At 52.8% G+C, this 57,671-nt stretch carries 48 protein-coding genes (2 of these 48 only partly in view); 30 read left to right on the top strand and 18 right to left on the bottom strand.

Translation table 11 applies throughout. The annotated features are described in order from the left end of the window. The 3 genes from MOY_RS03130 to MOY_RS03120 form a co-directional block, all read left to right on the top strand. A protein-coding gene (locus tag MOY_RS03130; protein WP_009096398.1) for a hypothetical protein crosses the window boundary here: on the top strand, positions 1 to 273 show its end. 285 nt of this gene lie to the left of the window's left edge; 273 of the gene's 558 nt are visible here — the last part of the coding sequence; its start codon lies off the left edge, out of view; its stop codon occupies positions 271 to 273. Between the two features lie 318 nt (positions 274 to 591). Next, the gene (locus MOY_RS03125; protein WP_009096396.1) at positions 592 to 1,992 is read left to right on the top strand and encodes a hypothetical protein; all 1,401 of its coding nucleotides are present in this window, start codon (positions 592 to 594) and stop codon (positions 1,990 to 1,992) included. Between the two features lie 180 nt (positions 1,993 to 2,172). After that, positions 2,173 to 2,703, top strand: coding sequence for a cytochrome b (locus tag MOY_RS03120; protein WP_009096394.1), 531 nt, complete (start codon positions 2,173 to 2,175; stop codon positions 2,701 to 2,703). 87 nt (positions 2,704 to 2,790) lie between these two features. Here MOY_RS03120 and MOY_RS03115 read toward each other — a convergent pair whose 3' ends face one another. From MOY_RS03115 to MOY_RS03105, 3 genes are all read right to left on the bottom strand, one after another. After that, positions 2,791 to 3,969: a vWA domain-containing protein gene (locus MOY_RS03115; protein WP_009096392.1), complete on the bottom strand. Its 1,179-nt coding sequence runs from the start codon at positions 3,967 to 3,969 to the stop codon at positions 2,791 to 2,793. 3 nt (positions 3,970 to 3,972) lie between these two features. Next, complete coding sequence (locus MOY_RS03110; protein WP_009096391.1) at positions 3,973 to 4,827, bottom strand: AAA family ATPase; 855 nt, start codon at positions 4,825 to 4,827, stop codon at positions 3,973 to 3,975. Between the two features lie 100 nt (positions 4,828 to 4,927). Then, positions 4,928 to 6,934 (bottom strand): sigma-54-dependent Fis family transcriptional regulator, encoded by a 2,007-nt coding sequence (locus MOY_RS03105; RefSeq protein WP_009096389.1) that lies wholly within the window; start codon positions 6,932 to 6,934, stop codon positions 4,928 to 4,930. Between the two features lie 396 nt (positions 6,935 to 7,330). Between MOY_RS03105 and MOY_RS03100 the strand changes: the two genes are divergently transcribed. From MOY_RS03100 to MOY_RS03090, 3 genes are all read left to right on the top strand, one after another. Beyond that, on the top strand, positions 7,331 to 9,145 hold the full coding sequence (locus tag MOY_RS03100; RefSeq protein ID WP_009096386.1) for an NAD(P)/FAD-dependent oxidoreductase: 1,815 nt from the start codon (positions 7,331 to 7,333) through the stop codon (positions 9,143 to 9,145). Between the two features lie 15 nt (positions 9,146 to 9,160). Further along, a complete protein-coding gene (locus MOY_RS03095; RefSeq protein ID WP_269467276.1) occupies positions 9,161 to 10,225 on the top strand; it encodes a 2,3-butanediol dehydrogenase in 1,065 nt (354 codons plus the stop codon). A 523-nt stretch (positions 10,226 to 10,748) separates the two neighbouring features. Further along, complete coding sequence (locus MOY_RS03090; RefSeq protein WP_009096382.1) at positions 10,749 to 11,363, top strand: OmpW/AlkL family protein; 615 nt, start codon at positions 10,749 to 10,751, stop codon at positions 11,361 to 11,363. Positions 11,364 to 11,450: 87 nt separating this feature from the next. Here MOY_RS03090 and pepQ read toward each other — a convergent pair whose 3' ends face one another. The 8 genes from pepQ to MOY_RS03050 form a co-directional block, all read right to left on the bottom strand. Then, on the bottom strand, positions 11,451 to 12,755 hold the full coding sequence (gene pepQ / locus MOY_RS03085; protein WP_009096380.1) for a Xaa-Pro dipeptidase: 1,305 nt from the start codon (positions 12,753 to 12,755) through the stop codon (positions 11,451 to 11,453). 14 nt (positions 12,756 to 12,769) lie between these two features. Next, entirely contained in the window at positions 12,770 to 13,681 is a 912-nt protein-coding gene (locus MOY_RS03080) for a LysR family transcriptional regulator (RefSeq protein ID WP_009096378.1), read from the bottom strand. A 49-nt stretch (positions 13,682 to 13,730) separates the two neighbouring features. Beyond that, a complete protein-coding gene (locus MOY_RS03075) occupies positions 13,731 to 14,792 on the bottom strand; it encodes an ABC transporter ATP-binding protein (protein ID WP_009096376.1) in 1,062 nt (353 codons plus the stop codon). Next, complete coding sequence (locus tag MOY_RS03070; protein ID WP_009096373.1) at positions 14,789 to 15,805, bottom strand: ABC transporter ATP-binding protein; 1,017 nt, start codon at positions 15,803 to 15,805, stop codon at positions 14,789 to 14,791. The genes MOY_RS03075 and MOY_RS03070 overlap by 4 nt, the downstream gene beginning before the upstream one ends. A gap of 7 nt (positions 15,806 to 15,812) precedes the next feature. Then, the gene (locus MOY_RS03065) at positions 15,813 to 16,757 is read right to left on the bottom strand and encodes an ABC transporter permease (protein WP_009096371.1); all 945 of its coding nucleotides are present in this window, start codon (positions 16,755 to 16,757) and stop codon (positions 15,813 to 15,815) included. Further along, the gene (locus tag MOY_RS03060; RefSeq protein ID WP_009096368.1) at positions 16,754 to 17,803 is read right to left on the bottom strand and encodes an ABC transporter permease; all 1,050 of its coding nucleotides are present in this window, start codon (positions 17,801 to 17,803) and stop codon (positions 16,754 to 16,756) included. The genes MOY_RS03065 and MOY_RS03060 overlap by 4 nt, the downstream gene beginning before the upstream one ends. A gap of 135 nt (positions 17,804 to 17,938) precedes the next feature. Beyond that, positions 17,939 to 19,510: an ABC transporter substrate-binding protein gene (locus MOY_RS03055; protein ID WP_009096366.1), complete on the bottom strand. Its 1,572-nt coding sequence runs from the start codon at positions 19,508 to 19,510 to the stop codon at positions 17,939 to 17,941. Positions 19,511 to 19,786: 276 nt separating this feature from the next. Further along, a complete protein-coding gene (locus tag MOY_RS03050; RefSeq protein WP_009096365.1) occupies positions 19,787 to 20,173 on the bottom strand; it encodes a glutaredoxin family protein in 387 nt (128 codons plus the stop codon). Positions 20,174 to 20,396: 223 nt separating this feature from the next. Between MOY_RS03050 and mpl the strand changes: the two genes are divergently transcribed. The 3 genes from mpl to MOY_RS03035 are packed head-to-tail and all read left to right on the top strand — an operon-like array spanning position 20,397 to position 23,082. Continuing rightward, a complete protein-coding gene (gene mpl, locus MOY_RS03045) occupies positions 20,397 to 21,773 on the top strand; it encodes a UDP-N-acetylmuramate:L-alanyl-gamma-D-glutamyl-meso-diaminopimelate ligase (RefSeq protein ID WP_009096362.1) in 1,377 nt (458 codons plus the stop codon). Positions 21,774 to 21,778: 5 nt separating this feature from the next. Beyond that, positions 21,779 to 22,456, top strand: a complete 678-nt coding sequence (locus tag MOY_RS03040) for a flavin prenyltransferase UbiX (RefSeq protein ID WP_009096360.1) — start codon at positions 21,779 to 21,781, stop codon at positions 22,454 to 22,456. Between the two features lie 5 nt (positions 22,457 to 22,461). Continuing rightward, positions 22,462 to 23,082, top strand: a complete 621-nt coding sequence (locus MOY_RS03035) for a LysE family translocator (RefSeq protein WP_009096358.1) — start codon at positions 22,462 to 22,464, stop codon at positions 23,080 to 23,082. A gap of 33 nt (positions 23,083 to 23,115) precedes the next feature. Here MOY_RS03035 and MOY_RS03030 read toward each other — a convergent pair whose 3' ends face one another. Genes MOY_RS03030 through MOY_RS03020 form a run of 3 tightly spaced genes read right to left on the bottom strand, consistent with a single transcriptional unit; the run spans position 23,116 to position 26,319 of the window. After that, positions 23,116 to 24,513 carry a bifunctional DedA family/phosphatase PAP2 family protein gene (locus MOY_RS03030; protein WP_009096356.1) on the bottom strand — a complete coding sequence of 466 codons (1,398 nt, stop codon included), beginning with the start codon at positions 24,511 to 24,513 and terminating at the stop codon, positions 23,116 to 23,118. A 22-nt stretch (positions 24,514 to 24,535) separates the two neighbouring features. Next, positions 24,536 to 25,468 (bottom strand): diguanylate cyclase domain-containing protein, encoded by a 933-nt coding sequence (locus MOY_RS03025; RefSeq protein WP_009096354.1) that lies wholly within the window; start codon positions 25,466 to 25,468, stop codon positions 24,536 to 24,538. Beyond that, the gene (locus tag MOY_RS03020; RefSeq protein WP_009096352.1) at positions 25,465 to 26,319 is read right to left on the bottom strand and encodes a hypothetical protein; all 855 of its coding nucleotides are present in this window, start codon (positions 26,317 to 26,319) and stop codon (positions 25,465 to 25,467) included. The genes MOY_RS03025 and MOY_RS03020 overlap by 4 nt, the downstream gene beginning before the upstream one ends. A gap of 234 nt (positions 26,320 to 26,553) precedes the next feature. Here MOY_RS03020 and MOY_RS03015 point away from each other — a divergent pair, with 234 nt between their 5' ends. The 11 genes from MOY_RS03015 to lipB all read left to right on the top strand — a co-directional run bounded on the left by MOY_RS03015 (position 26,554) and on the right by lipB (position 37,068). Then, positions 26,554 to 27,861, top strand: a complete 1,308-nt coding sequence (locus MOY_RS03015; protein ID WP_009096350.1) for a glutamate-5-semialdehyde dehydrogenase — start codon at positions 26,554 to 26,556, stop codon at positions 27,859 to 27,861. Continuing rightward, positions 27,858 to 28,517, top strand: a complete 660-nt coding sequence (gene nadD, locus MOY_RS03010; protein WP_009096348.1) for a nicotinate-nucleotide adenylyltransferase — start codon at positions 27,858 to 27,860, stop codon at positions 28,515 to 28,517. Before MOY_RS03015 ends, nadD begins: the two co-directional genes overlap by 4 nt. Before the next feature lie 143 nt (positions 28,518 to 28,660). Continuing rightward, positions 28,661 to 29,047, top strand: coding sequence for a ribosome silencing factor (gene rsfS / locus MOY_RS03005; RefSeq protein ID WP_009096346.1), 387 nt, complete (start codon positions 28,661 to 28,663; stop codon positions 29,045 to 29,047). Next, positions 29,044 to 29,511, top strand: coding sequence for a 23S rRNA (pseudouridine(1915)-N(3))-methyltransferase RlmH (gene rlmH / locus MOY_RS03000; RefSeq protein ID WP_035539869.1), 468 nt, complete (start codon positions 29,044 to 29,046; stop codon positions 29,509 to 29,511). The genes rsfS and rlmH overlap by 4 nt, the downstream gene beginning before the upstream one ends. Before the next feature lie 71 nt (positions 29,512 to 29,582). Then, positions 29,583 to 31,490, top strand: coding sequence for a penicillin-binding protein 2 (gene mrdA / locus MOY_RS02995; protein ID WP_009096343.1), 1,908 nt, complete (start codon positions 29,583 to 29,585; stop codon positions 31,488 to 31,490). Further along, positions 31,490 to 32,653, top strand: coding sequence for a rod shape-determining protein RodA (rodA, locus tag MOY_RS02990; RefSeq protein WP_009096341.1), 1,164 nt, complete (start codon positions 31,490 to 31,492; stop codon positions 32,651 to 32,653). Before mrdA ends, rodA begins: the two co-directional genes overlap by 1 nt. 39 nt (positions 32,654 to 32,692) lie before the next feature. Continuing rightward, the gene (mltB, locus tag MOY_RS02985) at positions 32,693 to 33,715 is read left to right on the top strand and encodes a lytic murein transglycosylase B (protein WP_009096339.1); all 1,023 of its coding nucleotides are present in this window, start codon (positions 32,693 to 32,695) and stop codon (positions 33,713 to 33,715) included. After that, complete coding sequence (locus MOY_RS02980; RefSeq protein ID WP_009096337.1) at positions 33,712 to 34,725, top strand: septal ring lytic transglycosylase RlpA family protein; 1,014 nt, start codon at positions 33,712 to 33,714, stop codon at positions 34,723 to 34,725. Before mltB ends, MOY_RS02980 begins: the two co-directional genes overlap by 4 nt. Before the next feature lie 70 nt (positions 34,726 to 34,795). After that, positions 34,796 to 35,995: a D-alanyl-D-alanine carboxypeptidase family protein gene (locus MOY_RS02975; protein ID WP_035539866.1), complete on the top strand. Its 1,200-nt coding sequence runs from the start codon at positions 34,796 to 34,798 to the stop codon at positions 35,993 to 35,995. A 111-nt stretch (positions 35,996 to 36,106) separates the two neighbouring features. Beyond that, entirely contained in the window at positions 36,107 to 36,418 is a 312-nt protein-coding gene (locus tag MOY_RS02970) for an HP0495 family protein (protein ID WP_009096333.1), read from the top strand. A 2-nt stretch (positions 36,419 to 36,420) separates the two neighbouring features. Next, entirely contained in the window at positions 36,421 to 37,068 is a 648-nt protein-coding gene (lipB, locus tag MOY_RS02965; RefSeq protein ID WP_009096332.1) for a lipoyl(octanoyl) transferase LipB, read from the top strand. A gap of 126 nt (positions 37,069 to 37,194) precedes the next feature. On the opposite strand, the gene lipA is transcribed toward lipB, so the two are convergent. Further along, entirely contained in the window at positions 37,195 to 38,247 is a 1,053-nt protein-coding gene (gene lipA, locus MOY_RS02960; RefSeq protein ID WP_009096330.1) for a lipoyl synthase, read from the bottom strand. 150 nt (positions 38,248 to 38,397) lie between these two features. Then, positions 38,398 to 39,384: a LysR family transcriptional regulator gene (locus MOY_RS02955; protein WP_009096328.1), complete on the bottom strand. Its 987-nt coding sequence runs from the start codon at positions 39,382 to 39,384 to the stop codon at positions 38,398 to 38,400. Positions 39,385 to 39,720: 336 nt separating this feature from the next. Between MOY_RS02955 and MOY_RS02950 the strand changes: the two genes are divergently transcribed. The 6 genes from MOY_RS02950 (at position 39,721) to MOY_RS02925 (ending at position 47,572) form a co-directional block, all read left to right on the top strand. Then, positions 39,721 to 42,288: a DUF3141 domain-containing protein gene (locus MOY_RS02950; protein WP_009096326.1), complete on the top strand. Its 2,568-nt coding sequence runs from the start codon at positions 39,721 to 39,723 to the stop codon at positions 42,286 to 42,288. A gap of 308 nt (positions 42,289 to 42,596) precedes the next feature. Continuing rightward, positions 42,597 to 45,224, top strand: a complete 2,628-nt coding sequence (gene topA / locus MOY_RS02945; RefSeq protein WP_009096324.1) for a type I DNA topoisomerase — start codon at positions 42,597 to 42,599, stop codon at positions 45,222 to 45,224. Continuing rightward, on the top strand, positions 45,221 to 45,682 hold the full coding sequence (locus MOY_RS02940; RefSeq protein ID WP_009096322.1) for a DUF6586 family protein: 462 nt from the start codon (positions 45,221 to 45,223) through the stop codon (positions 45,680 to 45,682). Before topA ends, MOY_RS02940 begins: the two co-directional genes overlap by 4 nt. 151 nt (positions 45,683 to 45,833) lie before the next feature. Further along, positions 45,834 to 46,298 carry a hypothetical protein gene (locus MOY_RS02935; protein WP_009096320.1) on the top strand — a complete coding sequence of 155 codons (465 nt, stop codon included), beginning with the start codon at positions 45,834 to 45,836 and terminating at the stop codon, positions 46,296 to 46,298. Between the two features lie 156 nt (positions 46,299 to 46,454). After that, the gene (locus MOY_RS02930) at positions 46,455 to 47,084 is read left to right on the top strand and encodes a L,D-transpeptidase family protein (protein WP_009096318.1); all 630 of its coding nucleotides are present in this window, start codon (positions 46,455 to 46,457) and stop codon (positions 47,082 to 47,084) included. 224 nt (positions 47,085 to 47,308) lie between these two features. Further along, complete coding sequence (locus tag MOY_RS02925) at positions 47,309 to 47,572, top strand: Lpp/OprI family alanine-zipper lipoprotein (protein WP_009096317.1); 264 nt, start codon at positions 47,309 to 47,311, stop codon at positions 47,570 to 47,572. A 101-nt stretch (positions 47,573 to 47,673) separates the two neighbouring features. On the opposite strand, the gene MOY_RS02920 is transcribed toward MOY_RS02925, so the two are convergent. Further along, positions 47,674 to 48,807 (bottom strand): L,D-transpeptidase family protein, encoded by a 1,134-nt coding sequence (locus MOY_RS02920; protein ID WP_009096315.1) that lies wholly within the window; start codon positions 48,805 to 48,807, stop codon positions 47,674 to 47,676. Positions 48,808 to 48,957: 150 nt separating this feature from the next. After that, a complete protein-coding gene (gene mfd, locus MOY_RS02915) occupies positions 48,958 to 52,407 on the bottom strand; it encodes a transcription-repair coupling factor (RefSeq protein WP_193391953.1) in 3,450 nt (1,149 codons plus the stop codon). Between the two features lie 269 nt (positions 52,408 to 52,676). On the opposite strand from mfd, the gene MOY_RS02910 reads away from it, so the two are divergent. The 4 genes from MOY_RS02910 to MOY_RS02895 all read left to right on the top strand — a co-directional run. Further along, complete coding sequence (locus tag MOY_RS02910; protein WP_035539862.1) at positions 52,677 to 54,140, top strand: glyceraldehyde-3-phosphate dehydrogenase; 1,464 nt, start codon at positions 52,677 to 52,679, stop codon at positions 54,138 to 54,140. A gap of 338 nt (positions 54,141 to 54,478) precedes the next feature. After that, a complete protein-coding gene (locus tag MOY_RS02905) occupies positions 54,479 to 55,828 on the top strand; it encodes a Na(+)-translocating NADH-quinone reductase subunit A (RefSeq protein WP_009096309.1) in 1,350 nt (449 codons plus the stop codon). Positions 55,829 to 55,831: 3 nt separating this feature from the next. After that, the gene (locus MOY_RS02900; protein ID WP_009096308.1) at positions 55,832 to 57,055 is read left to right on the top strand and encodes an NADH:ubiquinone reductase (Na(+)-transporting) subunit B; all 1,224 of its coding nucleotides are present in this window, start codon (positions 55,832 to 55,834) and stop codon (positions 57,053 to 57,055) included. Beyond that, a protein-coding gene (locus MOY_RS02895) for a Na(+)-translocating NADH-quinone reductase subunit C (RefSeq protein WP_009096306.1) crosses the window boundary here: on the top strand, positions 57,055 to 57,671 show its 5' portion. 202 nt of this gene lie beyond the right edge of the window; only the first 617 of its 819 coding nucleotides appear in the window; it begins with the start codon at positions 57,055 to 57,057; its stop codon lies beyond the right edge, outside the window. The genes MOY_RS02900 and MOY_RS02895 overlap by 1 nt, the downstream gene beginning before the upstream one ends.

Below are 57,671 nucleotides of genomic sequence, written 5' to 3'. Positions count from 1 at the left end.
CTCAGCTTAAAAGCACCGCTGCGTGTTGAGGTGGCTAGCGACAAAGAAGAAGCATTTTACCAGCAGTGCGGTATTAAACGCTGGTTTGATAGTGAAGGTAAGCGGATCGGTTTAGGCGCGCGTCATCCTGCTAAAAGCAGTGATGAGCTGGTGCCCACCCTCCATCTGGACGAAGCGCTAATTTTGCGCCGTTTTAAGCATGACCCCAACGCATTTTCTGACGCTAAAGAGGCTTTTCTGTCGGGCTTAAATAACTTTCCCAGCACGTTTTGAATTTAATGCCGCCGCGTTAAGAGGGCGGCCTTGCCTATAAGACTAAAAGATGACGTTTACGTTGACGTCATTTTGCGGTGGGCTATTGTCTGCATGTAAGCGTTATCTTAACAAGTTTTAGCCGATTTTAGTGGTTTTTGCTGCCTTGTTAGCGGTTTGCGCTTTTGCAGTTACTGCAATATTAGGTGCGTTTTAGCTGGGCCATGCACGAAAGGTCGAATGTTATCTTGATTAATAGCTGAGTAAAAAGCACTCAACTAACAACAACAATACTCAAGGATATTAATAATGAATAACCAGACACCGTGAGGAAACGCTGTGCTGCTCAAACGTAAATACGGGGAAGAACATCCCTACTGGCCCGTTGGCCCCTTCAAAGTTCGTTTGCCCTTTATCCATTTCCGCTGGGAAATACCCGAGACCATTCAGGCGCTGGTCATGTTTGTTATCGGGCTGGGGATGATTCCGCTTTTGGAGCAGTATCTAGGGCTGCCCTATGAAGTGGCACTAGCGTATGTCGTGGTGTGTGGTATCGGTTTTATTCTTCCCCCGTTGCTCGGGGTGCCTTTTGTGGCGGGGTGGATTACGCCCGCTATTCCCGTGGTACTGCTGTTTATTGGTCAGTTTGAGCCAGGGCCGGAAGCTATCCGCGCGATGGTGGCACTGCAGCTAATGGTCACGGCGATTTTCCTATTTATGGCGGTGACGCGTTTAGGTACGAAGCTGGTTAACAGCGTGCCGGACTCCATCAAGGCGGGCATTTTGTTGGGCGCTGGTATCGCCGCGATAAGTGGCGAAATTAGCGTTGGCGGGAGGCTTTATGAAACGCCTATTTCACTGGGTATTGGTGGTTTAATTACCCTGTATGTCCTGTTTTCACTTTCGTTTCGCGACCTGACTGAAAAATTCCGTTGGGCGCGTAATATCGCCGCCTATGGCATGGTGCCCGGTATGTTAATTACCATGGCGATTGGCTGGGGGGTAGCGGAGTACCCGATGCCTACGGTGGAGTGGGGCATTGCCGTGCCGGACTTTGGCGGCATCTGGGCCTACCTGCCGTTTACCATTGGTGCGCCGGGTATTGATCTACTGGTCACCGCTATACCTACCGCTATCATCGCTTACATAATTGCCTTTGGTGACATCATTGTGGGTCAGAGCTTGATCAAGCGTGTGGATCATTTGCGGCCGGATGAGAAAATCGAAGTGAATGTTGATCGTGTTCACCTGATCACGGGCTTGCGAAACCTAATGCACTCTATGTTTGCTCCTTACCCAGGCCTTGCCGGGCCGCTCTTTACCGGGGCAATGGCCACTATTGCTGAGCGCTACCGGTATGGCCGCGGCGCCATGGATACTATTTATTCGGGGGCGTCGGTATTCTGGATAGTGGGCTTTTTGGCGCTATTCTTACTGCCGCTGGTAACGCTCTTCCGCCCGGTACTGCCCATTGCGCTCTCGATTACTTTGCTGATTACCGGTTATTTGTGTATTGCGGTTGCGGTAGAGCAGATTAAAAACGCAACGGCCATGGGGGTCGCTGGCATTATGGGTGTGGTGCTGGCTACACACGGCGCTGCGTGGGGGCTGGGAATTGGGGTGATTCTCTACTTTATGATTGAACACCGTGCGCGAAGCCATGCGGAAGATGAGGCTGATGAGCCTATCCACGTGGAAGAAGATGCGGTGGTCGAGGTGGAGGAAAAACCGATTAGTTAGGTAAGACGCTGCACTAATACAAGCTGTTAAAAAAACCGGCAGTCTTTATAGACCTGCCGGTTTTTTTTGCAACAACACGTTCGAGTTTAAGCAACAAAAATACTGAGTGTTGTCATGATGTTGCGTGTTTAGCCCAGTAAAATATAGGTGTGTTAACTGTTACTTAAGAGGTAAAGGCGTATGGCGTTAGCGATAAGGGATACCCACTCCCGCTATGGTTTGGTGAGTAGGGCGCTGCATTGGGCGATGGCACTGCTTTTTTTATGGCAGTTTAGCGGTGCCACGGCGCGAGTGCTTTTGGAAGATACTGCGCTGGAATCTTTCTTATGGGGTACGCACCGTACTGTGGGCGTAATGCTTATGGCGCTTATTTTGTTACGCATTGTGTGGGCGCTCATCAATGCATCGCGCCGTCCGCCTTCAGTGAGCGTGATGGCAAAACTAGGTCATTTGGCGCTGTACGGCTTAATGGTTGCTGTGCCCACGATTGCCTTAATACGCCAATATGGCTCGGGCCGGGCATTGGATGTTTTTGGCGTCAATCTAATGCCGGGTTTTGAGGGTGAGCGTATTGATTGGATGGTAGACCTAGGCGGCTTGCTACACGGCGAGCTAGGCTGGGCGATGTTAGCGCTGATCGTCGGCCATATCGTAATGGCGGTTATGCACCGCAGGCTAACTAATCATGATGTGCTAAAGCGTATGGCGTAATTGGTAAGCGTTACTGACCTGGCTATTCTAACCCAGCGTATTGAAAGCGCGCCTCGCATTACCAGCGGAGCGCGCTTTTTTAGCCCTCTACTTAGCCAACTGACGCATGGCGGTTTCTAAACCTTCCATCGTCATCGGATACATGCGGTCTTCGATGATTTCGCGGATTAGCTGAGTCGAGTAGGTGTACTCCCAGGCCCGGGGCGGCATAGGGTTTAGCCACGCCAAACGGGGAAAGGTGTCGCAAAGGCGTTTAAGCCACACGCCACCCGCCTCTTCGTTAAAGTGCTCCACACTGCCGCCTGAGTGAGTGACCTCATAGGGCGACATAGCGGCGTCGCCGACAATCACTACCTGGTAATCTGCGCCGTAGGTGTGCAGCACATCCATGGTGGGAATGCGCTCGTTGCCCCGGCGCAGGTTGTTTCTCCACACGCCTTCATACAGGCAATTATGGAAGTAGTAGTGCTCCAGATGCTTGAACTCTGAACGCGCGGCTGAAAACAGCTCTTCGCAGACGCGTATATGGTCATCCATGGAGCCGCCAACGTCCAAAAACAGCAGCACTTTAACCGCGTTGTGGCGCTCTGGACGCATTTGAACATTTAACAAGCCGCCATCGCGAGCGGTTTCACGAATGGTGCTGTCCACGTCAAACTCTTCAAGCGCCCCTTGGCGGGCAAACTTGCGTAGCCGTCGCAGGGCCATTTTGATATTGCGAGTGCCGAGTTCAAGTGAATCATCGTAATCGCGAAAGCGCCGTTCGTCCCATACCTTGGTGGCGCGGCGGTGGCGCGAGCCATCCTGACCAATACGAATGCCTTCCGGATTGTAGCCGTAGGCACCAAAAGGGCTGGTGCCACCGGTGCCAATCCACTTGTTGCCGCCGGCGTGGCGCTCTTTCTGCTCTTCGAGCCGTTTTTTGAAGGTTTCGATCAGTTCTTCAAGTCCGCCTAGGGATTCAATTTTGGCTTTCTCTTCGTCGCTGAGCTGTTTCTCAAACTCCCGGCGTAGCCACTCATCGGGGATCAGCGCCTCAATGGCGGCGTCCATATCCTCAATGCCTTTAAACCAGGCGGCAAAGGCGCGGTCGAAGCGGTCGAAGTAGCGCTCATCTTTGACCATTACGGTGCGGGCGACTTGATAAAACGCTTCCATATCGGCAAACACGACGCCACGTTCAACCACCGCATGGAGGTCAAGTAGTTCGCGGAGTGAGACGGGCACACCAGCGCGTTTTAGTGTGTCGAACAGGCTGATAAACATCGTTTAACGGCCTGAGCCTTTCTGGCGACGCAGCATAAAGGCCAAGCGCTCCAGTAATTGTGTATCCTGCTCGTTTTTGACCAGCGCACCGGCCATCGGAGGCAGGGCTTTGGCTGGGTCGCGGTTATAGAGCGCTTCTTGGGCAAGCTCATCACTCATCAGTAGCTTTAACCAATCCACCAGCTCCGAGGTGGAAGGTTTTTTCTTGAGCCCTGGGGCGTTGCGTAGATCAAAAAAGACTTCCAAGGCTTCGCCGACCAGCCTGGGGGCGATATCCGGGAAGTGGACATCCACAATTGCTTGCATGGTCGCGCGATCAGGGAATTCGATGTAATGGAAAAAGCAGCGGCGTAGGAAGGCGTCGGGCAGCTCTTTTTCGTTATTCGAGGTGATCACGATAATTGGGCGTTGTTCGGCACGAATGGTCTCGCCGGTTTCATAAACATGAAACTCCATACGATCCAGCTCTTGTAGCAGGTCGTTGGGAAACTCGATATCCGCTTTGTCAATTTCATCAATCAGTAGGACGACACGCTCGCCTGCGGTAAACGCTTCCCATAGCTTGCCTGGCTTAATGTAGTTACCTACGTTTTCCACGCCTTCAACGCCCAGTTGGGAATCGCGCAGGCGGCTAACCGCATCGTACTCATAAAGCCCCTGGGCCGCTTTGGTACTGGACTTGATGTGCCAAGTAATCAGCTTAGTGCCAAGGGATTCAGCGAGCTCCTCGGCCAGCAGTGTTTTACCGGTACCGGGTTCGCCTTTAATGAGCAGCGGACGCTGCAGCACAACAGCGGCATTGACCGCCTGTTTGAGTGCATCAGTTGCGATGTAAGAAGAAGTAGAATCAAACGCCATGGGGGAGTGCCTCGGCTTGTCGAAACGAGTTTTAAAAATAGATTCAAACAAGTGTACGTGAGGGTAAACCTCAAGGCCAACTAGTGGATAAAGAGACTTGCTAACCGCCCTGCCAGTTGGGTGGCACAATTCCCTGGCGCTGCATTTGCCGGTAGACCGTAGGCCGTGAAACGCCTAGCTCACGTGCGACCGCGCTAATATTCCAGTGGTGTTGCTTGAGCAGTTGGGTAAGTGAGCCTGTCTGAGATTCACTGGCATCGGCTACAAGCTGCGGCGCTTCGTGGCGAGTAATTCGCTGGCTAAGGCACTGTTCTGGCAGATCGTGAACGGTGATTTCGTCACTTTCTGAGGTTGCCAGGGCAAAAGCGAGAGCGTTTTTAAGTTGACGGATATTGCCGGGCCATGAATACGCGAGCAGCGCACTGATAGCATCTGCGCGCAGGCGCGGCGATATTTGCGCGGCGCGTTCGGCGGCGACATCTTCAAACACGCGGCGAATAACATACAGTTTATCGGCGCGTTCACGTAATGCGGGTAAGCGCAGCTGCGCGCCGTTAAGCCGGTAATAGAGGTCTTCGCGGAATTCCCCTTGCTGAATCATTTCTTCGATATGGCGATGGGTTGCTGTAATAACGCGAATGTCGATTTTTACTGGCGTGTTAGCGCCTAGCGGCATGACTTCCCGTTCGGCCAGCACGCGTAACAGCCTAGTTTGTAGCGCTAATGGCATATCACCGATTTCGTCTAGAAACAGCGTGCCTCCATGGGCCTGAGGAATAAGCCCACGCATCCCTTTTGAACGGCCACCGGTAAAGGCGCCAGGTTCGTAGCCAAACAGTTCGCTTTCAATCAGTGACTCAGGAATGGCCGCACAATTAACCGCAATAAACGGTTGTTTGGCGCGATTGCCGCTTTCGTGCAGTGCGCGTGCCACCACCTCTTTACCGGTGCCGGTTTCGCCGCAAATCAGCACGTTCACGTTAGCTTCATTACGCAAGCGGTCGGCTAGTTTTTGCACTTTGCGCATCGCAGGGTCGTCGGCACCTAGCCGGGCTAAGGGTTCCGGCAGTTCAGTAGTAAGCGGTGTTGCCCGTTGCGCCATGCGGGGACGGCGGGGTTCCAGCAGGCTTATAAAGTGGATGGTGTTGCTGGCGCGAGCGCGAAAAGCACGCAATTGATCATCAGTACCGCTGTTAATACTGAGTATATCGGCGATCTCACACTCGAATAGTTCACCTAGCATTGGAATGTGATTTGCAGACCAAGGGGGCCAGCGGTGCTGGTGTTCGGCGATTAGCTCGCGGCCAACGCCGTTGGCAGCGATGACCTGTCCATTTTCCTCTATGGCAATTAAACCACGCCCATTGACGTGGACAAATTCCCGCGAGATATCTAGACGCACCATCAGGCAGTCGCGGTAGCGCTGCAGAAAATAAGCATCCTCAATCATGCGCGCATAAAGCGTTACCAGCGATAGGCTGAAATTCTGGCTTTCGTGCTGGGTAGGCGACTGCAGCGCGGAGATATCTAACACGGCCATAACGTTACCCTGAGGGTCAGCAATAGGCGCGGCGGTGCAGGTTAGAGAAATATGGGAAGCATCGAAGTGTTCTTGGCGGTGGCAGATAATCGCCTGGCGATCATGCAAGCAGGTGCCAACAGCGCAGGTGCCAGCAAAGCGTTCATCCCAGTCAGCGCCCAAGTAGAGGCCTGCTTTGCGTAATTGCTGGTCCTGGTTGGGGTCGCCGCGAAACTCAACGGTAATGCCGCGGTGGTCGGTGACCAGTAGCACGTAGCCAAGCTGGGCTATTTGTCCATAGAGTTGATCGACCCCAGCGCGGGCGACATGCAGTAGCTCGTCAACAGACTCGCGGTGCTCAATCAAGGTTTGCTGAGGCACCACCCGTGCTGGGCGTGGGTGAGTGGGGTCTAGCTGATAGTCATTTAGGCAGCGCAGCCAGGAACGACGAATGGTGGCCTGCGCAGGCAAGCAGGGGGCATCTAACCCTTCACCAAGCTGAAAAATATGCTCTATATGTCGACGCTGTTCAGACTGAAGCTGTGAAGTTGTCTGAAACTGTTTAATGGCGTGCGTTTGATGCAGCATGGCGTTACTCATTGGGCGCTGTTGTTATTGTTCTTTTAGCCTATGCGCTTTGCCCCCAGAGTCAACGTGGGCTGCTTACGCCGTTAGTCGTGCGTTACACCTGTAACGTTTAGCTGTAAACAGCGTGACAAGTGTACATGGCTCTCTATTGGTTACTCAGTAGGTGATAAGGCTAGGCGAGGGCGCTGTAAACCCTTCCCTGGGCGCTACTTTTGCCATCCATGGCAAAAGACCCTCGCTACGCCTTATCACTGCCTTGTATCTCATTAAGGCTGTATTTTTTGTTTATTTTTCAGCTTGTTGATGTGCTTTTCAGGCTGTTTGGCACGGTAGCTGCTTAGGGTTGGGTGCATCACAGTTAACTCAACAATAACAAATGCACATGGAGTACCCGCTATGTCAAAGATAACGGCACAAGTCCAGCAAACCCCCACGGAGACTGTTCAAGCGTGGCTGCAGGATTTCGATACTGCCCTTCAAACCCAGGATATTGAGCGAGTACTGTCGCTGTTTGGAGACGAGTGCTACTGGCGCGACTTTCTTACCTTCACCTGGAATTTAAAAACCTGCGAAGGCAAAGATGAAATTCAGGCCATGCTCAATGACACGCTCAATAACGCACAGCCTATGGGTTGGCAGTTAGACGGCGAAGCCACTGAAAACGGTGACACCTATGATGCATGGTTTACCTTCAAAACAGCGGTTGCCAGTGGCAAAGGCTATTTGCGTCTTAAAGAAGGCAAGTGCTGGACGTTGTTAACCACCATGCAAGCACTGAACGACTACCCTGAGCAGTGCAATCAGCATCGTCCAAAAGGGGCCGAACACGGTGCCAATAAGCAGCGTGAAACGTGGTTGGAGTCACGGGAGCGTGAAGAGGCGGAGCTGGGCTACACTCGGCAGCCTTACTGCGTGATTATTGGCGGTGGCCAGGGTGGTATTGGTTTAGGCGCACGGCTCAGGCAACTGGGTGTGCCGACGATCATCATTGAGCGCAACGAGCGCGCGGGAGATTCCTGGCGTAACCGCTATAAGTCGCTCTGCTTGCACGATCCAGTCTGGTATGACCACCTTCCCTATATTCCCTTCCCAGATAACTGGCCTGTGTTTGCCCCTAAAGACAAAGTGGGCGACTGGTTGGAAATGTACACAAAAGTGATGGAGCTCAATTATTGGAGTTCCACTGAGTGTCAGAATGCTAGCTATGACGAGGCCGCAGGGGAGTGGGTGGTTAAGGTTAAGCGCAACGGCGAGGAGATCACGTTACGACCCAAACAGTTAGTGATGGCTACCGGTATGTCTGGGATGCCCAATGTGCCGACATTTCCAGGGGCGGAAAGCTTTGAAGGTGAGCAGCAGCACTCTAGCCAGCACCCAGGGCCGGATGCCTATAAAGGCAAGAAATGTGTCATCGTGGGCTCAAACAACTCGGCCCACGATATTGCCGCAGCGCTGTGGGAGCACGACGCCGATGTCACCATGCTGCAGCGTTCATCGACCCATATTGTGAAGTCGGATTCGCTGATGGAAGAGGTGCTAGGGCCGCTTTATTCGGAAGAGGCGGTGGCAAGTGGGTTAACCCATGAAAAAGCCGATCTGGTGTTTGCCTCCATCCCTTACAAGGTGCTGCCAGATTTTCAGCGCCCCGCCTTTGAGGCGATTAAAAAGCGTGATGCCGAGTTTTATCAGAAGCTTGAGAGCGCAGGCTTTATGCTTGATTTCGGTGACGATGAATCGGGGCTGTTTTTGAAGTATTTGCGCCGTGGTTCAGGCTATTACATTGATGTAGGGGCTTGCGATTTGGTCGCCAGTGGCGACATCAAACTGCGCAGCGGCGTGGGCATCGAACGCATTAACCCGCACTCCATCACGCTGACAGATGGCAGCGAGCTTGAGGCTGACCTGATTATCTATGCCACCGGTTATGGCTCGATGAATGGCTGGGCGGCACGGCTTATTTCTCAAGAAGTGGCCGATAAAGTCGGCAAGTGTTGGGGGCTAGGTTCCGACACCACCAAAGACCCGGGCCCATGGGAAGGTGAGCTGCGCAATATGTGGAAGCCCACTCAGCAAGAGGCACTGTGGTTCCATGGCGGCAACCTACACCAGTCGCGGCACTACTCACGTTATTTGGCGCTGCAGTTAAAAGCACGTATGGAAGGGCTAGATACCCCTGTCTATGGCCTGCAGCCAGTTCATCACAGAGCATAAGAGAAGGAGTAGCAAATGAGTCATTCAAGCATGCAGGCAGCGGTTTGGTACGCAGCGAAAGACCTTCGTGTTGAGCAAATGCCAATACCAACGATTAACGACCCTCATGAGGTAAAAGTTAAGGTGGCGGCGTGTGGTATTTGTGGTAGCGATTTGCATGAGTACGCTGCTGGGCCGATTTTTATTCCCGTCGATAAACCACACCCCATTAGCGGTGAACAAGCACCGATTATCATGGGGCATGAATTCGCCGGTGAAGTGGTTGAGGTAGGTGACAAAGTAACACGGGTGAAAGTGGGGGATCGCGTTGCCATAGAACCGATTCTTTCGCCCAATAAGGATGGCGCTTATCAAATGGAGCGCTATAACCTCACGCCGCTATTGGGTTTCCATGGCCTTTCCGGCGGCGGCGGTGGCTTCTCGGAGTTCACCGTGATGGGGGAGCACATGGTGCATAAGCTGCCGGATGACCTCAGCTACGAGCAAGGGGCATTGGTAGAACCAGCGGCGGTTGCTTTGCATGCTGTTCGTCAAAGTGGTTTGAAAGCGGGCGATAGCGCGGCCGTATTTGGCGCAGGCCCAATTGGGTTAATGACCATTGAAGCGCTGAAAGCTGCGGGTGCCGCTCAAATTTACGCCATTGAAGTCGCGCCTTCACGTAAAGCCAAAGCTGAAGCACTTGGTGCAATTGTGGTTGACCCGCAGCAAGAAGATGCCGTGGAGAAACTGCAAACGTTAAGCAATGGCGGCGTTGACGTGGCGTTCGAGGTGACCGGGATTCCGGCAGTGCTGAACCAGTCGTTGCATAGCACCCATGAAGGCGGCGAAGTCATTGTGGTGAGTATTTGGGAGGGAGAGGCAAGCTTCCAGCCGAATGACCTCGTCATTAAAGAGCGCACCATGAAAGGGATTATTGCCTACCGTCATGTCTACCCGGCTGTGATGGCGCTAATGCAGCGTGGCTACTTCCGTGCTGAAGACATGGTGACTCAGCGTATTCCGCTTGCAGATATTGTGGAAGAGGGATTTGAAGCGCTGTTAAATGACAAGGCGCAGGTGAAAATCATTGTCACGCCTTAACCCAATAGCGGCGTTAAGCACGCCACTTGACGCATTGTGAGGCAGAGGTACAAAAAAATGTGTCGTGCTGGTGCATTTTGTTTGTTGCAGTGCGTCGTAATACTTTCGAAAACCAGTAATTTTTAATTAAGCAATTGTTTTAATTGTATTTTTAGAAAATTGGCACGCATATCGCTACGTATTGTGTAAGAAGCAAAAGAATAGAGTTGATAGATGAACTAGGCCTCTCTCCCTTCTTTGCTACATCGCCCCAGCCTTTGCTGGTAAGCGACACACCGAGTGAGCTGGCGTGCTCCACCTGGGTCCCCTTCGGGGGACTCTTTTTTTTGTCTATTGCTTTGAGCTATCGCTCTATCGCTCAACAGTTTGTTTGAAAACAAAAACCTATATTAAAATTACACTAAAAATTTTGAAACGCTGTTCGACTGGTATATCTTGTATAACAAGCTAGTATAAACAGTAGCTATTCATAAACTAGCCTAAAAAATCCACCCCCTGAGTTGAATGCAAGAGGATTGCCCTGATGAGCAAAATTAAACTGATGACAGCTGCCGTTATTTCCGCTGGCACACTAATGGCAAGTCAAGCAGCGCTTGCTTATGGAGCAGGAGATACATTTGTACGTATTGGTGTGGCCCAAACCGATACGGGCTCTGGTAATGGAGATGTTCTCGGTGCAGATATAAATGTCCAAAGTGCCCGTGGCTTCACTTTTGGTGCAGGCTACCTGTTTGCAGACAAGGTTGGCGTAGAGTTGAATAGCTCTGAGAAATTCGAGCACGACCTCAACATTACCCCTGGCGGTGACATTGGCAGTGTCGACCGTATGCCCGTTAACTTGTTGGTTAACTACTACCCAATGGGTGGACTGGACTCTAAAGTACAGCCTTATGTGGGGGCTGGCTTAAACTACACGCGTTTTTCTGGAGAAAGCACCACGCCAGATGTTAGTGTCGACAGTAGCTATGGTGTCATTGGTCAAGCAGGTGTAGATCTAGCTGTGACGCAGAACATTATGCTGAACGGCTATGTAAGCTACGCTGATGTTAGTGCGGATATTAATGCTGGTGGCAATACGGTTGGTAAAGTAGACATTGATCCGGTCACTGTCGGTGGCGGCGTTACCTATCGCTTCTAATCAATGCCGCAAACGCTGCTTCAGCATGTCTGAAGGTAGCAAGTTTGCACAAAACGCCCGGCTTTGTCGGGCGTTTTTTTGGGTAAATTACTGCGAGGGCGTTAGGTTTTCGTAGCCGCTTTCGGTAATCAGTACGTTGTCTTCAATTCGAATGCCGCCACAAGGCGCCAACGCATCTACTAATTCCCAATTAATCGGTAGCGATGTTTTACGCAGCGGTGCTAGCAGCATCGGGATAAAGTAGAGTCCGGGCTCAATGGTCACTACCATACCTGTGCGCAGCGTTCGGGTGAGACGCAATGCCGGATGGTCTTCAGGTGCGGGAGCAGGTGTTCCGTCGGGGTGGCGCAGTCCTGCTACGTCGTGTACCTGAAGCCCCAGCGAATGCCCCAGCCCGTGGGGGCAAAATGCACGCGTGACGCCTTCATCAACCGCTTCTTCTACGCTGCCTTTGAAGAGATCGTGGGCGATTAACATCTCGCCTAGACGCTGGTGCATTTGCTCATGTAGAGCCACAAATTCAACGCCAGGTGCAATATGCTCAATAAGCACATCTTTAAGGCCGTGCATGGCGGTAATTAAGTCGCCAAAAATACTGGGTGCATCAGGGCCGGCGTGGGTTCTTGTGATATCGGCACAGTAACCGCGAAAGCGTCGGCCGGCGTCTACCAACAAGCTGTGCCGCTGCTTAGGGCTATGCAGGTCATAGTGTTGATAGTGCAGCACACCCGCATGGCTATTCAGACCAATAATATTTTGATACGGCACGTCAGATTCACGCTGACGACTGGCACCTAGATAAGCCAGCTGGATGTCCAGCTCCCCTGAGGCACCAACGAACGAAGCCTGAGCGGCTTGGTGCCCAGCGATAGCCAAACGGTTTGCTTCACGCAGGCAAGCGATCTCATAAGCCGTTTTAAACAGTCGTAGCTCATCAAGTGCTTGGATCAGCGCGGTGGGCTCATGCTCTGCTTGAATGGCTTGTTGTGTGCTTGCTTCTAGGCAGTGGATGTCGCCAATCACCGCTGCGCGCCCCGTGAGGGGAGGCGTTATTTTGTCGCTGCACAGATGCACATCAAGTTCAGCTACCCAAGGCTCTTCAGGAAGACGCGTGGGTAAATGCCAGAAATCAGCCGGCGCATATAAATAAAGCTGCGGACGTTTGCCTGGTTGAATGACAAGCCAGCTATGCTGCACATTGGCAAGCCCTATCCAGTGCATGAAGTGACCATAAGCTTGAAACGTAGGTGTTTGGTCGTCTGCGAAATGGACATTGGCATGGCCGCTGTAAATAGCCAGGCTATCTATCTCTTGAGCTATCAAAATATCGCTATATGCGCGCTGTAAATGCGCTAAGTGATCTCGCTGTAAATTAAATAGGGTGGTTGACATACCTAGGTGTCCTTTCAATGTCGTGGTGGAGTGAGTTCACTCCATAGCCCATCCAGTTCAACATGATGCTGGCTTTGATGTCGGTATAAACGGAGTTCCATGGGCACATCCCAGCGGCTATCGCCTGCCCGTACCAAGGTGCCTTTAGCAAGCTCAGCGCTTACGTTGCGTTCAGGTAGCCAGCTCATGCCATAGCCAAGCAGCACTAACTCTTTAATACCTGCGGCATAGAGGTTTTCACTCTGTGCCGTCAGGTAGGTGCTTTGGGGCATGCGGGCAAGGTGTGCTTTTACCGCCGAACCCAGCAATCCGCGTTTTGGATAGGCAAGCCAGGGAGCTGGCTGTTGCCGAGTACCCGGCAAAAGGGCGCAGGGTGAGCCTTGGCTATTTAGCCCAGTAACTGGGATCAGACGCTCATGACCTATCACGCGGTAGGTGCATGCGCTGGTATCGATATCTAAATCACAGCGTCCTATGGGCCAATAACACATGGCTAGATCGCATTCCGCCCTAGCAAGCGCTTGAAAATAGTCGCTGGCTACCCAGCCGGTGGCGCGCAGGTAAGGTTGTACGCGCTCCTGCCAGCCCATTTTGGCTAGCCATTCGGGTAAGAACTGCGGCAGTAAGCTTTGGGGGGCGGCCACCATAATACGTCGCTGCTGCCCAGCGCTTATCTCTCGCACACGGTCGCGTGTGAGGCGTACACGGTCGGTAACTTGCTCGCATAGTGTCAAAAATTCTTCTCCCGCGGGCGTGAGCGAGAGCGGCAGCGTTTGTCGATTTATCAGCGTGACGCCCATCTCCTCTTCCAGTAGCTTAATTCGCCGGGAGAAGGTGGGCTGAGTCACGTGTTGCTCGTCGGCGGCGCGGGAGAAGTGTCGCGTTCTGGCCAGGGCAATAAAGTCTTCTAGCCAGCGAATTTCCATGCCATACCTCGTAGTGCTCTCAGGCGCGATGCTTTGTTGAAGATGACCTTCATAGGCGACCTTCTTCTACAGCGTGGCATGCGACGCGTGTGCCGTCGTCCTGCGTTCGCAGCGTAGGAATTTCCTGCTTGCAGCGGGCGTTGGCGTAGGGGCAGCGCCCGTGGAAGACACAGCCGCTGGGTAAGTTGACCGGCGTAGGCACTTCGCCGGTTAGGCGGATATGCTGTGGTCTGTCATCTTTCAGCCGTGGGATCGCCGAGAGCAGCGCCTGCGTGTAGGGGTGGCGTGGCTTCTCAAACAGCGTGGCCGTTGTAGCAATCTCGCATACTGTCCCTAAATACATCACAGCTACCCGGGTGCCGAAATGCTCTACTACGGCTAAGTCATGGGTAATAAATAGGTAAGTTAGATTACGATCACGCTGTGCATCCATTAGTAGGTTGAGCACTTGAGCCTGAATGGAAACGTCTAGCGCTGAAATGGGCTCATCTGCGACGATAAACTCCGGGTCAACCGCTAAGGCGCGTGCAATCGCGATGCGCTGACGCTGGCCACCGGAAAACTCATGCCCAAAGCGCTTGCCCCAGTCAGGGTCAATGCCCACAGAGCGCATTACCTCTCCAACTTTGTCGAGAATTTGCTGCCGATTCCAGTTCGGGTGATGCAAGCGCAGCGGTTCTTCCAGGGTTTGCTGGATGGTCATGCGTGGGTTGAGCGATGCATAAGGATTCTGAAAAATCATCTGCATGCGCTTGCGATAGGGCAGCAGCTGACGCGAACTCAGGTTGTCGATACGCTGGCCATCGTAGCTAATCTCGCCTTCGCTAGGCGTAATCAGCCCCATCACCGTGCGGGCCACCGTTGATTTGCCACAGCCGGACTCGCCCACTACACAGAGTGCTTCACCGCGTTTGATGTCTAAATTAACGCCGTTAATGGCATGCACATGCTCTTGATGGCGAACCAGCTTGCCGCCTTTAAATCGCAGCTGATCTAGGAAATCGCCTGATAGCGAAAAGCGCTTCTTTAGCCCACGAATTTGCAACAGCGACTCGCTGCTCTCTTCGTTTTGTGTCGGGTGGGTGATAAGCGTTTCTGCCTGCGCACTCATGAGGTTTCCTCCTTCAGGCGACGGTCTTCTAGCATCTCAGCCACCATGTGGCAGGCCACTTGGCAGTTGCCTGAGGTGACGAAGCCAGGGACTTGCTGGGTACATGCCGGGCGGGGCTGGCCATCGGCACGATTGATAAAGTCACAGCGGGGATGGAAGGCGCAGCCATTAGGTAAATTGGACAACGAGGGCATACTGCCGCGGATTTGGTTGAGCCTTTCTCCTGGGGTCGCCATTTGCGGCAGGGCGTTAATGAGCCCCTGGGTGTAGGGGTGTTGTGGGTCGTTGATAATTTCCCTGGTGGGGCCTTGCTCAATCACTCTGCCAGCATACATAACCAGCATGTGCTGGGTAACTTGGCTAACAACGCCCAGGTCGTGGGTGATCAATATAAGCCCGACATTGTGCTGCTCGCATAGCTCTAGCAGCAGCGCCATTATTTCCGCTTGAATAGTCACATCCAAAGCGGTGGTGGGCTCATCGGCAATGATGATGTCGGGGTCAAGCAGCAGTGCGATGGCGATAATGATCCGCTGACGCATACCCCCGGAAAGCTCGTGGGGGTACTGATCCAGACGCGTTTCCGGCGATGGGATCTGCACTTGGCGCAGCTTGTCTAGTGCGATACTGCGCGCCTCTTTTGATGAAATACGCCGGTGCGCCTTTAGGCACTCCACCATTTGCTCACCGATAGAGAGCACCGGGTTTAGCGTCATCATCGGATCTTGGAAAATCATCGAGATGCGGTTGCCGCGCACCTTACGCAGGCCGCGCTCAGACATCGTATTAAGTGTTTGGCCTTCAAATTTAATGCTTCCCCCAGCAATAAATCCGGGCTTGGCGATCAAATTCAGTAGTGAGAAAGCGGCCACCGATTTACCGGCGCCGGACTCTCCGACAATGCCTAAACGTTCACCGCGCTCAAGGGTGAAATTAACATCGCGTAGGGCGCGCACTTCGCCCTGGCGTAGGGCAAAGCGAACATCGAGTTGAGAAACTTCAAGTAGTGCCATGGTGCCCTCAGCCTTTATAAAGTCGTGGGTTCATGACATCGCGAAGCCAGTCACCCAATAGATTGATAGACAGCACCAGCACTACTAGCACCGCACCAGGAATCAACGTAATCCACCAAGAGCCTGATTGAATGTAGTCAAAGCCTGACTTTATCAGTGACCCCAGTGATGGGTGGGTTTCTGGCATCCCTAGCCCCAAGAACGACAGCGCCGCCTCGGAAATAATCGCATTGGCAATCTGTACCGTAGAGATAACAAAAATAGGTGAGAGCGTGTTGGGCAGTACATGACGGAACATAATGCGTTTGCTGCGCAGGCCCATCACGCGGGCGGCGTCCACGTACTCTTTGTTTTTTTCGGCCAGTACCGAGGCTCGCACTGTGCGTGCGTACTGTGGCCACTCGGCCAAGCCGATTATCAGTATCAGCATAAGTACCGCATACTGGCTGTAGAAGGCGCTGCCCATGGTGGCTTTCACCACCGCCCCCACCACAATGGCCACCATCAAGGTGGAGAACGAGAGCTGTATATCCGCCAGACGCATTAAGAAGGCATCAACACGCCCACCCAAATAACCGGCCATTAAGCCAAAGGTAACCCCCAGCAGTGCCTGGAGAAAGACAGCACCAAAACCAATCAATAATGATACCCGAGTGCCGTAAAGCACAATCGACCATAAATCGCGGCCCTGGGCATCGGTGCCTAGTACGTAGCGGTCGTCGGCGCCGTCAATCCAGAAAGGCGGCAGTTCAGAGTCGAGAATATCAATTTGGCGCAGGTCATAAGGGTCAGTGGGGGCCAATAGCGGTGAAGCAAAGGCGGCAATGACCATGCAAAGGAATACGGCCAAACACAGCTGGGCGGTGCGGTCGCGTTTAAAGCTGTACCACACAAAGGAGTCGCGTAAGCGCTCCCAGCGGCTTGGCGCAGAAGTAGGGGTGGATGTTGTCATGCGGGCTTACCAGTCAGTTTTACGGTGGGGTTCACGAAGCCGTAGATCAGATCCACGATGGTGTTGGTCACCACGAAAATGACGCCGACAATCATCAAATAGCTCACCACGAGAGGAATGTCAGCGCGGTTAATGGCATCCAGGAACATCAGCCCCATGCCTGGCCATTGAAAAACGGTCTCGGTCAAAATGGTATACGCCACCATGGTGCCAATTTGTACGCCACCTACCGTAATGACGGGCAGCATGGTGTTTTTAAGGGCGTGAACAAAGTATACCCGGCGCATCGAGATGCCTTTAGCACGTGCATATTTGACGTATTCAGATTGCAGCACTTCCATCATTTCAGCGCGAATTAAGCGAATAAAGAGCGGCAGCATAATAGAGGCCAGCGAAACAGCCGGTAGAACGAGATGTTTTAGGCCATCCCAGGTGACGAGATTAGTATCCCAGTGACCCACGACATGTACTAATTCGTGGCCACGCCCGAAAGAGGGCATATTTCCTTGTGTTGAAAGCGCGCTATTTAGCCACGCTCCCCAGGCGGCGTCTTGGGGGAAGAGGTTAATGGTTATCCCAATCGCGAATATTTGGATCAAGACAATGGCCGTCAAAAAAACCGGTATCGAAATGCCGATAATAGAGATGCCCATAAAAAACCGTGAAAAGGGCGATCGAGGTTTTATCGCGCTGTAGACCCCAATAGGGACTGAAAACAGCACGATGATCAGCGTGGCGGCAAACACTAGTTCTAGCGTTGCGGGCAGATGCCTGGCGATTACTTCGAGAGCTGGCTCGCGGTAAAAATAGGAGTTCCCGAAGTCTCCTTGAACAGCATTTTTCGCAAAGCGAACGTACTGAACCAGAAAGGGGTCGTTTAAGCCCAAGCGTTCGCGCAGTGCCTCGCGCTCGCTTTCGGGAACTGACTGCCCGACCATCTGCTGTATGGGGTCACCCAGGTTATCCTGAATGGCGAAGGCCAGCACACTGATGATAAACATCACCAATACAGCGTGCATCAGCCGCTTGATTAGAAAAGCAATCATGGCGTACGCCACCTATGCAATAGGTTTAATGAAAAGAAAAGTAGGGTTGCTAGCCGTTCACACATAAAACGCTTCGCCCCCCAGTGTCCTGGAGAGCGAAGCATCCTTGCCGATTAACGTAGTAAAACGTCAGGTTTAGCGGTCGATGACCAAATCACCCAGGTAGGGGAAGTCGGTGGCGTTAACGACCGGCTCAATGTTGATACCATCGGCGGCGGCATACGCAAGGTTCTGCCAGTGAAGCATGACGTAGCCAACATCTTCATAAAGCATGGCTTCAGCTTCACGTAGCATTTCGTTACGTTTTTCAAGATTGGTTTCGCTGTCCGCTTGTGTAACTAGCGCATCAATCTCTTCGTTGCAGTAGCTGCCGTAGTTGTACTGGCCCGCACCCGTCTCTTCATCAATACAGAAGGAGAGATACTGGAAGAAGTTAGCGCTGTCTTCGGTATCAGAGTGCCAGCCAATCATGGCCATGTCTGATTGACGGGTGTCGTATTCCGGCCAATATTGGGCTAATGGCATTGTGCGTAAGCTGACATCAATGTTGATACGCGCCAACATGTTAGCAACCGCCTGGGCGATTTGCGCATCGTTAACGTAGCGGTTGTTCGGCGCAATCATTTCCACGCTAAAGCCGTCTTCATAGCCTGCTTCCGCCATTAGTTCCTGGGCCCGCTCCAGATCGTAACGCGGAACCAGGTCAGGATTGTGGCCCGAATAGCCTTCAGGAGAGAACTGGCCTGCGGGCGTTGCGAAACCGCGCATTAAGCGGTCGGCAATGCCCTCTTGGTTGATGGCAAGGTCAACCGCTTGGCGGACGCGAGCGTCCTGGAAGGCTTCAACCCGCTCTTCATTCAGCTGGAAGCCGATGATGCGCGTGCCGGGAATTTCATAAAGGTTTGCACCTTGGGCATCGCGAACACGGTCTAAATCGTTAGGCGGTACGGCATCAATAAAATCAACGCCGCCAGAGAGAAGCGCCGCAACGCGGGAGGCGTTTTCAGCAATGGGCGTCAGTACGATGCGTGAAACATTGCCTTCAGTTTCGGTATCCCAGTAATCTTCGAAACGCTCAAAATCAACCCGTACACCCTGGCGGCGGTCGGTGACGATGAACGGGCCGGTACCGGAGACGTTGCGCGATGCAAAGGAGTTGCCCGCTTTAACGATTTCTGATTTGTCGTTTCCGTCGTCGGTTTCGCCGGTGTAAAACTCGCTATCCATGGGGAAAATGTAGGTAGCAAGGTTGAGCAGCAGCGGGTAGGGCTCAGTAGTGGTGATTTCTACGGTGTAGTCATCAATCGCTTCAACGCTGGCTATCGGCTCAAAAATAGCGCGATAGTCTGGGCTCTCTTTTAAACGCTCAATGGTCCATACCACGTCTTTGGCAGTGAATTCGTTGCCGGAGTGGAAGGTAACGCCTTCACGCAGCGTCATGCGCATATGGGTGTCGTCTACTTGCTCCCACTCAGTGGCCAGCCGCGCTTCAAATTGAAAGTCTTTGGTCCAGCGAACCAGCGGGTCAAAGGCTAAGTGTGAAAAGCGTAATACGCCGCCCGAAAGCTGCTCATGGAGGTCGAGAGTTTCAGGGTCAGCAGAGTAGCCAATACGCAGTGTTTCAGCGCTTGCCGCCATCGGTAGCATTGCAGTGCCCGCAACAGCGGCGCCAATAATGGAGGCTAGTAGCGTTTTTTTGAGCGTCATAATCGTTCCCATGAATGATTGTTTATTGTTCGTTCTACACGTTGGTCACGGTGCTGTTGTTCATAGGTGACCCGTAAAACAGACACGGCCAGCTCGTAAGCTATCTAGCTAACATAGAGAGAGCCTGTTGCGTCATACAATCGAAATAATGACACGTATCATTCATCTGCCGAATGAGATGGCTAAAAGCGGCAGGGCGGCGCGAGGTGTTTAGACGAAAGTTGATGCTGTTGACAGTAAACTAGCAGGCCAAATGGCCTGCCTTAAGCAAGTTTTTTAGCCAAAGCGTTTATGTAGCAAGCGATTAATGGCATCCGACTCGTAAAGCCATTCGTGCCGCCCATCTTCATGGGTGATTTTCAGGCAGGGGACTTTAACTTTGCCGCCGCCTTCTTGTAGCGCCTTTTTATGCTCGGGATCTAACTGAGCGTCCCGTGTTTCAATTTTTAGCCCCAGTCGGGCAATTTCTTTGCGTACTTTGATACAAAAAGGGCAGGTGCGAAATTGATACAGCGCTAGGCTTTTGCACGCTTGATCTACCTCGGCCTGCTCTTCAGGGGTGCGCTCTACCGATTTTGGTGTAGAAAGCTTTTCTGAGATCAGCATGACCGGTGCGAGTACAAGACGTAGGCCGCGGAAAAAATAACGAATCAGAATGCGCATGGATAGTTCCTCTGACCAACACCGTGGCTAGGCGATGTGGTTAAGTGGTTTGTTAAATGGATGCGCGCATCCTGCAACAATACGCCGAATTTGTCACTTTCTAGCCCCGTGACGTGAAGCCGCAATGATGATGGGATGAGCAGCGTGGCTTAGCGTGCTAATCTCAGCGGCTATTTTCTATATGTCATGTCGGCTTTTACAGCAAAGGGAAAGGAGCTACCCCATGCATCTCCATATTATCGGTATTTGTGGCACCTTTATGGGTAGCTTGGCGTTGTTGGCTCGGGAGTTGGGGCATCAGGTCAGTGGCTCCGACGCCAATGTTTACCCCCCCATGAGTATCCAGCTTGAACAAGCAGGCATTACGTTAATGGAAGGCTACCGTGCGGAAAATTTGTCAGCGGCAATCGACATGGTGGTGGTGGGTAATGCGCTCTCTCGGGGTAACCCCGAGGTTGAGGAGCTGCTCAATAGCGGGCTGCGCTACACCTCGGGCGCCCAGTGGCTTGCCGACCATGTGTTGCCTAATCGGCAGGTGATTGCGGTAGCCGGTACCCACGGTAAAACAACCACAGCAAGCCTATTGGCATGGCTGTTAGAGAGTGCAGGGCAGGCCCCCGGTTTTTTAATTGGCGGTGTGCCGCGTAACTTTGGTGTGTCTGCCCGACTGGGCAGCCCCAAAGCGCCGTTTGTGGTTGAGGCAGATGAATACGACACCGCTTTTTTTGATAAACGCTCTAAGTTTGTACATTACCGCCCCACCATTGCGGTGCTGAATAACCTTGAGTTTGATCATGCGGATATTTTTCCTGATCTAGCGGCTATTGAGCGCCAGTTTCACCACCTAGTGCGCACGGTACCCAGCAAAGGCCAACTGCTGATCGCCGACCAGCAGCCTGCCTTGGAGCGGGTGCTAGAGATGGGTGCCTGGACGCCAGTAGAGCGCTTTGGTTGCTTAGCCACCAGCGAGTGGCAGCTAAGCCTGGAGCGCTCGGATGGCAGCCGTTTTCAGGTGCTGTATCGCGGTGTTAATGGGGAGGAAGACGGCGTTGTAGAGTGGTCATTAACCGGAGAACACAATGCCCGCAATGCCTTGGCAGCGCTGGCGGCGGCGCATCGCTGTGGGGTTGATTTGCCCCGTGCATGTGCTGCTCTGTCGCGTTTTCAGACCCCCCGGCGCCGACAAGAGGTGCTAGGTGAAGTAGGGGGAGTGCAGGTGATTGATGATTTTGCCCATCACCCAACCGCTATCGCCGCTACGTTACAAGGGCTGCGTGCGGCCACTACCAAGGGGCGTTTGTTAGCGGTGATTGAGCCTCGCTCCAATACCATGCGTTTAGGTGCACTGCGTGAGCAATTAAATGACAGCGTCGCTGAAGCGGACGCGGTGTTTTGGTTTCAGCCCGAAGGCCTTGATTGGTCAATGGAAACGTTAGTGGCAGAGCAGGGCGAGTGCGCTCAGCTATTTAGCACTATTGAGTCGCTGGTCGAGGCCGTTGTCACCCAAGCGTCACCGCAAGACCGTATTGTCGTCATGTCGAATGGTGGCTTTGAAGGTGTCCATGAACGCCTATTAACCGCATTAGCCGTTAAGGAGTAAGTTGCGTGGCGAAGATTCGTTCAGATAGCCCAGGTTCTACTTTTAAACCACCGGTTACCGTGGCCCTAACCGGTGCATCGGGGGCGCAATATGGTTTACGGTTGATCGATGTGCTGGTAGAGGCCGAGCATGAAGTATGGGTGATGATATCCAAAGCCGCACACATGGTGATAGCCACTGAAACAGAGGTATCGCTGCCAGCGCAACCTGCGCGTTTAGTCGAGGCGTTAAGCCAGCGTAGTGGAGCTAAACCGGGGCAAATTCGTTGTTTCGGGCGTGAGGACTGGATGGCGCCTGTGGCGTCCGGTTCGGGTGCACCTTCGGCAATGGTGGTGTGTCCTTGCTCTACAGGGACTCTCTCTGCGGTGGCCACCGGAGCAAGCAACAACTTAATTGAGCGCGCGGCAGATGTCGCCATCAAGGAGCGTCGAACCTTGGTGATGGTACCCCGGGAAAGCCCTTTTTCTCCCATTCACTTAGAACATATGCTGGCGCTTAGTCGACTAGGCGTAGTGATCCTCCCTGCCGCGCCAGGGTTTTATCACCAGCCGCAAACCATCGAAGACCTTATTGATTTCATTGTCGCCCGAATCCTCAATCAGTTGGGCATTAGTCACCGCCTGATGCCGCGTTGGGGAGAAGCGCACCAGCCATCCAGCGATATACAACATAAGGATTTGTGACGGTGATGTCCTGGGCCATGTTGTCGGTGTTTTTGCCAACTTTCTTGTTTGTTTCGCTTACGCCAGGCATGTGTATGACCCTTGCCATGGTGCTGGGTATGACCCAGGGCGTTAAGCGTACGCTTTGGATGATGGCGGGGGAGCTAATTGGGGTTGGTTTTGTAGCTGCAGCAGCCGGCGCTGGCGTTGCCGCCTTAATGCTTCGTCAGCCTGAGCTGTTTACTGCTTTCAAATGGGCAGGTGGTGCTTATCTTGCCTACCTGGGAGTTATGATGTGGCGCTCCCGGGGGCGCATGGCGATCCCCAGTGAACTGGATGCTGGTCCTGCTGCTGGGCGGTTGCAACTGGCCATGCAAGGGCTCGTCACTGCCGTTGCAAACCCTAAAGGCTGGGCGTTTTTTATGGTGTTGCTACCGCCGTTTTTAGATAGCAGTCGCCCACTAGCACCGCAGCTTAGCATTTTGATTGTAGTTATTCTTACCATTGAGTTTGCCAGCATGCTGGTTTACGCCACCGGCGGTAAAACGCTACGTCAGGTGTTGGGTAAAAGCGGCAATGTGCGGTTGCTTAATCGAATTGCTGGCACGCTGATGTTGGGGGTAGGCTTCTGGTTAGCACTGGGTTAACAAGGCAAGTAAATGGAGTACGGCTACCGCCCGTTATGCGGGCGGCAAGAAGATAACGCGTAACGTAACCAGAAACAGTGATGCGCCAGCGAGCAGTACCCACGGGCAGGGGGGCAAAGGCGACCGGTAGCGACGCTGCCAGCTAAGCCGTACCAACGCGCACACCACCAAGCCGAGAAGGGCGCCGCCAATTAAGTCACTTAACCAATGTACGCCTATCACTAAGCGGGATAGCGCCATTGGGGTGGCCAGAACAATGGCTAGCCAATACACCCAAAAGTGGCGCTTACGCGGCAGTCCAGCCACTAAAAAAGCAGCGGCCAGGCCAATCACCACCACCGATGTAGAGGTGTGGGCGCTAGGGTAGGCGAGTGACCCCGTTAGATGGTCTGGGGTGAAAGGCCGTTCACGACCAAAAATAGCTTTGCCCAAGGTATTTAGTAGGGCAATGCCACCCACCGCTGCGCCCCAGTGATAAAAGGCATCCCAGCGCTTGTGCACCAAAAACCACAGCCCCCAGGGGATGAGTAGCGCTGCAATACCGAGCTTATCGCCGATATCTGCCAGTATTAAACTTGAGGTAACCAACACATCGTTGCTTAGCCAGTTAAATAGCCGCTGAGCCTGAAGGTCTATGAGTAGGGGGCCGTCGTGCTGCATGACCAGCAGCGTCCAGGCGGACACGCTGGCGAGTGCCACGACGAACAGCAGAAGCGACGCTAGTGGAACTTCTCCGGCCCGGCTCATGGAGAGCCAGGGACGCCGCATGAAGGGGATGCGGCGAATGATGCGCGCAATGCCTAGATACGCCCAGCCGTGGCGCCCAACCTGCGCTCTGCCCCAGGAAAACACCACGGCTAGCACTACCACGCTTGCGGCCATCATAATCGCAGCGGCTTCTACGTCAGGTGGCAGGTCTAGGTGCTGTTGCCACGTTCGGCCTAATAAATAGCCTGGCAGCACATAAGCTGGCGCCCATAGCGCTGCTGATGAAACGTTGGCCCACAAAAACGTGCGGGCAGGCATGCGCATCATACCTGCAATTAGTGGGATAATAGGGCGTACCGGGCCTACAAAGCGGCCAATAAACACCGAATAGATCCCATAGCGTTCAAAAAAACGCGCGCCACGCCCTAGCCACTCTGGATGATGCACCAGTGGCCAGCGCTGGGTTACCTGCTCGCGGTGATGGTAGCCCAGCTTATAGCTAATGCCATCGCCTAGTACGGCGCCAATGAAGGCTGCGCCCACAAGCCAGGGGAGGCCAAGGGATTGGTGCCCGGCAACAGAGGCGGCCGCGGTAATTAACACTACCCCAGGGACCAGCAAACCAACGAGTGCGAGAGACTCAGCCAGCGCGATGAGTAAAACCAGCAGCAGCAACATGGTTGGCGACATCGAAAGCGCAAAGAGTGAATCAACTACAGACACAGAAAGCTCCAAATAAAAAAGGTTAGGCCTCAACCAATGCCTGGGCGCGCGCTTCCAGGCGCTTCACGTAACGTTCAAAACTTTCAGTTCGGCACGGTAAACACACGCTAATGCGGGTGTCTAAATGACCTGTTTCGACGAGCACGCAGCGTGATAATGCGCGCTGAAGCCGTTCACGTACTAATAAAGCACCGCTTTCACTCGTGTCTGGAAGCACTAGCCAAAAAGTGGCGTTGCCTGCTCGGCCCAGCAAATCATGGTCGCGGCAGCGGCTATTGACCTCGCTGCAGAGAGTACCTAGAAGCGCGAGTTGAGCACGCTGTCCAAACTGCTCTTCTGCCATATCTAGCTGGGGTAGATGAAGCACCAGCACGGCAAGGCGTTTGTTAAGCATTGCTGCGCGCTGATACTCATTGTGTAACCGCTCTTTTAAGGTGTCGATATGGTAAGCATTGCAGTCGCCGTCGTTGGGATCTGTTGCTCTTAATAGTGCCCCCCTGCGAGCATGTTCCCAGGGGGGGAGCGCTGATAGCAAAATAAGGGCGAGATAGCCCAGCGCAAAGGTAGATGAAATATCACTGGTGCCGGGTAGCAGCCACCAAAGGGGGGTACAGAGGATGTTTAAAAAAAGCGCGCCCCATAACGGCAGAAGCAAAAAAGAAGCGGCAACAGGCAACCCCAGCCAGATAAGCGGTGTAGAGGGTTGATAGTACATGGCGGCTAGAACCACCGCGTAGGTGCTTGCGAGTAAAATGGCCCGCGGGATAGCGGGTGTTAAGCCCTGGCTGTAGTGCATCAATAGGGCGGTTAGTAACAGTAAGGTGACAAATAAGGGGATTAATAACTCTCGGTAGTCACCCATCGCGTATAGCCACAATGTATAAGCGGCCATAACGACGACGCTGCCACTGTACGCCAGTGTCATTAACCACCTTGGTAGCTGATGCTCAGTCATGGCATGCTCCCAAACGTCTTGGCAGGAGAGGTATGCAGCATTTCCAGAGTGAGCGTTGAAAGCTCCACATCCATCAGCGGAGTGTGGTAATGAAGCACCTTTTCAGGCAGAGCATTGCAAATCAGCCCGCGGCGTTGGGCGCCCTCCTTTGGCGAGCGCGACAGTAGCAATATAACTAACGTCGTGCCATTTAAGCGATACACGTTTTCAAATGCGTAAGTTAACTCGCAGAGCTTTTGTGCCGATGCCCAAAGCTGGTGACGTTTAACGTGTATGACGACTACTTCAGCGTAAATCCCCTCTCGTTCAGAGCGGATCTGCTCCCGAGCTAAGTCGCGTAATAGCTGCTCGCCAGCCCATAAGTTGAGCCCCGGTATTAGCCGTAAGCGTTGCTGGATCGCTCCGTTTATATCAATCAGTTGGCGTGTTTTCGATACCGCCAATAGCCCTAAAGCCGTTAGTGTTGTCAGCAGTAATAGCCACTCTGGCTTGCTGAGAAAAGGGGCGATCATTATCCAGCTTAGTAGGGCGGCGCTGGCGTTAAAGGCGATTGCCACAGGTCTTTGCGGCAGCATGTAAACGGCTGCAAAAACCCATATCAGTATGCTGTGCCGCTCCGGGGCCGCGACAATTAAGCAAAGTAGCAGGCCGCCAGCCAGCATTTGCCAGGGCAAGCCTCTAGCCCGGCGATGGCTGAAATCCAGCAGCAGCGCGGTAATCAACAGCCATCCAACCGAGAGCCACAGCACCAGAGCGGCAGCAGGTGGGGCGGTGGGTGTCCAGAGTGCTAGCAGCACAGCGGCAGCCAATAAATTGGTTCTTAGTAGGCGTATTTTGTACTTGCTTTGCATGGTGGCTTACTATTCACCTTTAATAACGAAGGCTGATTCACGGCCGTGCCGTGGTGCTGTTTGATAATGTTGCCGTGTCGAGATGAGGCATCTAATACCCCAGTATAACGCCCAAATGGCGTAACATACTGTTAAGCATTCAGTACCATGGTCACCATAGCTTCTATATAGCTTTTACACATCACATTTACCTACAACCACCTCACACGCTACGCCACTAACCAGGGAGACGATATGAGCGGTTCTAACACGTTCCAGGATGAAGCCCAACGCCACTTGGCTGCTGGGGATGTGCCCGCTTATATGCAGGCGCTCGGGCAGGGTGCCCGTGCAGCGGCCGTTGAACTGCGCCGCGCGGATACGGGACTAAAAAATCGTGCACTTGAGGCGATGGCGGCCCGCTTGGCCGCTTCTAGAGCGATGATTTTAGAAGCTAATGCACTCGATATGCAGCGCGGTCAACAAAATGGTTTAGACAGTGCGCTACTGGATCGCTTAGCGCTCTCCGATAGCCGAGTAGATGCCATGATTGAAGGGTTGCGCCAGGTGGCTGGACTACCCGATCCGGTGGGCGAAATCGACGAGATGAACTACCGCCCAAGTGGTATTCAAGTGGGCAAAATGCGCGTGCCGCTGGGGGTTATCGGCATCATTTATGAGTCGCGCCCCAATGTCACCCTTGAAGCTGCAAGCCTTTGTTTAAAATCCGGTAATGCCTGCTTATTGCGCGGGGGGTCAGAAGCCAGCGCCTCAAACGCTGCCATTAGCAGCTGCATTCAGCAAGGCTTGGCTGATGTCGGCTTGCCCTCGGGTGCTGTCCAGGTAGTGGCAACCACTGATCGCGCTGCGGTAGGCACGATGATCAGCATGCCTGAGTATGTTGATGTGATTATTCCGCGAGGCGGCAAGTCATTAATTGAGCGTATTTCCCGCGAAGCGAAGGTGCCCGTCATCAAGCACCTTGATGGCGTTTGTCATGTGTATATCGATACAACGGCAGATCCAGCCAAAGTATTAGCCATTGCGGTTAACGCTAAAACCCACCGCTATGGAACCTGCAACACTATGGAGACTCTGTTGGTGGATGCGCCGATCGCCGATCTTGTGCTGCCAGAGTTGGCCCGTGCCTATGCACAGCATGACGTGGAGCTACGAGGCTGTAAGCGCACCCAGGCATTGTTGCCGCAGGCCGTTGAAGCAACAGAAGAAGACTGGCATGCAGAGTACTTGGCCCCCGTGTTGGCCATTAAGGTCGTTGATGGTATGGATGAAGCGATTGAGCACATAGAGAAGTACGGGTCACACCATACCGATGCCATTGTTACCCAGGATTACTCCCTTGCCCGCCGCTTTATGGCAGAAGTGGATTCCAGCTCGGTGATTGTTAATGCCTCCACCCGCTTTGCAGACGGCTTTGAGTACGGGCTCGGGGCAGAAATTGGCATATCCACCGACAAACTGCATGCCAGAGGTCCCGTCGGGCTACAGGGGCTGACAACACAGAAGTACATCGTGTTTGGAGATGGTCAGGTTCGGCAATGAGTCATGCGCTGTTAAAGGTAGGCATGCTGGGCGGAACCTTTGACCCGGTACATTTGGGCCATTTGCGCAGCGCGGTTGAGGTTCGTGAAGCGCTGGGGCTAGATCGGCTACACATGATTCCAGCGCCCAAGCCGCCCTTGCGAGACGCCCCGCAGGTCTCGCCCGACCAACGTTTTGAACTGCTCAAAATGGGTATAGCCGATACGCCGGGCATTATTGCTGATGGGCGTGAGCTGCGCCGGGAAGGCCCTTCCTACAGCGTTGATACGTTGGCAGAGTTGCGCAGTGAGTACGGTAGTGAGGTGCCGCTAACCATGATTATTGGCTTTGATGCGTTTTTACGGCTGACAAAATGGCACAAGGTGGACGAAATATTCACTTTAGCGCACCTTGTGGTAATAGCTCGGCCTGGCTATCAAACACCCTGGCCTCCAGCGCTGAAGGAACTGGTTGGTAATCGAGAAGTCGATAGTATACCGGCGCTCATGCAGCGCCCTTGTGGTTCAATGCTATCGCTCACACTTCCCTCAATGATGGCGATCTCTGCTACTTATGTAAGAGAGCGCCTAAAGGCAGGTGAGAGTGTGCGTTATCTGCTTCCGGAAGCAGTGGAAAGAAGCATTTTACAGCAGGGGCTTTATCAAACGTACGAATAGCGCTGGCAGTCATGAAAGAAGCCGTTACAATGGCCCGCTAAAAGACGGCTGATTGATATTAGCTTCGAAGCAGTGTTGATTGCCGTTTTTTTACCCGTTCTACTAATTAGTCTTACCTTCACAAGGGGTTGCCTTCAGGAGCCATGCACATCGATACACTTAAAAGCCTAGCGATTGACGCGCTAGAAGAGCTAAAAGCACGCGATATTACCCAGCTAGATGTTTCCAAGCTAACCGAAGTCACCGATTTAATGGTGATTGCTAGCGGAACCTCTACACGTCATGTCTCCGCGCTGGCGCAGAACGTGGTAGAAAAAGCCAAAGCCGCCGGTCTTAAGCCCCGTGGTGTAGAAGGTGGCGATAATGCTGATTGGGTGCTTGTTGATTTGGGTGACATCGTTGTCCATATCATGCTTCCCGATGCACGCGCACTGTACGACCTTGAACGTCTATGGGCAGACTTGCCCAACGATGCTGGCGGGATTGGTGAGTCATTGAAACGCATAGAAGAGCGGGTCACTATGTCATGAGAATACGGCTGTTAGCGGTGGGGACGAAGATGCCCGGATGGGTGGAAGAGGGCGTTGAAACCTACCGCAAACGGTTGCCAAGAGATTTTAATTTAGAAATTGAAGAGATCCCTCTGGGCCAACGGGGCAAAAATGCTGATATTGCCAAAGCCCGTGCTCAAGAAGCCCAGCGTATTCGTGACAAGCTGCGTGGTGATGAATATATCGTGGCATTAGAGGTCAAAGGCAAGACATGGAGTACCGAGCAGCTTGCCCAAGAAGCCGATGCTTGGCGCATGATGGGGCGTGATATTGTGCTTCTCGTTGGTGGCCCTGATGGTTTAGAACCTTCCCTTTCGGCGTTGGCTGATAAGGCTTGGTCGCTCTCTTCTCTCACGCTGCCGCACCCGCTAGTACGTATTATGCTTGCAGAGCAGTTATACCGTGCGTGGACCCTGTTAGTCGGTCATCCTTATCATCGCTAGGCGTGCTAAAACAGAGTCATTTCCATGGCTATTGTTGCGTCATTTGTTAGATTTGAGAGTCATCTTTTGCCATGCCACAGCGCCTTGATACGCTAAAAAACTCCGAGCAAGAGCTGCGTATTTTCCGTGTCAGGGCGCTGCTTGCCGTTTTGGTAGTTATTGTATTGACCAGCTTACTGACTGGTCGCCTCGCTTATTTGCAGATTACCCAGCATGACCTTTATAGCACTCGCTCAGAAAAAAACCGTGTGCGTGTTGAGCCGTTACCGCCCAACCGAGGGCTTATCTATGACCGTAACGGAACCCTACTTGCTGAAAATCGCCCCACCTACAACCTTACCCTAGTTCGTGAGCGTGTCGATAATTTGGATGACACGCTGGCGCTGCTGGTGGATCTTCTAGAGTTACCCGAAGAGGATATCGACGCTTTTAATGTTCGCTCACGTCAGCGCCAGCGTCCGTTCCAGCCTGCGCTATTGATGAGCGACTTAAGCGAAAACCAAATTGCCCGCCTTGCGGTAAATCGTCATCGATTGCCCGGTGTGGAAGTGGAAGCTCAGTTACTGCGCTACTATCCCGATGCCGAGGTGATGGCGCATGCCCTGGGGTATGTGGGGCGCATTAACGCTGAAGAGATGCAAACCCTGGATACCGGCCGTTATGCGGGCACGCACTTTATTGGCAAAACCGGCGTAGAACGGTTTTATGAAGACCAGTTACACGGCCAGGCAGGACTACGTAAAGTAGAGACTAATGCACGTGGTCGTGTGTTAAGAGAGCTAGGGCGAACCGACCCCGTTCCCGGAGAAAACCTGACCCTTACACTGGATAAATCGTTACAGATGTTGGCCTATGAGCTGATGGATGGCCGTCGTGGGTCCATTGTGGCGGTTATGCCGGATACTGGGGAGATTTTGGCGATGGTTTCAACGCCTGGCTTTGACAGTAACCAGTTTGTGACCGGTATCGATGTTGCCTCGTATAGGGCGCTCCAGGAGAATATCGATTTACCGCTATTTAATCGTGCTATCCGCGGGCACTATCCGCCCGGCTCCACCATTAAGCCGTTCCTTGCATTAGCGGGCTTAGTCGAGGGGGCAATTACCCCTGATAGCACAATCAACGATCCAGGGTTTTACCAATTACCCAATGATACTCGGCGCTACCGCAACTGGCTGCGTTGGGGCCATGGCCGGGTTGATATGGAGCGCTCGATAGCTGTTTCCAACAACACTTACTACTATTCGCTGGCGCACGACCTGGGTATCGACAAGCTACATGAGCAGATGAGCAACTTTGGCTTTGGCCAGCGGGTAGCCCACGATGTGCAAGGTGAAAGCACTGGACTGATGCCCTCTCGGGATTGGAAGCGTGGTCGTTTTAATCAGCCTTGGTATCCGGGTGAAACGCTCTCGGTGGGTATTGGTCAAGGGTATTGGCAGGTGACTCCCCTACAGCTAGCCAGCGCAACGGCTGCCTTAGCGAATCGAGGCCATTGGGTGAAGCCGCGCCTTGCGCTAGAAGTGGGTAATCAACCGGTTCCTCGTGACCTCCCTGATACCTTGCCGGATATTGAGCTTGATAATGAAGGCTGGTGGGGTCGCATCTTTAGCGGTATGGAAAAAGTACTTACCGGTAGTGAGGGCACCGCCCGTCGCACTGGGGTGGGGCTTGAGTATCGTATGGGGGGTAAGTCGGGGACTGCTCAGGTCTTTTCGCTGGGGCAGGATCAACGCTATAACGCAGAAGAGTTAGAAGAGCGCCTGCGAGATCACGCGCTTTTTATGGCCTTTGCGCCCCTTGAAAATCCACAAATTGCGGTATCTGTCATTGTTGAAAACGCTGGAGGGGGAAGTACCCATGCAGCGCATTTGGCTCGCGCGATGACCGATGCTTGGCTTCTAAAAGAGCGTGCGCCAGAGGTAGATGAAGTGCGTGATGCGTTAGAAGAAGACACTGTTGGCGTGGAGGGTAATTAATGGCGGCTTGGCATACACTCTCCCGCTCTTTTCGTAGCTACCCCGTGCGGCCTCCAAGTAGTGGTATTGCGCGACGTAAAAGCATCTGGGAGCGTATTCATCTCGACCCTTGGTTAATAGGCATGCTGCTGGTGCTTATGGTGGCGGGTCTGTTTGTTCTCTACAGTGCTTCTGGTCAGCGTATCGAAGCAGTCGTCGCCCAAGCCATTCGTTTTGGCGTTGCGCTGGTCGGCATGGTCATTATTGCGCAATTCTCTCCCTCTACTTTCCTGCGCTGGGCTCCTTTTGCTTATGGTGTTGGGCTTGTCATGCTCATTGCGGTAGAGCTCGTTGGAGATGTGGGGATGGGGGCTAAACGGTGGCTGGTCATTCCTGGTGTTCTTCGCTTTCAACCCTCTGAGATGATGAAGCTAGCCGTACCGTTGATGGTGGCGGCTTACCTGAACCGCTGCCCGTTGCCGCCCCGTCTTCGTGATATTGCGGTGTGTGGCTTAATCATTGGTGTGCCTGTTGTGCTGACGGCTATTCAGCCAGATTTAGGCACCTCGTTACTCATGACGAGTGCGGCAGTCATTGTAGTGCTGTTGGCAGGCCTTTCCTGGCGGCTTATCGGCTTTGTTGGAGCACTAGTGGCCGCAGGGTTGCCGCTGCTGTGGATGAATATGCATAACTATCAGCGCCAGCGGGTGCTGACGTTTCTAGACCCGGAAAGCGACCCCTTGGGCGCGGGTTGGAATATTATCCAATCTACCACGGCAATTGGCAGTGGTGGTTTGTGGGGCAAAGGCTGGTTGGATGGTACTCAATCCCAGCTTGAGTTTCTCCCTGAACGCCATACGGATTTCATTATTGCTGTATTGGGCGAAGAGTTTGGTCTTGTCGGAATGTTATTGCTACTGGCGCTTTATGTCATGATTGTGGGGCGCGGGATGTGGTTAGCCACGTCTTCCCAGGATACTTTCGGGCGGCTGGTGGCGGGCAGTATTATTCTGACGTTTTTCATTTATGTTTTTGTTAATGTCGGTATGGTCAGCGGCATTCTGCCGGTGGTTGGTGTGCCGCTACCTTTAGTGAGTTACGGCGGCACCTCAAGCGTGACCTTATTGGCGGGGTTCGGTATTCTCATGTCGATTCATGCGCATCGTCGTTTGTTACCGCGCTGATGGTCTAAGCGATATGGTTTTCACAGGAGTGGTGAGTTAATGAACAGGGCCCGAAAAAACGCAGGTAGTTATTTGATGGCTGTCGTAATGGCATGCTCAATTCCTGCCGTATGGGCTGAGGAGCAGGCGCATTTTGACCCGCAGCACCATGAGCGTACCCAGCAATTGGTCGATGAACTGGTAGCCGAAGGGTTGCCAGAAGCTTGGCTGATCGAAACATTTAACCAAGCCAATTATAGCCAGGGCGTGCTGGATGCTATGGAGGGTGCGGCTGAGCGCCGCTTAAGCTGGCATGAGTATCGGGAAATATTCATGACCGATCAGCGAATCGAAGAAGGCGCTGCTTTTATCCAGGAACATGCGGATACGCTCGCCCGTGCTGAAGAGATATATGGGGTTCCCCGTGAGGTTGTTACCGCTATTATTGGCGTGGAAACCTACTATGGGCGCCATAAAGGTCGCCACCGGGTACTCGATTCGCTGGCAACGTTGGCATTTCATCACCCGGTGCGTGGCGATTTTTTCCGCGGTGAGCTGGCTGCATTCTTACAGATTGCTCATGAGCAGGGTGTTGAACCCACAGCGCTATATGGCTCCTATGCGGGAGCCATGGGCTATCCGCAATTTATCCCTACTAGTTACCAAGCCTATGCCGTTGATTTCGACGACGACGGTATTCGTGACCTATGGGAAAATCCTGTCGATGCGATTGGCAGCGTGGCCAATTATTTCGCGGTGCATGGTTGGCAACGTGACGGCACTATTTATCACGAAGCGAGTGGGCCCACGTCACCGCCAGAGACACTAAGCTTTAATCAAACGCGTTCGCCCGCAGTTACCGTGGCGGATGTAGTAGAAGCAGGGATTGAGCCTGAGGTGGCGCTCGAACCAACGCTTCCCGCCGTACCCTTGATGCTGGAGTTCGCCGACGGCAGTATCCGCTACCGGTTGGGTGAGTACAATTTCTATGTCATTACCCGATACAACCATAGCCATCTCTATGCAATGGCGGTGGCAGAGTTATCTGAAGCCATTGGGCGGCAGGTAGAGGACCAAGGATGAAAACAGTGTTGACAGATGTCCGGGGCGTGGCTGGTGCTGTCACTATCGTGGCCCTAATGAGTGGCTGCGCTAGTCAAGAAACCCAGCGAACCAGTGGTGATACGGATCGGCCTTCGAGTGCTTCCACATCGAGTAGCACTGTTGCAACGAGCGGTTCCAGCGGTGCTGGTACTAGCGGTGGTCGCTACGCGATGTCAGGTGATGCTTATCCGCTTGAGCCACCGGATGTAAGCAAAGTGCCGGATGCCGAGCCGCGCATTGAACCTTTATCGCGCGCGGGAAATCGCCCTACCTATGAGGTGTGGGGTGAAACCTACCGTGTATTGCCTGATTCTAAAGGGTATGCGCGGCAGGGCACGGCCTCCTGGTACGGCGAAAAATTTCATGGTTACGCCACGTCTAACGGTGAAATTTACGACATGTATAAAATGACGGCTGCCCACCGTTCTTTGCCGTTGCCAACCTTTGCCCGCGTTACCAGTTTAGATAATGGTGAGTCAGTGATTGTGCGGGTGAATGATCGTGGGCCTTTCCATAGTGACCGTGAAATTGATCTTTCTTACGCGGCGGCGGCACGTTTAGGGTTTTTAGAAAATGGAACAGGACCGGTTCGCGTCGAAGCGCTTGACCCAGCGCAATGGCTTGCGGAGCGGGGCAGAGGTGGCAGTGCATCAGAACCAAAACCGACAACCGCTCAATCTGCTACCGCTTCAGGTGCTTTAGCATCTACAGCAGCAGCGCCCCAGCAACAAGCTGCCTCTCAAGCACAAGCGGCTAGTGGTCAAGAAGCGGGTGCTGCGGTGTATCTGCAAATTGCCGCGCTGGGAACTGCCGAAGGTGCCGAGCAGCTGCAGCGGCGTCTGCAGGGTGAGCTTGCACATTCAGTACGCGTAATGAGTGATGCAGACGTTCACCGTGTGCAGGTCGGGCCAGTAATGCCTGCCCAAGAGACACAAGCCCGAGAGGCATTGCGCCACGCAGGTTTCCCGCAAGTGTTTGTCGTGAGATAAGTCGCCCTTTTATTTATCCTTAATGGCGTGTCTCATCACGTCCATTCTCTATGTAAGTGAGAAGTTAGTAATGAATATAGTAATGTCGTTTCGTCGTTCAGCCCAGCTCTGCTTGTTTGCAGCAATGACGGTGGTAGCGTTACCTGCCTCGGCCCAGCCCGTTCCTCAGCCGCAGACAATTATTCCAGCTGCGCCACAGCTTGCGGCAAGCTCGTGGATACTGATGGATGCTCATAGCGGGCGTGTGCTTGCTGAGCATAACTCTGATGAGCGTTTGCCCCCGGCGAGTCTCACTAAGCTGATGACGGCTTACCTAGTCGAGCGTGAGTTGGATCGCGGCACCATTAGCCTCACCGATATGGTTAACATCAGCGAAAGGGCATGGCGCACCGGCGGCTCCAAAATGTTTATTGAAGTGGGCGATCGTGTCTCAGTCGATGATCTGTTGCATGGCATAGTTATTGTTTCAGGCAACGATGCCAGTGTCGCTATTGCCGAGCACTTGGCTGGGGGGGAAGCACCCTTTGCGGATTTAATGAACCAGCATGCCACGCGTTTAGGCATGAATAATACAAACTTTCAAAATGCCACCGGGCTGCCGGGTGACAATCACTACTCAACCGCTCGTGATATGGCGCTGCTTTCTCAATACATCATCAATGATTACCCTGAGCACTATGCGATTTACTCCCAGCGCACTTTCTCCTTTAGCGGCATCGACCAACCTAATCGCAACCGGCTGCTTTGGCGCGACCCCACGGTTGATGGCTTGAAAACCGGCTGGACAACTGAGGCTGGTTACGGCTTGGTAGCCTCAGCCAAGCGTGATGATATGCGTCTAATATCTGTTGTGATGGGTACAAGTTCTGAGGAGGCGCGCGCTCAAGAGACGCAGAAACTGCTCAGCTACGGCTTTCGCTTCTATGAAACCATGAAGCTCTATGAACGAGGCGCTGTTCTTGCGACGCCGCGGGTGTGGGGTGGCGAAATGAACGAACTACGGGTTGGAGTTAACGAAGAAGTATTCATGACGCTACCGCGCAATCGCAATGAAGAGCTTCGCGCGCGCCTTAATCTTAAGCAAGACCTGCAAGCGCCCGTTGCTGTAGGCGATGAAGTAGGTACCTTAGAAGTGTATCTTGGCGAGGATATGGTTGGTGAGCGTCAACTGGTTGCCCTTGAAAATGTTGAAGAGGGTGGGTTGTTTAAGCGATTGTTTGATCAGGTAAGGCGCTTTTTCAGCGGCTTGGTCAGCAACTTCACCGGCTAATGCCGTACGCTTTTCACTCGTTAACGGTACTTTCACTAGAGGGCTAGGGGCGCGGCTTATGGGCTTGGCTCCTAGTGACTCGTTCTCTTATTTGGTAATTGAAGGCAGCTTATGAAAAAGGATGCAAAAAAAGGGCTTCGCGACTTGCGGCAGCCTGCCGCGCCCCCAACTCCTAAAATTACCTTTCCTTGTGATTACTCGCTGAAAGTGGTGGGCGACGCTGCTGAAGACTTTGCAGCCTGTGTGTGCCAAGTAATCCATAGGCACGCGCCTGGTTTTGATGAAAGTCTCATTCAGGTGGTGGATAGTCGCAACGGTCGTTTTCAGTCGGTGCGCATTGTGATTAAGGCAACGGGCGAACAACAGCTTAGTCAGTTGTTTGACGCTTTAAAAGCCACTGGCCGCGTGCACATGGTGGTATAGCAATGAACGCCCCCATTGAGCTTCACCTTCTTGGCCGCAGCGCGTACTTGCCCGTGTGGGAATCAATGCGTGCGCTGACTGATACGCGAGGCGAAGCAACTCCCGATCAGTTTTGGCTCGTCGAGCATGACCCTGTTTTTACCCAAGGGCAGGCAGGTAAACCTGAGCATTTATTAATGCCGGGTGATATTCCTGTGGTGCAAACTGACCGTGGCGGCCAGGTCACTTACCACGGCCCTGGTCAGGTAGTGCTCTATCCGCTGTTAGATATTCGACGAAACAAGATTGGTGTGCGTGATTTGGTTACCGCCCTTGAAAATGCAGTGATTCACGTACTCAGCACGTATGGGGTTAGTGCTCGCGCCAGGCCAGATGCACCGGGCGTATATGTGGATACTGCGCAAGGAGAGGCAAAAATCGCCTCGCTAGGGTTACGTATTAGGCGGGGGGCAAGCTATCACGGTGTGGCGCTCAATGTAGATGCGGATTTATCACCGTTTGCGCGTATCAATCCCTGCGGGTATGCCGGCATGCCGGTAACCCGTTTAGCCGATCTGGTCGCAATCAAGCCTGATCATCAAGTAGTGGGGGAGCAGCTAGCGTTTGCGTTAGCCGCAGAGCTAAAGCGTGAGCTAGTAACCTTCGCATAACTGTAGTGCCAAAAAATACCGACGGTATGTATTTAGGGGTTTGCCGCTGTAAATTTGCCGCTGTAAATAGGAGAGGGTACCTCTACGCATACCCTCAGCATATGCATTTACAGCGGCATAGGCGTGTTACCCTACGTTCAAAGCAGGAATACGGCTGGTATCCGTTTCTTGGCCTGGCACGGCTGCAGGTGACGCAAGACCAAGATTGTTTTTCTCAAACACGCGGTCAGCACGATAGCTAGAGCGCACCAAGGGCCCTGAGGGGACTTCCATAAAGCCTTTTTCTAGCCCCTGCACGCGGTAGCGGTCGAACTCTTCTGGGGTTACCCAGCGCTCTACAGCAAGGTGGTTTTTGGTTGGGCGCAGGTATTGGCCAAGAGTTACGATATCAACGCCAATCTCACGTAGGTCGTCGAAAGTCTGTAAGATCTCTTCGTCAGTTTCGCCGAGTCCTAACATTAAGCTGGTTTTAGTGATGACATCGGGACGATACTTCTTGGCATGCGCCAAAGCGTCGAGTGTTTTGCGATAGCCAGCGCGTGGGTCCCGTACCTTTTGGGTTAAGCGTTCTACCGTTTCAACATTCTGAGCAAACACCTCCAGCCCGGAATCCACTACCCGTTCAATAGCGTCTTTTTGACCATCAAAATCGGGGGTTAGCGCTTCAACAACAACCTCTGGCGTACGCGCCTTAATAGCGCGAATACAGTTGGCATAATGTGTCGCGCCACCGTCGTCTAAATCGTCGCGATCGACGGAGGTAAGCACGATATAGCGAAGCCCCATTAGTTCAACAGACTTGGCTGTGTTTTCAGGCTCTTCGGTGTCCAGCCAACCTTTAGGGTTGCCAGTATCTACTGCACAAAAACGGCATGCGCGGGTACATACGGAGCCCATCAGCATAATAGTCGCGGTACCGTTGCTCCAGCATTCACCCATATTGGGGCAATGCGATTCGGCGCACACGGTGCTAAGGCGGTGAGTAGCGACATTTTTCTTAACCGCTTCAAACCGTTCACCACCAGGAATCTGAGCGCGTAACCACTTAGGCTTTCGCTCAAGAGAAGGGGCATCCGCCTGCGCTTTGCGCTGCTTCATGCCGTCTTTGATCACCGTCATGCCGTGTTCATTGCGGAATTTTTCACCGCTGGGCACACGTTGTGAGGGGTTATTGCTCATAGAAAAGAGCCTCTCGACTGTGCGGCAGGCCAGCATCACTCCGCGTTAAAACTGACCAAGCCCTGAGTACGCTAAATCATACGTAGGTAGTAGGGTAATGTAACATATCTCATAGAGAACAAGACACTCTGAGTACGTTGCGTGGGCTGCCTAAACAGGCAGCATAGGCAGACAAGAAACACCGTGACTGGGTAATGGGCTGGAGGGCGTTTGAAAGTAGCGCCGATACTCGTCTAGATGCTCCCGGGTAAAGCGTAAAAAAAGCTCCGCAACCGGCGTGGGAAAATGGTCACGTCGGTGAACGGCGCACCAAGAGCGGCGGATAGGAAAGTTGGGTAATGTCAGCGATGCAAGTAGCCCCTGCTCAAGCTCTAGTTGTACTGCTAAGCGAGGGAGTACCGCAATGCCCAAGTGCGCCATGACGCCCTGCTTGATCGCCTCGTTGGTTCCTAATTCAATGCGATGAGGAAGGCCCACTTCTTGGTTGGCTGCCAGCTGTTCAAAGGCATTGCGCACTCCTGAGCCGGGTTCGCGCATTAAGAGGTAATGGCGGGCAAAATCAGCTAGAGAGGGCGCAGGGGCGTTTAGTAGCGGGTGTTGAGGCCATACGACGGCGATTAATTCGTTATCTAAAATAGGCATAACGACCAAGCCGTCGTCGTCCGGCACCATTGCCATAATCACTACGTCGTCTTTCTGCTGCGCTAGTCTTTCAAGCGCTTGGCTGCGATTGCACACTTTCAAGCGTATTCGAACGTCTGGATAGCGCGCACGAAAACGAGCAAGCAGGTAAGGCACTACATATTGGGCGGATGAAACGGCCGCGATATTAAGTTCGCCGCTAATTTTGCCGTTAATGTCCGAGAGGTTCATCTGAAGCCGAGAAAGTTGACCAATGATCTCTCGGGTAGAGAGCGCCAACGTGTCTGCTGCGGGCAGTACATGGAGAGTTTTGCCCGCATATTTAAATAGCGGTTGGCCTACGGCTTGCTCAAGCTGGCGGATTTGGGCGCTGACAGCGGGTTGGGTAAGCCCGAGCTGTTCTGCCGCGCGGGAATAAGAGCGCTGGCGATGCACTTCCTGAAATACTTGAAGTTGACGAAAGGTCAGGCGGTTTAGCAGCGTAGGGGACGACATAAAACAACCTCTCGGTAATACCCTCCAGCGATAGTGAACGCTGTAACTATAAGTTGCTCTGTAGCTCTATTATTGTGCACTGGTAGTAATGTGCTGTAGCCGTAAATGGCGCAGTAGGAAGTGCTTATAAAGGCATTTCTTCATGAAAGACAGCGTTTTAAAGCTTGCGCTAATTAGACGATGCTACCACTGAAGTAGTCAGCCGTCTTCAGCGCTATGTCGTAAGAATTGATCAAGGGAAGCATCGACGTCACGCGAAGAGTAGCCTAAACTATATTGCATTGCAGCATCATTGCTTCGGGATTGATGCCCCGCATCACTCCAACGGGAGGATCTATGAACTTTCTCGCTAACCCTTTACTACCTGACCAAGGGCTCAGTAGTGCTTGGTCAGGCATTGCCAATGATTTAACAGCGCTACCCGGCGGGGAAGCCCTTGCCAGCGTTATCGACCCTTTTGGGTTCGGGCGTTCTGCCATGTCGTACTGGCGTGATAGCTTAGAACGTAACATTCTCTATTGGGATGCGATGCGCGAACGCGGCAACCAATACCTTGAACATATGGAGCAGACCAAGCCCAATGTGCTGGGTTTTGAAACCGAAGTATTGCTCGATGGGCGCACGCTGCCCCATCCGACGAACTACGAACTGCTGAGAGTTCTTCCCCCCGCCAATACAGACATTGATCCCAAGAAGCGGCCCTTTGTGGTGGTTGACCCCCGTGCAGGGCACGGCCCTGGCATTGGCGGCTTTAAACCCGATAGCGAGCTGGGGGTAGCCTTAAAGGCTGGCCATCCTTGTTATTTCATTGGTTTTTTACCGTTCCCTGAGCCGGGTCAAACCGTCGAAGACGTGGTTGAAGCAGAAGTGGCCTTTTTGCGCCATGTTATCGCGTTACATCCTGATACGTTTGAAAAGCCGATGGTGGTCGGCAACTGCCAGGCAGGGTGGCAAATTATGATGGCTGCCGCGTTAGAACCCGACGTCTTTGGCCCCATCTTAATAGCGGGTGCTCCGCTCTCTTATTGGGCGGGCGAGCATGGCAAAGCACCCATGCGCTATACCGGCGGCATGACAGGGGGGAGCTGGATTACCGAGTTAACCAGCGATTTAGGTAACGGTCTGTTTGATGGCGCTTGGTTGGTGCAAAACTTTGAGCGTCTCAATCCGGCTAATACATACTGGAAAAAACAGTTTCATCTCTACTCAAACATCGATACTGAAAAAGAGCGGTATCTAGAATTTGAACGCTGGTGGGGCGGCCACGTGGTTTTGGGTGGTGAAGAAATCCAGTACATCGTTGATAACCTCTTTGTCGGAAACCGCCTTTCCACCGCGCAGTTAGTCACCCGGGATGGGCGCCGTATTGACTTGCGCAATGTCCGCTCACCGGTTGTGGTGTTTTGCTCACGGGGCGATGATATTACGCCGCCGCCTCAAGCGCTTGGCTGGATTCGGGATCTATACGAAGGCGAAGAAGACATCATTGCCAACGAGCAGACCATTGTGTACTGCCTGCACGATACGACGGGGCACCTTGGGATCTTTGTTTCCGGCAGTGTGTCACGTAAGGAGCATTCAGAGTTTACGGCGAACATGGACTATATCGATGTAATGCCCCCGGGGCTTTACGAAACGACGGTATCCCATGCTAGTGAGCGCGATGATGCCGAGCTGATCGAGCGAGATTATCTGCTAGAGTTTACCGCGCGTAACTTTGAAGAGTTAGACCGCGATGTGATGCATAAGCCCGAAGATGATCGGCGTTTCGCGACCGTTGCGCGTATTTCTGAGATAAATCTCGGTTTTTATCGTCTCTTTATGCAGCCTTGGTTGCGTGCGGTGATGACGCCGGAAGCGGCGCGCTGGACGCGCCGTATGCACCCCATTCGCCTAGGTTATAAGTTGCTTTCTGACCGCAACCCATTAACGGTGCCGCTACCGGTGATGGCAGAAACCGTACGCCGCAATCGTCAGGAGATAGGCCAGGATAATTTCTTCAAAGCACTGGAATCGATGGCGTCTGACCAAATTACTGCGGGGCTTAATGCTTGGCGCGACCTGCGCGACAGCTCTACTGAGCGCATGTTTATGGACATCTATGGACAGCCTCTCTTGCAGGCGGCGGTTGGTTTGCATGGGGATGCTCATGTGCATCGCCGTCGTCCTGGTGCTGAGCCAGAGCACCGTCGCTTTATTGAGAACCGCAAAAATGAGCTGCGCGAAAAGTTCTCCCATGGCGGTACTCATGAGGCTGCTATGCGCTCGATCATTTACGTGCTGGGAGGTGCAACGGCGACTGATGAACGTAACTTTAAACGACTACGCGCTTCTCGCGCCGAGCTTGAGCCGACAGCCTCGCTAAGCGATTTCAAGCACTTGGTGCGTGAACAGTTCTTTTTGCTGAAAATGGATCGGGAACAGGCACTCAATACGCTACCTGACCTACTAAAAGGGCAGAGTAATGAGGAAATTGATAGCCAAGTAGAGCACCTAGAGCATGTTTTAGCAGCCAGTGGGGAGCTGTCTGAGCACGCCACTGAGCGCTTTAGTCAGGTAAAGGCTCTGTTTGATAAGGCGCGTCCGGCTAAGCCTAAATCTGCCGTGGCTAAACAGGCGGCTACGCCTGCGGCGATTGAGAAAGCACCTCAGAAAGCTGCCCCTGAGAACGCAGCCTCTGAAAACGCAGCTAAAGCAGAGGTAAAACCAGCTAGCCATAGCGCTAAAGAAACCTCTGAAACGGCTGGTAAAGCCGCGAGTGAAAGTCCCGCTGCCACTCCTGCAAAGGCTGCAGCGACTACGACGGCTGATAAAAAGCAGGCGGCGACGCCTAGTGATAATGCCGAGGGAGAAAAGCCAAAACCTGCCGCAGTGGCGCGACGCAAAACACCGCGTAAGCGTTAAACAAAGGCTTGGTAACGTATACGCCCCTGCTAAAAAGCAGGGGCGTTTTATTTGTTTGCGCTTATTTTGGGTTGCCGTCCTTGTGACGGCAGTCTAGTGTCTAGCTACTTTGTGATAAAAACTTATGGGGCCTCAGCATGGTTCTGGTCACATTCAGTGTGGCGCCCTTCGTCGTGGTTGCCACTGGCGCTTAAGTAAGTGCTGGGGTAGGGTAGGCGCATTTTTCACGCAGTCGCTAATGTTAATTGATGCGGCGCCGTATTCAGAGCATGGGCTAGGTAGCCTAAGCAATAGGAAAGTGGAGCACTATGGGTAAGTCACTGGTCATCGTCGAATCGCCAGCGAAAGCGAAGACGATAAATAAGTACCTCGGCAACGATTTCATCGTCAAGTCGAGCGTGGGTCATATACGTGACCTACCGACCAGCGGCTCAGGTAAGGCAGCCTCCGATCCCAAGGAGCGCGCTCGCCAGGCCGCGGCAACGCGTAAGATGTCCGTGGAAGAGAAGGCAGAGTATAAGAAGCGCAAGGCCCAGGACCAACTTATACGGCGTATGGGTATCGATCCTGGTAATGGATGGGAAGCCCACTACGAAGTGTTACCCGGTAAAGAGAAAGTGGTTGCCGAGCTAAAAAAATTAGCCGAAAAGGCTGATGCTGTTTATCTCGCAACGGATTTGGACCGCGAAGGTGAAGCCATTGCCTGGCACCTGCGCGAGACCATCGGTGGTGATGAAAGCCGTTACAAGCGCGTTGTATTTAACGAGATTACCAAGAACGCTATCCAGGATGCGTTTAAGGCACCTGGGGTGCTCAATATTCCACGGGTTGAGGCTCAGCAGGCGCGCCGCTTCCTAGATCGCGTCGTAGGTTTCATGCTCTCTCCGTTGCTGTGGGCCAAAATTGCCCGTGGCCTTTCGGCCGGTCGCGTACAATCAGTCGCCGTTCGCCTGATCGTGGAGCGTGAGCGTGAAATTCGTGCCTTCATTCCTGAAGAGTTTTGGGATGTGCATGCCGATCTGGTTTCGCCGGACGGTGAGCTGGTGCGGTTTGTGTTGGCGCGTCAGGATGGCAAGGCATTTCGACCAACCTCGCAGAAAGACACCCTTGATCGCATTGAGAAACTGCGCAAGGCGAAGCTTGCCATCACCTCCCGTGAAGATAAGCCCACGAGCTCCAAGCCCACGGCGCCGTTCATCACTTCGACGCTTCAGCAAGCCGCTAGTGGTCGGTTAGGGTTTTCAGTTAAAAAGACCATGACCATGGCTCAGCGCCTTTACGAGGCGGGCTACATCACCTATATGCGTACGGACTCCACAAATCTCTCCAAAGATGCGGTGGAGGGGGTGCGGGCTTTTATTGGCGATGAGTACGGTGAGCGCTACTTGCCGGAAGCACCTAACCGTTACAGTAGTAAAGAGAGCGCCCAAGAGGCCCACGAGGCGATCCGGCCTTCTAGCGTTGAGCGTAAAGCGTCTGACTTAGCGGGAATGGAACGCGACGCTGAACGTCTTTACGAACTTATTTGGCGCCAGTTTGTGGCGTGTCAAATGACCCCGGCTGAATACCTATCTAGCACGCTAAGTGTTGAAGTAGAAGGTTACGATCTGCGTGCCAAAGGGCGTGTGCTTAAGTTTGATGGCTATACCCGAGTTATGAAGCCCAGTGGTAAAAACGAAGATCAAAGCCTGCCAGATTTGCCCAAAGGCACGCCCATGGGCCTTGAAAAGCTTGACCCTCAGCAGCATTTTACTAAGCCTGCCCCGCGTTATACGGAAGCAAGTTTGGTAAAAGAGTTGGAGAAACAGGGGATTGGCCGGCCTTCTACCTATGCATCTATTATTTCCACGATTCAGGATCGTGGTTATGTGAAGCTAGAAAATCGTCGTTTTTATGCTGAAAAACTGGGCGATATCGTTACCGAGCGTTTGAAAGAGTCCTTCCCTGACTTGATGGATTACTCTTTTACGGCGCGTATGGAAGATAGCCTAGATGAGGTGGCTGAAGGTGAGCGTAACTGGCAAGCGTTGCTAGATGCTTTTTACGAAGAGTTTCGTGGAGAGTTAAGCAAAGCTGAAAGCGAAGATGGTATGCGCCCCAACCAGCCGGTGCCTACAGATATCGACTGCCCGAGCTGTGGTCGTAAAATGCAGATCCGCACGGCATCAACCGGGGTGTTCCTTGGCTGTAGTGGCTACAACTTGCCTCCTAAAGAGCGCTGTAAAACGACTATTGATCTGATTCCGGGCGAAGAGGCAGTTGCCGAAGATGCCGGTGAAGAAGCAGAAACCAATGCCCTGCGTGCCAAACATCGTTGCGAGAAGTGTGGCACGGCAATGGATAACTACCTAATTGATGAAACCCGTAAACTGCATATTTGTGGTAACAGTCCCGATTGCGATGGGTACGATATTGAGACAGGTAAGTTCAAGATAAAAGGGTATGACGGGCCCATCATTGAGTGCGATAAATGCGGCTCGGAAATGCAGCTGAAGTCTGGGCGTTTTGGTAAGTACTTCGGCTGTACAAATAGCGAGTGTAAAAATACACGTAAGTTATTGAAAAGTGGTGAAGTGGCGCCGCCTAAGATGGATCCAATTCCAATGCCAGAGCTGGCCTGTCAAAAAGTGGATGACCACTACGTACTGCGTGACGGCGCCAGTGGCTTATTCCTTGCGGCTAGCAAGTTTCCTAAAAACCGGGAAACGCGCCCGCCCTTGGTGGAGGAGTTAAAGTCCCACGCCGAGGAACTGCCGGAGAAGTACCACTTTATTCTCAAGGCGCCTAGTAAAGATCCAGACGGACGCCCAGCGCAAATTCGTTTCTCGCGTAAAAATAAAGAGCAGTTTGTGATGACTGACGAGGAAGGAAAGGCGACTGGCTGGAAAGCGACCTATGAAGCCGGTAAATGGCATGTGGAGGACAAGCGTAAGTGAGCCCTCGGTCTCGTACGAATCAACTGCTTTATCAAGCAGAGCTGCTAGTGGGTTTGCCCGCCGGGGATGATGAGCATGCCCCCGTTCGGCAAATGGCGATTGAAGAGAGCGCCTTGGCGCTCTTTGAGCTGGCGCTTAATGCCATGCTCAGAGAGGTTTGCGAGCATGCGCGGCTGGAGACCCATGCTTGGCAGCAGCTGCTCGCCAGTGACGGCCCAGCCATTGCTGAGCTTCAGCGCCTGCGTGACCTTATCAGCCAGCCGGATAGCTGGCTATGTTGGTTAACGGTTCAACTTGAACGGCTGCATAGCAGTGAAGGGGCTGCCAAGCGGCGTGTAGATAACCCTTCAATGATTGCCGTCGCCAGTCAGGCCTCTTTCTCAGAGCAGTTACTCACCCATATAGCCGCAGCGAAACAGGAAATAGCGGCGCTACGTGAAACCAGCCAAGAGTGGTAGAGAGTAGTCGAGGGAATAAGAGAGTAGTAGAGAGTAGTGCAGAGAATGAGAGAGTGGCGAAACTATTACAAACCACTAAACTCTAAGCAGTACGTTAAAAATCAATAAGTTCAATTCACCGATGATGAGATGACGCGGGAGGATGACACGGATGCGCTACAACCAGGTCAAGGATTTAATCGAGTGGGCGGCAGGCTACCATGCGCGCATGGCGCGCCAGTACACAGAGGCTGCTGAGCAGGCTGATAATCAGCGTCTGGCGATGGCGTTAACCTATCTCGCCTCTAGTGAGTTAAAAATGAAGACCGGGCTGGAAGCACTTTTTAATGACGGCAGCGACCAGCGTGAAGTGCTAGAACTCTGGTTTGACGAGTCCGGTGACTTCCCTCAGCCCCCCTTGTTAGAGGCACTTGCTGAACGCTCGGTAGCAGGCTCAATTGATGAAATAATGGCAACGGCAGAAGAGTCTCATCGCAGTTTGCAGGCTCTTTACGAGCATCGTGCGTCACGGTCAAAAATTGAGCCTGAAGAAGAGTTTTTTACAGCGTTAGCCGAAGGGCACAATGCTGAAGCTCGCAAGCTAGTAACTAGCATGCATGAGTTTGAAGATATCTAACAAGCGTTAAAAATGAGTTAAATTGGCTTGTTACCACAGAAAAAAATGGTTTTTGTGCGGCGAAATCGCTGACAGTGGTAGCGTTAATAAGGTATAAAAGCCCTCATAAATGCCTTATTTGGCCTGCCAAGCTGGCCCAAAGTGAGAGCCACAACGATGCCTTTAAACCGCCGCCGATTTTTGGCGCTAGCACTAAGCTGGCCAGTAGTCGCCAACGCAACCACTGTTAGCCCTGTGAGTGATTATCAGCCGACTGATCTGGTTGAGACGCTGCTTTCACGAGCCCATATTCCTCGCCACAGCAATGAGCTGTGGCTGCTGATTGACGATAAAGAGGCCTCGTTGAGCGTGTTTCGTGGCAATACGTTAATCGATCGTATTGCGCCAATTTCATTGGGTCGAGCAGGCGCAAAAACTCAGCGTGTGCGCGGCGATAACGTCACGCCGCTGGGTGAGTTCCGTATCAACCGTTTTAATTATCAAAGCCAGTGGCATATTTTCATAGGTATCGATTATCCTACGCCACCGCATGCTCGGATGGCACTTGAGAAAGGCATTTATTCTCAAGCTGATTATGAAGCTTATTTCGATTACTATCGGCGCCACGGATATCCGCCGCAAACCACCGCATTAGGTGGTGCTATTGGTATTCATGGTATTGGCGGAGGGGATCCGGATATTCATGGTCGCTACCACTGGACCCAAGGGTGCGTGGCAGTTACTAATGAAGAGATCGAGCGAGTGGCAGGGTTGGTAAGTGTTGGCACTCGCGTGGTGATCCGCTAGGCTTATGTCGTTGAAGGAAGTTCGAGGTTTTAAGCAAGTGGCTATAGACATCCGTTGTTGTCTATTATAAAACAGCGTTTGACTTGTGTGCCGAGTAGATTATTCTCGGTGCTAGTCGCTGTAAAGAACCTGCACCGCAGGTAGACAAATTTAAGCTAACACTTTAGTCTTATTTTTTGTCATACCTTTAATGTTGTACCCAAGGAAGACTCAAGGAGAACACTATGACTCTGAAAACTGCTCTTAAGATGACTGCCGCTGCCGCTTCTCTGGCAATCCTGGCTGGTTGTGCTTCTACCAGCGCACTGGAAGAAGTTCGCATGACTGCTGAATCTGCACAAGCTGATGCTGCAGAAGCACGCAGCATGGCTTCACAAGCTCTGAACACTGCTAACCAAGCTCAGCGCGACGCGCAAGCTGCTCTGCAGATGACTGAGCAAAACCGTGAAGAAATGAACCGCATGTTCCAGCGCTCCATGCAGAAGTAATTCTGCTTGGACTACTGAGCATCACTTTTGCTCAGTAGTTGCTGTAGATGTGAAAAAACCCCGCTTCGGCGGGGTTTTTTTATGTTCGTAATGCTATAGCCCTAGGCTTCGTCGCTAATGCGAACAGTCGTGCTCACTTCAACTTCCACTTCTTCAAGCAAGCCTTCTAGCTTAAGTGGTGTTTGCTCGGGTTCCTCTTCTGGCGCTTGCGGGCCGTAAAGCGCTATAAAGCGGCCATCCGGGTTTTCGATCGCATGTTTCACTTGCTCTTCGCTAACATCAACTTGATCTTGAACCAAGTCGTTGAGTCGCGCTAAAGCGTCCTGCAGCGGCTCAGAGTCATCAATATTCTCTTCAAGCTGCGGGAAGGTTTGCACGAATAACGTGCCGTCGTCCGCCCAGCCGGCCTTAAAAGGGGCGTCCATCAAGTTTACTTTAGTTCCGCTGGGGAGGCGCTCATAGAGTGATTCAATGTCTTCCGGATACATGCGAATGCAGCCGCGGCTAGCGCGCATACCCACGCCATCTGGGCGGTTAGTGCCATGAATGAGATAGCTAGGCATATCTAATAAAATGGCGTGACGGCCAAGGGGATTGTCTGGGCCAGGGGGGACGATGGTGGGGGCTGGTTCGCCGCGCTCAGCCGCTTCACGGCGCATTGATGCAGGGGGTGCCCAGGCGGGGTCTTTAACCTTTATCGTTGTGCGTGTAATGCCCACCGGGGTAGCAAAGCCGTCTCTGCCAACGCTAACAGGATAGGTTTCCACAATACCGGGGTTGTTGGCTGGGTAATAATAAAGACGCAGTTCCGAAAGGTTGATGACGACGCCTTCACGGGGCGCGGGTGGCAAGATGTATTGAGCAGGAATGACGATTTCTGTGCCTTTGCCTGGAACCCATAAGCTTACATCAGGGTTGGCCATGCGAATCTCTTCGAAGCCGATATTATGCCGACGAGCGATATCGATTAGGGTTTCTTCCTGATCCTCCACCGTGACAGTGTAATACTCACCAACGATGTCGCCTTTTTCGGGCAAGCGGAAGTGGCCGCGTGGAAGCTCACGGTGATCGGCTGCCTGCTCTGCACCAGCTACAGCTGCATCACTAACCACAGCTTGCCCCCTGGCCTGCTGCTCGCTTACAGGCTGGGCATAGGCCGGCCCAGTAAGGCTAGCCGCCAGCAGGACCGCTAAGCTGGTGGGGCCCCATAGGTTGAAAAGATGGCGAGTGTTCATGGTCGTTCCTAATAGTGAATGCAGTTGAGTAAAGGCACGTCAGGTGAAGCAAAGGTGTTATTGCCAGGGTGGAGCATCCTTATTTGCCAGAAGCGCGTTGGCTTATTGAAGCTTCCAATGTGCTTCTTAGGTATAAGTTTGCCCCAAGGATTACGTCGCCGCTACTTTTTGATTCAGCGTGGTCAACAGAGTTTCAACCTTTTCAAAACGCTGTTCGACTGATTCCATTGGGAATTCAAACCTTAAAGTGTCTGAGCCGTCTAAACGGTAGTGCTGTGGTGATTTTTGAATCAGCATCACTAATGTCAATGGGTCTACTTGTGTGGCGCTGTTAAATAGCACTCGGCCTTTACTCTCGCCCGCTTCGATGCGGGCCACGCCTAGCTGTTCGGCGCGTTGGCGAAGCTTGGTCTGCCGAATTAAGTTTTTCAGCGGGGCAGGGAGCAGGCCAAAGCGATCAATAAGCTCTACCTGAAGTTCTTTAAGTTCCGCGTCACTTTGAGTATTGGCAATACGCTTATACATGACTAGCCGCTGCTGTACGTCATGAATATAGTCATCGGGTATCAAGGCGGGTAAGTTGAGGCTGATTTCCACGCCGTTATTAAAGGGGGCGTCTATGTTAGGCGTTTTGCCCGCACGAATTGCTTTTACTGCACGGTCAAGCATTTCCATATACAGCGTGTAGCCTATGGTTTCCATCTGGCCGCTCTGCTCATCACCCAGTAGCTCGCCTGCGCCGCGGATCTCCATATCGTGGCTGGCTAGAGTAAAGCCAGCGCCTAGATCATCAGAGGCGCTGATAGCTTCAAGACGCTTAACAGCGTCCCGCGTCATAGCCTTAGGTGGCGGCGTTAGCAGATAGGCATAGGCCTGGTGGTGGCTGCGCCCTACGCGGCCGCGAAGCTGATGTAGCTGTGCAAGGCCGAACTTATCAGCACGCTCAATCAAAATAGTGTTGGCGCTGGGCACGTCAATGCCTGTTTCTATAATCGTTGAGCACACCAGCACGTTAAAGCGCCGATGGTAGAAATCTGACATAACCCGCTCAAGACTGCGTTCAGGCAGCTGGCCGTGTGCGACGGCTACGCGGGCTTCTGGTACCAGTTCTCGGATCTGCTCAGCGGCATTCTCGATAGTTTTAACTTCGTTGTGCAAAAAATAGACTTGGCCGCCGCGCAAGATTTCGCGCAAGAGCGCCTCTTTAATAATGCTGTTATCGCGTTGTTGCACAAAGGTTTTGACTGACAGGCGCCGGGCGGGTGGTGTGGCAATAATGGAGAGATCTCGAATGCCGCTCATTGCCATATTTAACGTGCGTGGAATGGGCGTGGCAGTAAGCGTCAAAATATCAATTTCCGCACGCAGCGTTTTGAGTTTTTCTTTTTGAGCAACCCCGAAGCGGTGCTCTTCATCAATAATTAATAGCCCTATTTTTGGCAGCTCAACGCTTTTTGAAAGCAGCTTATGAGTGCCAATCACAATATCAGTTTGACCCTCTTTGATGCTTTGCAGTGTTTGAGTCATCTCTTTACCCGCGGTAAAACGGGAGATCAGGCTTATATTGACCGCGGTATCGGCAAAGCGGTCGCGGAAGTTCTCAAAATGTTGGCGGGCAAGCAGCGTGGTGGGCACTAATACCACAACTTGTCTGCCAGACTGCACGGCCAGAAACGCTGCGCGCATGGCGACTTCGGTTTTGCCGAACCCCACATCACCACACACCACGCGGTCCATGGGCTGAGGGGAGGTCATGTCGCTGATCACCGCCTCAATTGCGGCTTGCTGGTCTGGGGTTTCTTCAAAGGGGAAGCTAGCCGAAAAGCGGGTGTACTCTTCAGCGGGAGCATCGTAAACCACGCCTTGCTGGGCTTCTCGCCGGGCATAAACATCAAGGAGCTCTGCGGCGGTGTCGCGAATTTTCTCGGCGGCTTTGCGGCGTGCTTTTTCCCACTGATCTGAGCCCAGCTTATGCAAGGGCGCCAGCTCGTCGTCTGCGCCGCTGTAGCGTGAAATTAGATGCAGGCTATCCACGGGCACGTAGAGTTTTGCCCCATCAGCATAATAGAGAGCGAGAAACTCATTAGCCTGACCGCCCGCCTCTAAGGTCTCAAGCCCCATATAGCGGCCGACGCCGTGGGCTTGGTGTACCACCGGCGCACCTTCCTTAAGCTCAGACAAGTGCCGAACCGCAAGCTCGTTATCATCGGTCGCTTTTTCCCGACGGCGGCTCTGGCGAACCACATCACCAAATAGCTCGGTTTCACTAATTACCGCTACATTGGGTTCAGTAAGCCACAGGCCGCTACCAACTTGGCTTTCGGTGATGCCCATCCCGTGTTGGCTGCCTAGGAAGGCGTGGAAGCTTTCCACGTGAGGCAGTTGTAAATGCAGCGGCGCTAGAATTTCTTCCAGTGCTTCTCTGCGCCCTCTGGATTCTGCAGCAAAAAGGATTCGCGTTTGGGGCTGGGCTTCCAGAAAATTGGCCAATGCGCTGAGCGGCTGTTTTGCCCGCGCATTAATCGCCAGGGTGGGCAGTGCTTGGGCGTCAGGGGTTAGCGCATGGCGATGCGTTTCATCTTCGGTTAACTCTATGCGTGGCCGCGCCTTGATCGCCGAGAAGACCTCACTAACGGGAAAGAATGCGCGATGTGGGGGTATTAACGGCCGGGTGGGGTCTACTCCAAGGTTGTCGTAGCGTGACTCAATCGCTTGCCAATGCTGCTCGGCGGCTTGAAATATGCCAGGTAGTAATGCGACGCGAGTGTCGTCAGTGACGTGTTCAAAAAGTGATGCGGTCTGTTCGAAAAATAGCGGCAGGTAGTGCTCTAGCCCGGGCGAGGGTATGGCTTTGAGAGCGTCGTTATAGAGCGGGCTTTGGCGCGGATCAACGTCGAATAGGGTTTCAAACTGCTCCCGAAAGCAGGCAATGGCGCTACGGCTTAACGAGTATTCGTGGGCAGGAAGAAGTTCAAGATGATCTAGTTTATCGGTAGAGCGCTGGTTGCCTGGGTCGAAATGACGCAGCGTATCAATTTCATCATCAAACAGGTCAATCCGGATAGGTTCATCCATGCCCATGGCAAAAAGGTCGATAATAGCGCCGCGCATAGCGTACTCACCCGGCTCATACACGGTCTCAACAGCGCGATAGCCTGCTCGGGAGAGTGACTCCCTGAACGTTTCACGATTGAGCTTGGCGCCTGTTTGCAAGGTCATCACCCGGCCAGCGATATATTCCACCGGCGGCAGGCGCTGCATTAACGTGTTGATAGGAACCAATACAATCCCGCGAACCCCGTCCTGGAGCTGTCGTAAGGTGCGTAGGCGGGCGGATATAATATCCTGATGGGGAGAAAAGCTGTCGTAAGGCAGCGTTTCCCAATCAGGGAAGGGGAGGACAGGCACGGTGCTGTAGAATGCTAGGTCTTGCTCCAGACGTTGGGCGCTAGCGGTGCTGGGTGTGATCACCAGTAGTGGGGCCTTAGACGCTACCTGGGCGAGTGCCAGGGCAGTCGCACTGCCCGGCGGCGCTGTGAGGTAAAGCGTGTCGCGAGTCCCGTGTGGCTGGGGTGGTTCGAGCAGAGAGAAAGAAGGCATAAGTAAGGTATCGTTTTGCGCTGAAACGGAATTTGGATCATACACGATCAATACTTCCAGTTAGAGTCCCCGCCGAGCAAGAGTGATGGGCGGCTCTGTTATGTTTCGTTGCCTCCATATCATTTGCGATTTGTAGTCAATGGACTCTTTCTGTAATACCCCTACATGCTGTGCGACTAACCTTTGATTGCTACTGAGCCTTAAGCCCAGGATAATGCACATTGGTTTTTTCTTTATGACCCTGTTTTCACTACTCAATGAGGCCGCACGTGAGTCAGCAAGCTCTCGAAAACGTTTTTCAGGATTGGCAAAACAACGAAGCCTTGGCAGAGCAGATGATCCCGCTTGTCGGGCAGCTTTACCGTCAGAACAACGTTGTTGCCACCATGTTCGGACGTTCGCTGATCAAACGGTCGGTTATTCGTATCCTTAAAGATCATCGCTTTGTGCGTAAGATCGAAGGCACTGAGCTATCAGTTGAAGATACGTTCCCCATCGTCAAGGCGATGAGCGAGCTGAATCTAGGTCCTGCCCACGTGGATGTGGGTAAGCTGGCCGTCAACTTTAAGCGCCAGAGTGGAAGCGATCTAAACGCCTTTCTGCGTGACGAGCTAAGTGAAATCATTGATGGCTACAAGCCAGGTGCTAGCACTGGTGAGCCTCAGGACGTGGTGCTGTATGGCTTTGGTCGTATCGGTCGCTTGCTGGCTCGTGTGCTGGTTGAAAAGGCTGGCGGTGGTAACTTGCTGCGCCTACGCGCGATTGTTGTACGTGGCCGTGGTGACGTAGCAAAAGATCTTGAAAAACGCGCTAGCCTGCTTCGCCGCGACTCCGTCCATGGGCCTTTTGAAGGTACTATTTCGATTGATGTTGAGGCGCGTACGCTTATCGTAAACGGTAATGTGGTACAGGTGATCTACGCCGATTCACCCAGTGAAATCGATTACACTGCTTATGATATTAATAACGCTGTCATCGTCGATAATACCGGCATTTGGCGCGATGAAGCAGGTCTTGGTCAGCACCTTGAGTGCAAAGGCGCAGCGAAAGCGTTGCTGACGGCGCCGGGTAAAGGTGATATTAAAAATATTGTCTTCGGTATTAACCACGGTTCTATCAGTGATGAAGACCGCATTGTTTCAGCCGCGTCTTGCACCACGAATGCCATTGTGCCCGTGCTGAAAGTGCTCAACGATGAGTACGGTGTGGTGAATGGTCACGTAGAAACGGTGCATGCCTACACCAACGATCAGAACCTAATCGACAACTACCATAAAGGCGACCGTCGTGGCCGTAGTGCGGCGCTTAACATGGTATTGACTGAGACGGGTGCTGCAAAAGCTGTTTCTAAAGCGCTGCCGGAGCTTGAGGGTAAGCTAACGGGTAACGCTATCCGTGTGCCAACACCCAACGTTTCCATGGCGATTTTGAACCTGACGCTAGATAAGGGCACCGACGCTGAGGCGCTCAACGACTATTTGCGCCGTATGTCGATTGACTCTGCCTACCAAAAGCAGATCGATTTTGTCGACTCGGCAGAAGTGGTTTCTTCTGATTTCGTTGGTAATCGCCATGCAGGCATTGTGGATGCCAAAGCGACCATCGCTAACGGTAATCATGCTGTCGTATACGTTTGGTACGACAATGAGTTTGGTTATAGCTGCCAGGTCATTCGTATTCTTCAGCAGATGTCGAATGTGCAGTTTTTGAAGCTGCCACGCCAAGTGGGCTAATTGCCCGCTTTGCTTAGCATAGGCGTTCTGCCTTGATAGCTAAGGATAGGGTGGTGTTTTGCCCGCTCTTCTAGCGCTTATTGTCAACGCCACCTTCGGGTGGCGTTTTCGTACCAGAAACAAACGCGCTGTAAAAGCATATAGCACCTTTGGAGGCCCTCAGGGATGTGGTCATTGGCCGCTCTTATCTTTATAATACGTTAGATTTTTCGGGGTGGTTCAAGCGTGCTTGGGCCTGACTGGTAACAATCTGAACAGAAAACAAGAATTCACTGAGCAGAAAATAAGCATTCGAACCCCTTACCTTCGTATATCCGATCCAACAACTGGGCGAGACTATGATCGAAGTCAAAAAAGGCCTGGATCTCCCCATCACGGGAGCGCCCGAGCAGCGTATTGAAGATGCGCGGCGTGTGCGCCACGTGGCAATCCTGGGCACCGACTACGTTGGCATGAAGCCAACGATGGAAGTTCAGGAAGGGGATAAGGTCAAACTGGGCCAATTGCTTTTCACCGATAAGAAGATTGACGGTGTGCGCTTTACAGCGCCTGCCAGCGGTGAAGTAATTGCAATTAACCGTGGCGAAAAACGCCGTTTGCTGTCTGTCGTTATTAAAGTAGACGAAAATGAAGAAGCGATGACATTCGCGTCTCATGATCGTGGTGCTTTAGGGCAGCTAGAGCGTCAAGTCGTTGTCGACCAACTGGTTGAGTCAGGACTCTGGACTGCCTTGCGCACCCGTCCGTTCTCACGTACGCCAGCCATCGACAGCACACCTTCCGATATCTTTGTCACCGCTGTGGATACGCATCCGCTAAGCGCTGACCCTGCCTTAATCATCAACGAAAATGCCCAAGCATTTGAAGACGGCCTCAAGGTGCTAACCCGCCTGACCGAGGGCAACGTTTTTCTGTGTACGGGTGCTGATGCTTCCTTGCCAGGAAGTGATGTGAGTGGTGTAACGACAGAAAGCTTTGCTGGGCCGCATCCTGCGGGTCTAGTGGGTACCCATATTCACTATCTTTCTCCCGTCGCACTGCACAAGAAAGTGTGGCACATCGGCTATCAGGACGTTATCGCGTTCGGCAAGCTGTTTGTAGAAGGGCAGTTGGATATGAGCCGTGTTGTGGCAGTGGGTGGCCCGCGTGCCGAAAACCCCCGTTTGCTACGTACTCGGGTGGGCGCTAGCACCGAGGAACTCTTGGCTGGAGAAATCATCCAACCTGATGACACTCGCGTTATTTCAGGCTCCGTATTTTCTGGAAATGCCGCTGAAGGGAAAATTACTTTCCTGGGCCGCTTCCACAACCAGATTAGCTTGTTAGAAGAAGGTAATAAGCGCACATTCATGGGCTGGCTGTCGACAGGTGCCAACCGACACTCAGTAATGGGTATCTATCTTTCCAAGATCAAAGGCCTGAACAACTACGCACCAACCACATCAACCAATGGCTCAGAGCGCGCCATGGTGCCGGTTGGTAATTACGAACGCATCATGCCACTGGATTTCATGCCAACACAGCTGCTGCGTTCGTTGATTGTGGGCGACATTGAGGTTGCCATGCAGCTTGGGTGTCTTGAGCTAGACGAAGAGGATCTGGCGCTTTGCACGTATGTTTGCCCCGGCAAATACGAGTATGGCCCTATCCTGCGTGACAATCTCACCATGATCGAGAAAGAGGCCTGATAAATGGGTATTCGACAAACACTCGATAATCTCGAGCCGCACTTCCATAAAGGTGGTAAGTACGAAAAGTTCTACCCGCTCTACGAAGCGATAGATACCGTTTTCTACTCTCCGCCCAGTGTTGCAAAAACCACTTCTCATGTGCGTGATGGTGTAGATCTTAAGCGCATCATGATTACTGTGTGGATGTGTACCTTCCCGGCGATGTTCTTTGGTATGTGGAACGCAGGCTGGCAGGCTAATACAGCTATTGATGCTGGCTACGCGTCCATGAGCGGTTGGCGTGAAGCAATCATGATGACCCTGGCGGGCGGACATGATCCCGGCAGCCTATGGGCCAACTTTGTACTGGGCGCCACGTACTTCTTGCCAATCTACCTCGTAACGTTTGCGGTAGGTGGCTTCTGGGAAGTGATGTTCGCTATCAAGCGCGGTCACGAAGTTAACGAAGGCTTCTTCGTAACGTCAGTACTGTTTGCGCTGATTCTGCCAGCGACAATTCCGCTTTGGCAGGTGGCTTTGGGTATCACCTTCGGCGTGGTTATCGGTAAAGAGATCTTTGGTGGTACCGGTAAAAACTTCCTAAACCCTGCGTTAACCGGTCGGGCATTTCTGTACTTTGCATATCCAGCGCAAATTTCTGGTGATGCGGTATGGGTAGCGGCTGATGGTTATTCGGGTGCCACTGCACTTTCGGTTGCATTCCAAGACGGCATGTCAGCATTAACGAACACCTTCACATGGTGGGACGCTTTCTTAGGTTTCGTACCTGGCTCGGTAGGTGAAGTGTCTACGCTGGCTATTTTGATCGGTGCTGCCGTTTTACTTTGGACCAAAATTGCTAACTGGCGAATCATGCTGGGCGTATTTTTGGGCATGGTGATCACGAGTACACTGTTTAACTTGATTGGCTCTGACACTAACCCGATGTTCGAGATGCCGTGGTATTGGCATTTTGTGATCGGTGGTTTTGCCTTTGGTATGGTGTTTATGGCGACTGACCCTGTGTCCGCCGCGATGACTAACCAAGGCCGCCTAGTGTTCGGTGCGCTTATCGGCGTAATGACAGTCTTGATTCGCGTGGTGAACCCAGCCTTCCCGGAAGGCATCATGCTGGCCATTCTGTTTGCTAACCTGTTTGCGCCGCTGATTGATCACATGTTCGTCCAGGCCAATATTAAGCGCCGCATCAAGCGTACTGGCGTACCGGCCGAGGAGACTGCCTAATGGCACAAGGTAATAACTCCATCAAGAAGATCCTGACCGTAGCATTTTCGCTGTGTATCGTGTGCTCAGTCATCGTTTCGACGGCGGCTGTTGCACTACGACCCATGCAGCAGCTAAATCAGGAGCTGGATCGTAAAACCAACATCCTAAACGTGGCGCGTTTATACGAACCCGGTGTGGATGTAGAGCAGGCGTTCCGCGAGCAGATCACTGCTCGCGTCGTTGAGCTGGCAACTGGCGACTACACTGACCAGTTCGACGCTGACACGTTTGACGGTTTTGAAGCGTCTCGTGACCCCGCAACGGGTCGTACGCTGTCTGGTCCCCGCGACATCGCTGGGCTATCCAGGGTTGAGAACTATGCGGCTGTTTATTTGGTCGGCGACCCTGATGACCCCGATCAGATTGTTTTACCCATCCGTGGTCAAGGCCTTTGGGGCCGTATGATGGGCTTCCTGGCGGTTGAAGGTGACGGTAATACGATTGTGAGTATTACTTACTATGACCACAGTGAAACGCCTGGCCTGGGTGCCGAGGTAAACAATCCGCGCTGGCAAGCTCAGTGGGAAGGTAAAAGGATCTTCGATGACGAAGGTGAACTGAATCCTGCTATCCG

Origin of the sequence: Halomonas sp. GFAJ-1 (assembly GCF_000236625.2) — a bacterium.
Lineage (GTDB): Bacteria > Pseudomonadota > Gammaproteobacteria > Pseudomonadales > Halomonadaceae > Vreelandella.
This window is presented reverse-complemented; position numbering and strand designations above follow the sequence as displayed.

Bases quoted from the DNA above. Each gene is read 5' to 3' on its own strand.
- mpl (WP_009096362.1), top strand. From the start codon at position 20,397: ATGCATCTCCATATTATCGGTATTTGTGGCACCTTTATGGGTAGCTTG.
- rsfS (WP_009096346.1), top strand. From the start codon at position 28,661: ATGCACATCGATACACTTAAAAGCCTAGCGATTGACGCGCTAGAAGAG.
- topA (WP_009096324.1), top strand. From the start codon at position 42,597: ATGGGTAAGTCACTGGTCATCGTCGAATCGCCAGCGAAAGCGAAGACG.
- MOY_RS03100 (WP_009096386.1), top strand. From the start codon at position 7,331: ATGTCAAAGATAACGGCACAAGTCCAGCAAACCCCCACGGAGACTGTT.
- MOY_RS02930 (WP_009096318.1), top strand. From the start codon at position 46,455: ATGCCTTTAAACCGCCGCCGATTTTTGGCGCTAGCACTAAGCTGGCCA.
- MOY_RS02970 (WP_009096333.1), top strand. From the start codon at position 36,107: ATGAAAAAGGATGCAAAAAAAGGGCTTCGCGACTTGCGGCAGCCTGCC.
- MOY_RS03065 (WP_009096371.1), bottom strand. From the start codon at position 16,757: ATGACAACATCCACCCCTACTTCTGCGCCAAGCCGCTGGGAGCGCTTA.
- MOY_RS03110 (WP_009096391.1), bottom strand. From the start codon at position 4,827: ATGGCGTTTGATTCTACTTCTTCTTACATCGCAACTGATGCACTCAAA.
- MOY_RS03025 (WP_009096354.1), bottom strand. From the start codon at position 25,468: ATGACTGAGCATCAGCTACCAAGGTGGTTAATGACACTGGCGTACAGT.
- lipB (WP_009096332.1), top strand. From the start codon at position 36,421: ATGAACGCCCCCATTGAGCTTCACCTTCTTGGCCGCAGCGCGTACTTG.
- mfd (WP_193391953.1), bottom strand. From the start codon at position 52,407: ATGCCTTCTTTCTCTCTGCTCGAACCACCCCAGCCACACGGGACTCGC.
- MOY_RS03075 (WP_009096376.1), bottom strand. From the start codon at position 14,792: ATGAGTGCGCAGGCAGAAACGCTTATCACCCACCCGACACAAAACGAA.
- pepQ (WP_009096380.1), bottom strand. From the start codon at position 12,755: ATGTCAACCACCCTATTTAATTTACAGCGAGATCACTTAGCGCATTTA.
- MOY_RS03050 (WP_009096365.1), bottom strand. From the start codon at position 20,173: ATGCGCATTCTGATTCGTTATTTTTTCCGCGGCCTACGTCTTGTACTC.
- MOY_RS03060 (WP_009096368.1), bottom strand. From the start codon at position 17,803: ATGATTGCTTTTCTAATCAAGCGGCTGATGCACGCTGTATTGGTGATG.
- MOY_RS02935 (WP_009096320.1), top strand. From the start codon at position 45,834: ATGCGCTACAACCAGGTCAAGGATTTAATCGAGTGGGCGGCAGGCTAC.
- MOY_RS02980 (WP_009096337.1), top strand. From the start codon at position 33,712: ATGAAAACAGTGTTGACAGATGTCCGGGGCGTGGCTGGTGCTGTCACT.
- MOY_RS03115 (WP_009096392.1), bottom strand. From the start codon at position 3,969: ATGTTTATCAGCCTGTTCGACACACTAAAACGCGCTGGTGTGCCCGTC.
- MOY_RS02900 (WP_009096308.1), top strand. From the start codon at position 55,832: ATGGGTATTCGACAAACACTCGATAATCTCGAGCCGCACTTCCATAAA.
- MOY_RS03020 (WP_009096352.1), bottom strand. From the start codon at position 26,319: ATGCAAAGCAAGTACAAAATACGCCTACTAAGAACCAATTTATTGGCT.
- nadD (WP_009096348.1), top strand. From the start codon at position 27,858: ATGAGTCATGCGCTGTTAAAGGTAGGCATGCTGGGCGGAACCTTTGAC.
- mrdA (WP_009096343.1), top strand. From the start codon at position 29,583: ATGCCACAGCGCCTTGATACGCTAAAAAACTCCGAGCAAGAGCTGCGT.
- MOY_RS03095 (WP_269467276.1), top strand. From the start codon at position 9,161: ATGAGTCATTCAAGCATGCAGGCAGCGGTTTGGTACGCAGCGAAAGAC.
- MOY_RS02955 (WP_009096328.1), bottom strand. From the start codon at position 39,384: ATGTCGTCCCCTACGCTGCTAAACCGCCTGACCTTTCGTCAACTTCAA.
- MOY_RS02925 (WP_009096317.1), top strand. From the start codon at position 47,309: ATGACTCTGAAAACTGCTCTTAAGATGACTGCCGCTGCCGCTTCTCTG.
- rlmH (WP_035539869.1), top strand. From the start codon at position 29,044: ATGAGAATACGGCTGTTAGCGGTGGGGACGAAGATGCCCGGATGGGTG.
- mltB (WP_009096339.1), top strand. From the start codon at position 32,693: ATGAACAGGGCCCGAAAAAACGCAGGTAGTTATTTGATGGCTGTCGTA.
- MOY_RS02905 (WP_009096309.1), top strand. From the start codon at position 54,479: ATGATCGAAGTCAAAAAAGGCCTGGATCTCCCCATCACGGGAGCGCCC.
- MOY_RS02950 (WP_009096326.1), top strand. From the start codon at position 39,721: ATGAACTTTCTCGCTAACCCTTTACTACCTGACCAAGGGCTCAGTAGT.
- MOY_RS03055 (WP_009096366.1), bottom strand. From the start codon at position 19,510: ATGACGCTCAAAAAAACGCTACTAGCCTCCATTATTGGCGCCGCTGTT.
- rodA (WP_009096341.1), top strand. From the start codon at position 31,490: ATGGCGGCTTGGCATACACTCTCCCGCTCTTTTCGTAGCTACCCCGTG.
- MOY_RS03015 (WP_009096350.1), top strand. From the start codon at position 26,554: ATGAGCGGTTCTAACACGTTCCAGGATGAAGCCCAACGCCACTTGGCT.
- MOY_RS02975 (WP_035539866.1), top strand. From the start codon at position 34,796: ATGAATATAGTAATGTCGTTTCGTCGTTCAGCCCAGCTCTGCTTGTTT.
- MOY_RS03035 (WP_009096358.1), top strand. From the start codon at position 22,462: ATGTCCTGGGCCATGTTGTCGGTGTTTTTGCCAACTTTCTTGTTTGTT.
- MOY_RS03080 (WP_009096378.1), bottom strand. From the start codon at position 13,681: ATGGAAATTCGCTGGCTAGAAGACTTTATTGCCCTGGCCAGAACGCGA.
- MOY_RS02920 (WP_009096315.1), bottom strand. From the start codon at position 48,807: ATGAACACTCGCCATCTTTTCAACCTATGGGGCCCCACCAGCTTAGCG.
- MOY_RS03120 (WP_009096394.1), top strand. From the start codon at position 2,173: ATGGCGTTAGCGATAAGGGATACCCACTCCCGCTATGGTTTGGTGAGT.
- MOY_RS03070 (WP_009096373.1), bottom strand. From the start codon at position 15,805: ATGGCACTACTTGAAGTTTCTCAACTCGATGTTCGCTTTGCCCTACGC.
- MOY_RS03090 (WP_009096382.1), top strand. From the start codon at position 10,749: ATGAGCAAAATTAAACTGATGACAGCTGCCGTTATTTCCGCTGGCACA.
- MOY_RS03105 (WP_009096389.1), bottom strand. From the start codon at position 6,934: ATGCTGCATCAAACGCACGCCATTAAACAGTTTCAGACAACTTCACAG.
- lipA (WP_009096330.1), bottom strand. From the start codon at position 38,247: ATGAGCAATAACCCCTCACAACGTGTGCCCAGCGGTGAAAAATTCCGC.